Below are 55,147 nucleotides of genomic sequence, written 5' to 3' on the forward strand. Positions count from 1 at the left end.
CGGTGGTCGGCCAGCAGCAGTTCGGGCGCGGTGCGCTGATCGGTATGGTGTTGCTGCTGCCGGCGCTGTTCAGCTTTGGGGTGGATGCCTGGCTGCGCCGCCGTCACGGCGACTCGATGAGCGGCCGTGCGCAAGTGTTTCAACCGGTGCCGTCGGCCTTGCGGGACGCCTGCTACCTGGCCATCGTGCTGCTGATCTGCGCGGTATTGCTGTTGGTGTTCGGCATGGCGGTGTATTCCTCGCTGGTGAAATTCTGGCCGTACAACCTGTCGCTGTCCCTCAACCATTACCAGTTCGAGGACACAGCCGGCGGCGGTTGGCTGGCTTACCGCAACAGCCTGACCCTGGCCCTGTGCACCGCGTTGATCGGCAGCGTGCTGATCTTCACCGGCGCCTACCTGATGGAAAAAACCAGGGGCCAGAAGGGCCTCAACCTGGCCCTGCGCATGCTCAGCTTCGTGCCGATGGCCGTGCCGGGCCTGGTGCTGGGCCTGGGCTACGTGTTCTTTTTCAACCTCAACGGCAATCCGCTGCATGTGTTCTACGGAACCATGACCCTGCTTGTGGTGTGCACCATTGCGCATTATTTGACCACTGCACAGATGACCGCGACCACCGCACTGCGCCAGCTCGACGCCGAGTTCGAAGCCGCCGCGCTGTCCCTCAAGGCGCCGCTGTACCGGCATTACTTGAAGGTGACGGTGCCGATCTGCCTGCCGGCGCTGCTGGACATCGTGCGCTATCTGTTTGTGTCGGCGATGACCACCGTGTCCGCCGCGATCTTCCTCTACAGCCCCGACACCATCCTCGCCGCTATTGCCGTGCTGAACATGGACGACGCCGGCAACGTGGGCGGTGCGGCGGCCATGTCGACCCTGATCCTGTTCACTTCGGCCGGCGTTTCGCTGCTGCTGGCGTGGGCTTCACGTGGCGCGTTGCGCCGCTCCCAAGCCTGGCGCCAGACCGCGCCCGGGCAATAATCCTGAAGGAGGTGTTCCATGTTCAAGCCCCTGGCGCTGGTCGCGGCGGTACTCACGGCATTCAGCGTGAATGCCTTTGCCGCAAAAACCGAGTTGACCGTGTACACGGCCCTCGAAGCCGAGCAATTGAAGACCTACAAAAAGGCCTTCGAACAGGCTAACCCCGACGTCGAAATCAAATGGGTGCGTGACTCCACCGGCATCATCACCGCCAAGCTGCTGGCCGAGAAAGACCGCCCGCAAGCCGACGCAGTGTGGGGCCTGGCCGCCTCCAGCCTGGCGATCCTCGACCAGCAAGGCATGCTGGACAACTACGCGCCCAAAGACCTGGACAAGATCGGCAAGAACTATCGCGATGCCGCCAACCCACCGGCGTGGGTCGGCATGGACGTGTGGGCGGCGACCATCTGCTTCAACACCGTTGAAGCCGAGAAACAGGGCCTGACCAAGCCGGTGAGCTGGCAGGACCTGACCAGGCCTGAGTACAAGGGCAAGATCGTCATGCCCAACCCGGCCTCGTCCGGCACCGGTTTCCTTGACGTCAGCGCCTGGCTGCAGACCTTCGGCGAAAAGCAAGGCTGGCAGTACATGGACGACCTGCACCAGAACATCGGTCAGTACGTTCACTCCGGGTCCAAGCCGTGCAAGCTGGCGGCTTCCGGTGAATTCCCGATCGGCATTTCGTTTGAATACCCGGCCGTACAGCTGAAACGCCAGGGCGCGCCGTTGGACATCATCCTGCCGAAGGAAGGCCTGGGCTGGGACATCGAAGCCACCGCCGTGATCAAAGGCACCGCGCACAAGGACGCCGCGCAGAAGCTCGCCGACTTCTCCGCCAGCCCGGCGGCCATGGAGCTGTACAAGGACAACTTTGCCGTGCTCGCCCAGCCAGGTATCGCCAAGCCGCAGACCGAATTGCCGGCCGACTACGAGCAGCGTTTGATCAAGAACGACTTTGCCTGGGCGTCGAAGAACCGCGACAGCATCTTGACCGAGTGGCGCAAGCGCTATGACGGCAAGTCGGAGAAAGTGGCAGGGCAGTAAGGTTTTTCGTTGGGGCTACTGGCCTCATCGGGGGCAAGCCCCCTCCCACACTAATCGAACTGTGGGAGGGGGCTTGCCCCCGATGGCGGTCTGCAAAACAGGACATCACGATATGACACACCACAGCGACCTGCTGATCATCGGCGCCGGCATCCTCGGCCTGTCCCACGCCTACGCCGCCGCCAAACGCGGCCTCAAGGTCAAGGTGTTCGAACGCAGCGCCACGCCCTTGGGCGCTTCGGTGCGCAACTTCGGCCAGGCGCTGGTGACCGGCCAACCGCCGGGGCCGATGCTCGATCTGGCGCGTGAAAGCCGCGAAATCTGGGGGCACTGGGCGCAGGTCGCCGGGCTGCAACTCAAGCGCAACGGTTCCTACCTGTTCGCCCGTACCGAAGCCGAAGAGCATTTGCTGGAAGCGTTCTGCGCTGGCCGTGCGCAGGAACACGGCTACAACGTCGACCTGTTGCAAGGCGCGGCGATGAAGGATCTGTACGGCGGCCAGTTCCGCCATCACCGCGCCGCGCTGCACGGCAAGGACGACCAGCAGTTGTATTCGCGTGAAGCGATCCCGGCGCTGATCAACTACCTGGCGCAGGCAATGAACGTGGAGTTCTACTTCTCCACCCTGGTGCGCGACGTCGAACCGGGCCAGTTGCACAGCACGGCGGGCAGTTTTCGCGGTGAGCAGATCATTGTGTGCTCCGGCCACGACTACCAGACCCTGCTGGCCGAAGCGATGGCCGAGCTCAACCCGAGCATCTGCCGCCTGCAAATGCTGCGCGCCAGGCCCTCGGCCAACTTGAACCTGCAACACGCCTTGCTCACCGGCTTGAGCTGCGTGCATTACGGCGCCTTTGCCGACCTGCCGGAAGCCGCGCCGGTGCAGGCGCAAATCCTGCGGGAGGCACCGCACCTGCATGAGCACGGTATCCATTTGCTGATCAGCCCGACGCCCCATGGCGAACTGATCATCGGTGACTCCCATGACTACGGCAGCGATGCATCGCCGTTCAATGCCGAGCAGGTCGATGACTGGATGATCGCGCTGGCCGAGCAGACCCTGGGCTGCAAGATCCAGGTCGTGGAGCGCTGGCAGGGCGTGTACGGCTCACGCGGGCCGGCGCCGTTTTCGTTCCTGCGGGCGGCGCCGGGTGTGAGCGCGGCGTTGATGCACACCGGTGTGGGCATGAGCGTGGGGCCGGCAATGGCTGAGCGAAATATCACAACCTTGTGGGGGGCGGCGTGATCAACCCGGAACAGACCATCGCCGAAGTCTTCGGCTTGTACGAACAGCACGGCACGGCGGATTACATCGGCGAGCCGGTGTCGCAGATCGAGCACATGTCCCAGGCCGCACAGTTGGCCATGGCCGAAGGCTTCGATGATGAAGTGGTGCTGGCGGCGTTTTTCCACGATATCGGGCACTTGTGCGGCGAGGGCGGCGAAAACATGGGCGGCTATGGCGTGGTCAGTCATGAGCAGCTCGGCGCCGATTACTTGCGTCGTGCAGGCTTCAGCGAGCGCATGGCCAAACTGGTGGAGTATCACGTGCAAGCCAAGCGCTACCTGACCTTCAGCCAGCCGGGTTATTACGCCCGCCTGAGCGAAGCCAGCCGCCGTACGCTCGGGTACCAGGGCGGTGTAATGACTCAGGAAGAGGCGCAGGCGTTTGAACAAGATCCGCTCTGCGAGATCAGCCTGCGCATGCGTCATTGGGACGAGCAGGCCAAGGCAATGCACGTGCCGGTGCTCGACCTCGAGGTGCTCAAGGCCAAGGCGCGGCAGGTGCTGGCGGCTTAGGTTTCGTCGAGGCGCCGGGCCAGAGCTTCGACCTGTTCCTGGCGCTCAGCCTGGCTGAGCCTAGGGTGAGGGTTGAGCGACGACCACTGCGGGTGGGCGCGGGCTTTGTGCAATGCATCCGGCAACTTGCCCTCGCGCCAGGTCTTGTCCTGGGGCGTGTCGACCTTGATGCTGTGCATCGCCGCATGGCCGCGCAGGTCCAGGGCCTTGAGCAACTGGCGTTGGCGCAGAGCGAGCAGGCGCAATACGCTGTCGTCCACGGTCAGCTCGCGCTGGCCTTTGATCTTGCCCAGCAGCCGGCTGCCATAGCTGCGTGCGGTTTGCAGCGCGCCACCGGCAATGGCGCCGGCCAGGGCGGCGGCGCCCAAGGTCAGGCCGCCGACCAACAGATCCACACCGGCACCCGCCGCTGCGCCTGCGGCGATCCCGCCACCGACGCGCACGCCGAGTTGCTTTAGAGTTTCCGGGTTGAACAGGTCGTCGCCCCAGCGCCCGTCCAGCAGCGGCAAGTCACTGGCGGCGGCATCCTGCGGGCGGAAGCCGAACAGCTTGAGCAGCGCTTCCACACACTTTTGTTCGCGTTGGCGCACGGCTTTGCGCAGGTCGCCGATGGCGTGTTGTTCATCTTCGCTGACCACGCTACGGCGGCAGGCGGCGCAGTCGATCAGCAGTTCGGCGATCAGCCGGGCGGCGCTTTGCTGGCGGGCCTGGCGCTGCGCCTCTTGATCCAGGATCAGTCGCTCCAATTGCGGCCGTGCGTTTTCCAGCAGCAGGGCGAGGCTTTCATACAGGCGCCGCTCGCCGTCTTCCGGCGGTGCTACGCTGTCGAAGCGCACCAGCGCGTGCAGGCCAAGCCGGGCCAGGGCTTCGCGCCAGTCCGGCTCGCGGTGGTCGCTGCTGCTGACAAAGTTGAGCACCGGCAGCAACGGCTTGCCGCAACTGGCCAGCACTTGCAGCTCGTCGCGGTATTTGGCCAGTACCGGCTCGCGGGCGTCGATCACATACAGGCCGGCGTCGGAGGCCAGCAGTTGGCGCAGCACCTTGGCTTCCTGTTCGAAACGCTGGCGCGCTTCGCTGCCTTCCAGGAACCGCGCCAGGCGGGCCGGGCCGTCGAGGCGTTCGCCGGGGCGATCCAGGCGCTCCAGGTAATCGAGCAGGGCGATGGCGTCTTCCAGGCCGGGGGTGTCGTACAGCTCCAGCAGGGCTTCGCCGTCCACCGACAAGCGTGCGCCTTCAACATGCCGTGTGGTACTGGGACGATGGGACACTTCGCCGAAGCCCACATCTCGCGTAAGGGTGCGCAGCAGCGACGTCTTGCCGACATTGGTGTGGCCGACCACGGCGAGTTTCAGGGGCTTAGTCATGACCGGTCTCCAGCCAGTTCAGCGGTGCGCAGTCGGCAAAGGGCAATTCAAGCTGTTGCAGCGCGGTGTGCCAGTCGCCCAGGCGCTCGGCGTCGAGGGCCTGGCCGGGCGGCGCTTGTAGCAGCCACACGCGGGTGGCGGTGGCGCTGCGGGCGAGTTCGGCGATCAGCGCCAGGCTGCCGCGATCCGGCGAGCGGCGCGGGTCGCAGGCGATGGCCAGACGTGCGGGCGGGAAGCGCGTGAGTTGTTCCAGCAGTTTGTTGCGCGATTCGCGGCTGTCGAGGATCCCGGCGTTCTTCACGTTGTGCGGCAGTTTGGGCGGCCAGGGGCGCTGGTCGTCCAGTTCGATGGCCACCAGCAGCGCGCCGTCGCTTTGCAGTTCGCTGACGCCGCCGCTGACGTGATGCAGTTGTTCGGGGGCGGCATCGTTGACCCCGAGGCGCTCGCTGCTCGGCATCAGACGTTCGCGCAATTGGCTGTAGCCGGGCAGGTTGAGGTCCAGGCGCAGCGCGGCGCGCCCACGTTTCCAGCGCCACAGGCAGAGCAGGGCAAGGATCAAGCGGGGCAACAGGCCATAGACCAGCAGCACGCCCACCAGCCATGCGGCCCAGGCCTGGCGGGCGCTTTCGATATTCAGCGCGGAATCGCCGCTGGCGCGGATCATCTCGACGGTCGGCACATTGAAGCCCAGCAGGGCGGGCAGGGCGCCGAGGGCCTGGGTGACGGCGACGAAGGTGTCGGCGCCGAGAATGGTGGTTTCCCACACGAAGCCGTAGCGGCGGGTGGCGAGTAGTGTCAGCAGAATCACCAGGGCGCTGAGCAACGCCAGCAACCACAGGCTATTGACCAGCACACCTACGGCCCAGCGATTGAGTTTCTGGCGTTGCAGCAATAGCAGCAGTGCGGGCGCCAGCTGCGCAGCCTTCGCGTCACGGGCGAGTTTTTCGCTGAGCCATAACCACAGTCGCCCCAGGCTGGCGCTGTGTTCACCGGCAAACAGCAGGCCCAAGGCCCAACTGATCAGCAGGATCAGGTTCAAACCGAGCAAGCTGCCCAAGGCCCAGAACACATTCACCGGGACCAGACCGTTGCCCAGCGCGGCAAAGGCCAGGCCCGCACCGCTGATCACCGCGACGACCGCCAGCAGCACCAGCGCCAGACGTGCGCCTTGCAACCAGCGGGTGAGGGCGGTCGTGAGCCCATCGCGCTCGGCCAGGTGCAGGGCGCGGTGCTGGATGCGCGTCGGCAGGTCGCCACCGGCGGTGCGGGCCAGGCGGCTGGCTTCCAGGTCTTCCAGAGGGCCGGCGTGTTCTTCGCGCAGGCGCACGGTTTCTGTCAGCCAGAGTGTGTGCAAAGGAGTCACGCGTTGTCCTGTCGTGTTTGTGAGCCTGGAGCATAACCCCTGGCTCGGGGCTCTGGTATTCTCGTCGCCATGAAAAAAACTCTCCCTTTAAGCCTGATCGCAGCCCTCGGTGAAAACCGTGTGATCGGCGTCGACAACAGCATGCCCTGGCATTTGCCGGGGGATTTCAAATATTTCAAGGCCACCACGCTCGGCAAGCCGATCATCATGGGGCGCAAGACCTGGGACTCCCTGGGCCGACCGTTGCCGGGGCGCTTGAACATCGTGGTCAGCCGTCAGACCGATCTGGCGCTGGAAGGTGCGGAAGTTTTTCCGTCTCTGGAGGCCGCGGTGGAGCGCGCTGAGGAATGGGCAACGGCGCAAGGCGTTGACGAGCTGATGCTGATCGGCGGCGCGCAGTTGTATGCGCAGGGGCTGGAGCAGGCGGATCGCCTGTATTTGACGCGGGTGGCGTTGAGCCCGGAGGGGGATGCCTGGTTTCCGGAGTTTGATCGGGGCCAGTGGAAGTTGGTTTCCAATCTGGAGAATCCAGCTGAAGGTGATAAGCCTGCTTACAACTTTGAAGTCTGGGAAAAAGCCTAAAAGCATCGGGGGCAAGCCCCCTCCCACATCTTGACCTTCAAGTGTGGGAGGGGGCTTGCCCCCGATTGCTATCTATCAGGCTTGCGCTAATTCCGCATGCTCATCGGCATTCAACAGCGCCTTATCCGTCTGCCCCATGACCTGGCTGGTGATCGCACCGGCCGTCATCGAGCCATTTACGTTCAGCGCCGTACGGCCCATGTCGATCAGTGGCTCTACGGAAATCAGCAGCGCCACCAGTGACACCGGCAAGCCCATGGCCGGCAGCACGATCAGGGCGGCGAAGGTCGCGCCGCCGCCCACGCCGGCCACACCGGCCGAGCTCAAGGTCACAATCGCCACCAGGGTCGCGATCCACAGCGGGTCCAGCGGGTTGATGCCCACGGTCGGCGCGACCATCACCGCCAACATCGCCGGGTAGAGGCCGGCGCAACCGTTCTGGCCGATGGTCGCGCCGAACGAGGCGGCAAACCCAGCGATGGATTGCGGGATGCCCAGGCGACGGGTCTGCGCTTCAATGCTCAGCGGGATCGCCGCCGCGCTGGAGCGGCTGGTGAAGGCAAAGGTCAGCACCGGCCACACCTTGCGGAAGAAGCGCAGCGGGTTGATCCCGGCCAGGGACAGCAGCAGGCCGTGCACCACGAACATCAGTCCCAGGGCCAGGTACGACACCACCACGAAACTGCCGAGCTTGATGATGTCTTGCAGGTTGGAGCCGGCGACCACTTTGGTCATCAGCGCCAATACGCCATACGGCGTCAGCTTCATCACCAGGCGCACCAGGCGCATCACCCAGGCTTGCAGGGTGTCGATGGCGTTGAGGACTTTCTGGCCCTTTTCCACGTCATCCTTGAGCAGTTGCAGTGCGGCAACCCCCAGGAATGCGGCGAAAATCACCACGCTGATGATCGAGGTCGGCTTGGCCCGGGCCAGGTCGGCGAACGGGTTGGCCGGCACGAACGACAGCAGCAGTTGCGGGATATTCAGGTCGGCGACCTTGCCCGCGTAATCGCTCTGGATCACTTGCAGGCGCGCCATTTCCTGGGTGCCGGCCACCAGGCCTTCGGCGGTGAGGCCGAACAGGTTGGTCAGGGCGATGCCGATCAGCGCCGCAATCGCGGTGGTGAACAGCAGTGTGCCGATGGTCAGGAAGCTGATCTTGCCCAGGGACGAGGCGTTGTGCAGGCGTGCCACGGCGCTGAGGATCGACGCGAATACCAGCGGGATCACGATCATTTGCAGCAGTTGCACATAACCGTTGCCGACCAGGTCGAACCAGCCGATGGAGGCCTTGAGTACCGGGTTGCCGTCACCGTAGACCGTGTGCAGCACGGTGCCGAACACCACGCCGAGTACAAGGGCAAACAGCACCTTCTTGGCGAGGCTCCAGTTTGTGCGACGGGTTTGTGCCAGGCCCAGCAGCAGGGCCACGAACACCAGTAAGTTGAGAATCAGGGGCAGATTCATTGAAGCTCCGTTGAGAAGGCAGCCAATCGCGCGAGCCTGCGATTGCGAACCGGAAAGCCTAACAGCTTGAAATATATTGATTTAATACCGATATGGAATGGTGACTGTCGTTTTTGGAATAAGCCCTTGACGCTCAGGCACATGTCCTTGGCGCGTTCACGACGCAAGCGGTCGTGCTCGGGCGATAACTGTCACAGGGATTTGTTAGCGTCGATGTTTTTCACTCAGGGAGAAACGCATATGAAGCTCGCTTCGAGATTGTTTGCCGCCGCACTGTGCTTGGGCCTTGCCGGGCCAACCATGGCCGCTACCGAGTTGAAACACTGGCCGGCCCCGGCCGCCGAGCAACTGAACAAAATGATCGCCGCCAACGCCAACAAGGGCAATTTCGCGGTGTTCGACATGGACAACACCAGCTACCGCTACGACCTCGAAGAGTCCCTGCTGCCCTACATGGAAAACAAGGGCCTGATTACCCGCGACAGCCTTGATCCGTCGCTCAAGCTTATGCCGTTCAAAGACACTGCCGACCATAAGGAAAGTCTGTTCAGCTACTACTATCGCCTCTGCGAAGTGGACGACATGGTCTGCTACCCGTGGGTTGCCCAGGTGTTCTCGGGGTTCACCCTCAAGGAACTCAAAGTGCAGGTCGATGAGCTGATGGCCTCCGGCAAGCCCGTGCCCGTCACTTATTTCGAAGGCGACGCCGTTAAGAAGTCCGAGGTGCAACCGCCGAAAGTCTTCACCGGCCAGGCCGAGCTATACAACAAGCTGATGGAAAACGGCATTGAGGTATATGTGATGACCGCCGCTTCCGAAGAGCTGGTGCGCATGGTCGCCGCCGATCCGAAGTACGGCTACAACGTCAAGCCCGAGAACGTCATCGGCGTGACCACCTTGCTCAAGGACCGCAAGACCGGCGAGCTGACCACCGCGCGCAAACAGATCACCGCCGGCAAGTATGACGAAAAGGCCAACCTGGGCCTGGAACTCACGCCCTACCTGTGGACCCCGGCGACCTGGATGGCCGGCAAGCACGCGGCGATCCTCACCTACATCGACGAATGGAAAAAGCCGGTACTGGTGGGTGGCGACACCCCGACCAGCGATGGCTACATGCTGTTTCACGACGTGGACGTGGCCAAGGGTGGTATCCACCTGTGGATCAACCGCAAGGACAAATACATGACCCAGTTGAACGGCATGATCGCCAAGCACGCGGCGGCGCAGGCCAAGGAAGGGTTGCCGGTGACGGCGGACAAGAACTGGGTGATCGTCAAGCCTGACGAAATCCAGTAACACCGCGCCGCTTGTTATCGGGGGCAAGCCCCCTCCCACAGTTGACCGAGTTCCAACATGAGAATGCAGTCAGTGTGGGAGGGGGCTTGCCCCCGATAGCTATCTGATTGACAGGCCAAAAGCCACAGCAAAAATAGATATCAATTGCGAACCAATCTCATCATCTGCTAGCGTGCGCACTTCCTGAACCCTCCGTTCTTCTCAAGGTAGTGCTGTGTCCTCCTGGAATTCGCAGATAGCGCGCCTGTTCGCGGAGCAGAAGAAAGCCCTCGAAGCCTTCGTCACCCGCCGCACCGGCAGCGCCCAGGTGGCCGCCGACCTGACCCAGGAATCGTTCCTGCGCCTGGCACGTCTGGACTCCGGCGAGAAGATCGACAACCTGCCAGCCTTCCTCTTCACCATCGCCAGCAACCTGGTGCGCGATCACCAGCGCCAGGCCATCCGCCGTGAGCGCCTGGATGCCGGCGAGCCCAGCGAAGAACTGCCGTGCGGCAACCCCGGTGCCGACGAACAACTGGCCGCCTACCAGCAGAAGCAACTGATGCAGGACGCAATCCTGGCGTTGCCCGCAGCGACTCGGCAGATCTTCCTGCTCTATCATGTCGACGAACTTTCCTATCGCGAGATTGGCGAACGCCTGTCGATCAGCCCGCGCAGCGTGGAATACCAACTGCGCCGCGCCTTGATTGAATGCCGTGCCTACATCAAGACGCGGCTCGCCTGCGACACACAAGGACGTCGGTCATGACTGCGTTACCCACTGCCGACGCGTTGTTCGAAGAAGCGTCCGCCTGGTACTTCCGCTTGCAGGCCGAGGACGTGACCCCGGCCGAGATGGACGCTTTTGCCGCCTGGCTCGGGCAGGGCCAGCCCCAGGACGACGCGTGGCAGGAAGTGCAGGCGATGCTCGGCGGTTTGCGTGAACCGGCACGGCTGATCCGCCGCGCCGAGCAGGTCGCGTGGCGCAAACCCGCGCGGCGTTGGGCTTATGCCGCTGCCGTGCTGCTGGCGGTTGGGTTGACCGTGCAGAACACGCCCTGGCTCGACCGCCTGCGCGCGGACTACGCCACCGGCACCGGCGAAACGCGCACAGTCGAGTTGGCGGACGGCTCCCAGTTGCAGCTCAATACCGACAGCGCCGTTCAGGTACGCATGAGCAGCGGTGAGCGTCAGATTCGTCTGTTGCGCGGGGAAGGTTTTTTCAGCGTGACCAAAGACCCGGCGCGGCCCTTCGTGGTGCAGTCCGGCGAGGGCTGGGTGACGGTGGTCGGCACCCAGTTCAGCGTGGCAAGGCGGGATGCGCAGACGCGGGTGCAAGTGGCGCAGGGCAAGGTGCAGGTCAGCGCGGGCGCCGGTGAGCCGGTCTACCTGGAGCCGGGACGGGCCGTGGAATATCAGGGCCAGCACCTTGCCGAGGCCCACGGTTTCGATGCGGCCAGCGGTTTCGCCTGGCGCCAGCGACAACTGGTGTTCCGCCAACAACCGCTGTCGGAAGTGGTCAGCGAGTTGAACCGCTACTGGCCTGGCAAGACCCTGGTGCTGGGCGATGCGCTGCGCAATCGCGTGGTGTCCGGCGTGTTCGAGATCGACAAACCGGAAGCCGTGATCAAGGCGCTGGAATACACCCTCAACCTGCGCGCTGAGCACTACACCCCGTATTTACTGGTGTTGCGCGAAGGCAAAGCCTCTTAGCGGCAACTTTTGCAAAATATTTTCAGGGTTTCCCCGCAAGCCATCGTCCTTGATCACTGAGGCGTAAATAGTAAGCACTCTCAAGTAGTGCGGCGCCGATCACAGACTTTTTTGCACCGGGGAGCACCATCCATGGCACACCGATTCGCCGCGCGGCCCTTGCTGGCACTGGCTATTTCCATGGCCTGCGGCACTGCGCCGCTGTATCTGCAGGCCGCCGAAACCACCCAGGCCCAGACTTATCGATTCGATATTCCGGGGCAAAGCCTGGACGGTGCGCTGGCGGCATTTTCGGCAGTGACACGGGTGCAGGTACTGGTGAATGGTGAGTTGACCCAGGGTGTGGTGTCACCGGGGGTGAAGGGCAACCTGGGGCAGCGTGAAGCCTTGGGGCAACTGCTCGGCGGCACGGGGTTGAGTGCGGCGTTTATCAATGCCGATACCGTTACCCTGGAAAAGCGTGTGGACGCCGGTGGCGCCCTCGAAGTCGGCGCCACCACCATCAGCGCCGAGCGCCTGGGCGTCACCACCGAAGGCACCGGCTCCTACACCACGGGTGCCGTGACCATCGGCAAGGGCGAGCAGAAACTCAAGGACATCCCGCAGTCGGTCAGCGTCATGACCCGCAAGCAGATGGACGACCAGAACACCACGAAGCTCTCCGACGTGGTCAAGCGCACGCCCGGCCTGACGGCGACCAAATCTCCTGGCCCTGGCATGTTCATCTTCTCCCGTGGTTTCGAAGTCGGCACGCTGCAATACGACGGCGTGGGAATCCCGCGTAACACCTATACGCTGGGCAGCTACCTCACGGAAAACATGGCGATCTATGACCGCGTCGAAACCCTGCGCGGCCCGGCGGCCTTGCTGCAAGGCGCGAATAGCCCCGGCGGCACCATGAATCTGGTGCGCAAGCGTGGCCAGCAGGCACCGACAGTGACCATCACCGCCAAGGCCGGCTCGTGGGACCACTACGGCACCCAAGTCGATGCCGGTGGCCCGCTCAACCCGGAAGGCACCTTGCGCGGCCGGTTTGTGGCGGATTACGACACCACCAACTCCTTCGTCGACTACGCGGGCGGCTGGAATCAGACCGTCTATGGCGCCGTCGACTACGACTTCACGCCAGACACCACCGTGGGCGTCGGCATCAGCAACCAGAAAGGCCACTCACGCCCCAACTTCATGTCGCTGCCCCGCTACGCCAATGGCAGTGATATCGGCCTGCCGCGCTCGACCTTTGTCGGCGCCAGCTGGAACCGTGCCGTCAACAACCAGACCCAGGTGTTCGCCGACCTGGAGCATCGTTTCAACGATGACTGGAAGGTGAAGGCCGCGCTGGTGGCGATGGACGAACACAACGACGCGACCTACCAGGCGACGTGGGATACTGTCCCCAACCCCGGCGACACGGGCAATGTGCGCTACATCGACTGGGTGACCGACTTCAATACCAAAAGTCGCGGCGCGGATGTGTATGTCAACGGCAAGTTCGACGGCCTGGGTTTCCAACAGGAAATGGTTCTGGGCGCCAACTATTCCAAACTCACCACCGACGACCAGTGGGCGCGGGCGGCAACGAATGGCGCGGATATTTTCAACATCGACCATAACCGTGTGCAGCGCGACAAATACCAGTTGTTCCAGGCGGGGAACGCCTCGAAGAGCTGGTATGACATCCGTCAGAAAGGCATCTATGGCACCTGGCGCGTCAAGGTGCTGGACCCGCTCACGCTGATCCTCGGCGCGCGCACCAGTTGGTATGAGTACTCCTATATTGGCCAGAACGGCCGCCAGGGCGTGTACGGCGCTGCCGAGGAAAGCACCACGCAAACCTCCGGCAAGGTCACGCCGTATGCAGGCCTGGTCTATGCCCTGAACGATCAATGGTCGGCCTACGCCAGCTACGCCGATGCGTTCGAGCCGCAAACCAACCTGACCACCTCGGGATCTCTGCTCAAGCCTATCGAGGGCAAGAACTACGAGCTGGGCATCAAGGGTGAACTGGCCGATGGCCGCCTCAACACTTCATTCGCGATCTTCCGCTACGACCAGGAAAATCGTGGCGTCCAGGACCTGCAAGGGCCGATGAACTGTAATGGCTGGTACTGCTCGGTGGCCTCGGGCAAGGTCCGCAGCCAGGGTTTTGAAGCCACATTGGGCGGTGAAGTGCTGCCGGGTCTGCAACTGGTCTCCAGCTACACGTACAACACCACCAAGTTCCTCAAGGACGACACCTACGAAGGCAAGGTCTTCAGCACCTGGACGCCCAAGCACCTGCTCAAGGTGTGGGGCGATTACCAGTTGCCGGGGGACTGGCAGAAGGTCAGCGTCGGCGCTGGCGTAACGGCGCAAAGCAGCACCGTCGCCTACGATCGCACCTTCAGCGTGCCGGGCAATGCACTGTGGGATTCGCGGGTGGCCTACAAGATCAACCAGGAATTCACCGTCGCGGCGAACCTGAACAATATGTTCGACAAGAAGTACTACATCCCGGCGTACAACGCGAACTGGGGCAGTAACTACTATGGCGACCCGCGCAATGTGATGTTCACCATGACCTACACCCCACAGTTCTGAGTGCAACCGGAATAAAAATGCCCCGCACGTGGCGGGGCATTTTCATGGGATCAAACAACCCACGCTATCGCGCGTCACTTCACCGATTTCAAATGCCAGTTCCATTGCGCAACCAACGCGTTCTCACCCAATTTGATGAACAGCCCATAGTCGCTCAGGTAGGCTGCCTGGTAAGTCCAACCTTTCATCTGAACGCAGTCGAGTACCTTTGCTTGCCCCTTCAGGTCCGGGGTCAGGGTGGCGGCCGGGATTTCCCGAGCGACCTTGCAGGTCACGGTTCTTGGCTCGCTGTTCTCCGGCGAAGGACTGCCATCGGGGTTGATGGATTTTGACCACGTTTGGGTGTAGCTCACCTCACTGGCGAGGGGCAAGTTACGCCAATCGCCTTGAAAGCTCAGGCCAACCAAGAGGCGTGTCTTCACCTTGTCAGTGCCTGTTTTGCGGTCGAGACCTTGGCTGTCCAGATCAAACAGGCCTTGGAAGGTCAGCTCCTGGTTAAAGCCAAGTGCCGAGTCGCGTGTTTGTACCAGCGTCTGACCCGATGCTTTGTCGACACTGATGAATGTCTGCTTGGTCTGGTCGCCCACGCGGGTGTTGTTGAAGAGCACGGCGTCATAGTCGTAGGCCAGCTCGCTCAGGGTGCGGGTTGGCGCAGGCAGGCCGAGCGCTCGGATGGCCGCCAGTACGGCTGGGTTGGCATTGGTTGCGCTGGCAGCGGGTGGCAATGCCTGGCGCGCCTTGAAAGCGGGTAACCGGGCCAGCTCCACCGGCGCCTGGCACAGAGCCTCGAAGAGCTGGGCATGTTCGCCGGAAGCTTGATCCAAGGCTTGCGGCTTGAATTGTCGACGGATTTCGCCGTTGATCATCTGGCGCGTTTCATCGAGGTTGAACTGGCTCATCAACGTAATGGTGCGTTGTGTGCAATCCAGGGTCAGCCGCTCCTGCCGTTGAGTAAACAACGATGCGGTCTTGGCGACCTGATAGTGCAGGTAATCCTCTGCGGCCCAGACGGATATCTGACTGCCTTGCTGCTGCACGCTGTTACGGTCGATCAGCAGCCAGCCCTGATCGGCAGAGGTTTGCAGCACCCGCCAGTCGGGCACGGGGCGTGCCTTGCATACGCTCTGCAATTGAGCGCTTTGCTGCAGTTGTTGGGCCTGTGCCGCTGGCAGGTCGACGCCTGTTGCCGGTGAGGGAGTAAAAGCCCGCAGGCCCGTGCGCGTGGGGTAGAACATCCTTCCAGGACCTTGTGTGCAGTAGGCGTCGAACTGCACAGAGATCGGGTTTTGCTGCAAGTCGACGGAGTACGCGACTCTGTCGCCGTTGCGCAGGATGGTGTAGTCGAGCGCCGGCAGTGTCATGGCTTCGTTGAAGAGTGCAAGGCCTGGGTCCACCTGAGGCTTTTGCAGCGAGCTGCAACCGGCCAACGCCAATAGGGAAAGCGCCCATGCAGCTGGGCGTAGAGCGGTAAAGCGGGCATCCATGCGGGTAAGTTCCTTGAGAATACAGTTGCGCCTGTTATCGGCCGGCGTATGAAAAACTACAGCGTCAGAACGCCAGGCAAAAAAATGCCCCGCACGTGACGGGGCATTTTTATGGGCGCAGCTTACAGACCGTCAAGCATCGCCTTGTTACGCACAGCACCCTTGTCGGCACTGGTGGCCAGCAGGGCGTAAGCCTTCAATGCGGTAGTCACTTTGCGTGGACGCTTCTCCACTGGCTTCCACCCCTTCTTGTCCTGCTCAACCCGGCGCGCGGCCAGTTCTTCATCGCTGATCAACAGGTTGATCGAACGGTTCGGAATGTCGATCAGCACCTTGTCACCATCCTGCACCAGGCCAATTGCGCCACCGGCAGCGGCTTCCGGCGAAGCGTGGCCGATGGACAGGCCCGAAGTACCGCCGGAGAAGCGGCCGTCGGTCAGCAAGGCGCAGGCTTTGCCCAGGCCCTTGGATTTCAGGTAGGACGTCGGGTACAGCATCTCCTGCATGCCCGGGCCGCCTTTCGGGCCTTCGTAGCGGATGATCACGATGTCGCCTTCCTTCACTTCGTCGGCGAGGATGCCGCGCACGGCGCTGTCCTGGCTTTCGAAGATCTTCGCGTTGCCTTCGAACACATGGATCGACTCATCCACACCGGCGGTTTTCACCACGCAGCCATCCAGGGCGATGTTGCCGTACAACACGGCCAAACCGCCTTCTTTCGAGTAGGCGTGCTCGACACTGCGGATGCAGCCGTTTTCACGGTCGTCGTCGAGGGTGTCCCAACGGGTCGACTGGCTGAACGCGGTTTGCGTCGGGATACCGGCCGGGCCAGCCTTGAAGAAGGTGTGCACGGCTTCGTCGTCAGTCTGGGTGATGTCCCACTTGGCGATGCCTTCGGCGATGGATGGACTGTGCACGGTCGGCAGATCGGTGTGCAGCAGGCCGCCACGAGCCAGCGAACCGAGGATCGAGAAGATTCCGCCGGCGCGGTGCACGTCTTCCATATGGTACTTCTGGATGTTCGGCGCGACCTTGCACAGTTGCGGCACGTGACGGGACAGGCGGTCGATGTCGCGCAGGTCGAAATCGATCTCGGCTTCCTGGGCCGCGGCCAGCAAGTGCAGGATGGTATTGGTGGAACCGCCCATGGCGATGTCCAGGGTCATGGCGTTCTCGAACGCCTTGAAGTTGGCGATGTTACGCGGCAATACCGACTCATCGTTCTCGCCGTAGTAACGCTTGCACAGCTCGACGATGGTGCGGCCGGCCTGCAGGAACAGCTGCTCGCGGTCGCTGTGGGTGGCCAGCGTCGAGCCGTTGCCCGGCAAGGCCAGGCCCAGGGCTTCCACCAGGCAGTTCATCGAGTTGGCGGTGAACATGCCGGAGCACGAGCCGCAGGTTGGGCAAGCACTGCGCTCGTATTCCGCGACCTTCTCGTCAGAAGCGCTGGAATCGGCGGCGATGACCATGGCGTCGACCAGGTCGAGGCCGTGGGAGGCGAGTTTGGTCTTGCCGGCTTCCATCGGGCCGCCGGAGACGAAGATCACCGGGATGTTCAGGCGCAGGGCGGCCATCAGCATGCCAGGGGTGATCTTGTCGCAGTTCGAGATGCAGACGATGGCGTCGGCGCAGTGAGCGTTGACCATGTATTCCACGGAGTCGGCGATGATCTCGCGGCTCGGCAGGGAATACAGCATGCCGTCATGGCCCATGGCGATGCCGTCATCCACGGCGATGGTGTTGAATTCCTTGGCGACGCCACCGGCGCGTTCGATCTCGCGGGCGACCAGTTGGCCCAGGTCCTTGAGATGGACGTGGCCGGGTACGAACTGGGTGAACGAGTTGGCAATCGCGATGATCGGCTTCTTGAAGTCGTCATCTTTCATCCCCGTGGCACGCCATAGTGCGCGCGCGCCGGCCATGTTGCGGCCGTGGGTGGATGTTTTCGAGCGGTAATCTGGCATGGAGCACTCCGGGCGGCTAATCGGTATCAAAAGGGAGTGAGCTTCTATTGACGTCTGGAACACCCGAAAAATGGCCGTGTGTCCGGAAGTTGCCACTCGCGTCGCGGGATCGCCGCTTGCTTGGGCCTCGAGCTCATAAACCCGCCGGGGGATGACTGGCGATGAATAGGCCGATTCTACACCGCTGGCGGCGGGAGGGAATGACCGAAACCGTGAAGATAGCGGCTACGGGACGTGCGGGTGACGCCGCGCCCATGCGTTCAGGGCCAGGGCGACGGCGCTCAGCATCAGAAAGCACAGACCCAGCGCGGTACTCAGATGGTGGGTAAAGGTGCTGATGAATGCACTGATAAGACCACCGGCAATGAATAGCACTGCCGCCACCGCTGAGGCCGCCGTCCCTGCATTGTCCGGAAACAAGCTCATGGCCTTGGAATTGGAAATGGGGCGGGTGATGGTCGTGCCTGCTGTGCAGAGCAGCATGGGCACCAGCACGGTCGGGGTTGATAAGCCGAACTGATAGGCGAGGACCAGCATGACGATGCCCGAGATCGCGATCAGCACCAGCCCGGTGGCCATCTGGGTCGCGGCCGGTAGTCGCTTGTGCAACAAGCCCGCACTGACACCGCCCAGTACATAAGCGGCGCCGTAGAGGAGCAGGGTCAACGAGTATTCGTGGGGCGTCAGCTGCAACTGGTCCATGAAAATCAGCGGTGACACAACGATGAACGAGAAATGACAGGCGAAGGTAATCGCGGAGATCGTGGCATAGCTGGCGAAGTGCCGGCTGGCGAAGACCTTGGTGTAGGCCTTGAACATGCTTTGGCGGCTTGGTGCCGCTTGAGGCAAGCCGCCATGGAGTAGCCGGTGAGCCATGATCAGGGTGGCTGCACAGAGCGCTATAAACAGATAGAAGCTGGCTTGCCACCCCCCGTGCAGTTGCAGCCACGCGCCCAGCAGCGGGGAAACCGAAATGAAAATTCCCCCGGCCGTAGCCATGGCGATCCGCAACCGCTCTTGTTCTCTGCCGAAGAAAAGGTCCTGCACCAACGCTTGGGACAGTATGAAACCGCCGCAACCCATGGCCTGGATGACGCGAAAGAACAGGAATTGGGCGGTCGTGCTGGCGGTTAAACACCCGGCCGCACCCATGATTGCGACGAGCATGCTGGCCAGTAGCAGCTTCTTGCGGCCGATCCTGTCGGACAGCGGGCCGATCAACAGCATGGCGCAGGAAAAGCCAATGGCGAACAGGCTGACCGAGCGGGCGACCTGGGTGGTGGAGGTGGAGAAGTGTTCCGCCAGGGCGGGAAAGGAAGGCAGCACGACGTCAAGCGGGAAGACGCCCAGCAGGGTCATGGTCATCAGCCAGAAAACAATGAAAGGTTTTTCAGCCTGTGTGATTGCCGTCGACATGGGCGAGCCTCGATTCCGTGAGGGAGTCGAGGATCGAGTCTGAGTAGAGGAAAGTCAAAGCCTGGTTTTGAGCGAAACTTCCTGAAAGCCTGTAGGAACCCGGAGGCCCCTACAGGCCAGCGGCATCAGCTATTCGGCAACAACCGGCACGTAATGCTCTTGATATACCGCGTCTCGGCAATCGCCGGATGCACCGGATGATCCGGACCCTGGCCACCACGTTCGAGCATCTGGATATTACGGTCCAGGTGACGGGCGCTGGTCAGCAGGATGTTTTGCAGGTCATCTTCCGGCAAGTGCATGGAGCACGACGCGCTGACCAGGATGCCGTCCTTGCTGAGCAGGCGCATGGCTTGCTCGTTGAGGCGGCGGTAGGCGCCTTCGCCGTTTTTCATGTCTTTCTTGCGTTTGATGAAGGCCGGTGGATCGGCGACGATCACATCGAAGCGTTCTTCGCTGGCTTTCAGTTCTTTCAAGGCTTCAAACACGTCGCCTTCGATGCAGGTCATCTTCTCGGCAAAGCCGTTCAGCGCGGCGTTGCGCTCCACGCCGTCGAGGGCGAAGGCGGAGGCGTCGACGCAGAACACTTCACTGGCGCCGAAGGCCGCAGCCTGCACGCCCCAGCCACCGATGTAGCTGTACAGGTCCAGCACGCGCTTGCCCTTGGCATACGGGGCCAGGCGGGCGCGGTTCATGCGGTGGTCGTAGAACCAGCCGGTTTTCTGGCCCTGGATTACCGGGGCTTCGAACTTCACGCCGTTTTCTTCCAGCGCTACCCACTCCGGCACCAGGCCGAACACGGTTTCGACGTAGCGGTTGAGGCCTTCGGCATCGCGCGCGGCGGAGTCGTTCTTGAACAGGATGCCGCTTGGCTTGAGCACTTGGGTCAAGGCAGCGATCACGTCTTCTTTATGGGCTTCCATGGTCGCCGAGGCGATCTGCACCACCAGGATGTCGCCGAAACGGTCGACCACCAGGCCCGGCAACAGGTCGGAGTCGCCGTAGACCAGGCGGTAGAACGGCTTGTCGAACAGGCGGTCACGCAGGGACAGGGCGACGTTCAGGCGGTGCACCAGCAGCGACTTGTCCAGCGGCAACTTGATGTCGCGCGACAGCAGGCGGGCGCAGATCAGGTTGTTCGGGCTCATGGCCACGATGCCCAGGGTCTTGCCGCCGGCCGCTTCGAGGATGGCCTGGTCACCCGCCTGGAAACCGTGGAGTGGGGTGGCGGCCACGTCGATTTCGTTGCTGTAGACCCACAGGTGGCCGTTGCGCAAACGACGATCGGCGTTGGCTTTGAGACGCAGGCTTGGCAGGGACATGACGTCGCTCCGGAAAAAAGAGCGGGAGTATACCTGTTGCGGCGCGGTTCATGTGGGCATGGGCTTGCCCGCGATGCAGGCGGCGCGGTGTATCTGACGTACGGCGGTGATGCCATCGGGAGCAAGCCCCCTCCCACATTTAGTCCGGTTTCAATCGGGCATTTGGGTGTCGGTCAGGTTTGCTTAGAGGTTAGAATCCCCGTCTAGCCCAGAGTATGTACTTATGTCCCAAGAGCTTTCCGCCGAACAGATCCAACAGGCCCTGCAGGGCATCAGCGTGCCGCCCCAGCCGCAAATCATGGTGGATTTGCAGATGGAGCAATACATGCCCGATCCGGACCTGGAAGTGATCGCGCGGCTGATCTCCCAGGACCCGGGCCTGTCGGGCGCACTGCTGAAGATCGTCAACTCGTCGTATTACGGCCTGAGCAACAAGATCGCGTCGATCCAGCGCGCAGTGAACCTGTTGGGCAGTCGTTCGATCATCAACCTGATCAACGCGTTGTCGATCAAGGGCGAGATGAGCGACGACACCATCGTCACCCTCAACCGCTTCTGGGACACCGCCCAGGATGTGGCCATGACCTGCCTCACCCTGGCCAAGCGCACCGGCGCCCAGGCGGTGGACGAGGCCTATGCCCTGGGTCTGTTCCATGACTGTGGCGTGCCGCTGATGCTCAAGCGCTTCCCCAACTACATGGCGGTGCTGGAGCAGGCGTATGCCAATGCCGGCCCCGATTGCCGCGTGGTCGACACCGAGAACAACGCGTTCAACACCAACCATGCCGTGGTCGGCTACTACACCGCCAAATCCTGGCGCCTGCCGCAGCATGTGACCGACGCCATCGCCAACCACCACAACGCCTTGGCGATCTTCAGCGATGAGTCGTCGCGCACTCCGCAGCTCAAGAACCTGCTGGCGATCCTGAAAATGGCCGAGCATATCTGCTCGTCCTACCGTGTACTGGGCAGCCAGACGGTGGACCATGAATGGAATACCATCGGCCACCTGGTGCTGGACTACGTGGGGCTGTCGGACTACGACTTCGAGAGTATGAAATTGTCGATCCGCGAACTGGGCGCCCACTGATCCTTCCTTAAAGAGGCACCTATGCCCGAGTTACCAGAAGTCGAAACCACCCGGCGCGGGATTGCGCCGCACCTGGAAGGCCAGCGGGTCAGCCGCGTGGTGGTGCGCGAACGGCGCCTGCGCTGGCCGATCCCGGAAGACCTCGATGTGCGCCTGTCCGGGCAGCGCATCGTGCTGGTGGAGCGGCGGGCCAAGTACCTGTTGATCAATGCCGAAGTGGGCACCTTGATCAGCCACCTCGGCATGTCGGGCAACCTGCGTCTGGTAGAGGCCGGCATGCCGGCGGCCAAGCATGAACATGTGGATATCGAGCTCGAATCCGGCCTGGCCCTGCGCTACACCGATCCTCGGCGTTTTGGCGCGATGCTCTGGAGCCAGGACCCGCACAACCATGAACTGCTGATCCGACTGGGGCCGGAGCCGCTGACCGACCTGTTTGACGGCGAGCGTCTGTTCCAGCTGTCCCGTGGGCGGTCGATGGCGGTGAAGCCGTTCATCATGGACAACGCGGTGGTGGTGGGTGTGGGCAATATCTACGCGACGGAAGCGCTGTTTGCGGCGGGGATCGATCCGCGTCGTGAGGCGGGTGGTATTTCGCGAGCGCGTTATTTGAAGCTGGCGATCGAGATCAAGCGCGTGCTGGCGGCGGCCATCGAGCGTGGCGGCACCACGCTGCGCGACTTTATCGGCGGCGACGGGCAGCCGGGGTATTTCCAGCAGGAACTGTTCGTCTATGGCCGGGGCGGCGAGGCGTGCAAGGCCTGCGGCAGCGAATTGCGCAATGTGGTGCTGGGACAGCGGGCGAGTGTGTTTTGCCCTAAGTGCCAGAGCTGATTGATGGGTGATTGCTGATATTGCCATCGGGGGCAAGCCCCCTCCCACAGTGAAAGTGTTCGCAATCCAAATGTGGGAGGGGGCTTGCCCCCGATGAGGTCATGACAGGCGCTAAAGGTGGGTCAGGCCTTACCGGTAATCTTGCGGTACTTCTCCATCAGTTGCTCTTGCGTCTCTGGATGGGCTTCATCCAGCGGGATGCAATCCACCGGGCACACTTGCTGGCACTGAGGCTCGTCGTAGTGGCCGACGCACTGGGTGCACAGGTTGGGGTCGATCACGTAGATCTCTTCGCCTTGGGAAATCGCGGCGTTCGGGCACTCAGGTTCGCAGACGTCGCAGTTGATGCAATCGTCGGTGATGATCAGGGACATGGAAACTCCTGCCAGGGCCGTCCGCCAAGGCATCTGAAAACTAATGCGCGCAATTGTGCCGCATTGGCGCCCGCAGTGCGAGCAGGCGCCGATTGGGGGCTTATTTCTTGAAGCGCAGGGTCAGTGCATCCGCCACGGCCGGGTGCACGAACTTGGTGATATCTCCGCCCAAAGCGGCAATTTCACGGACCAACGTCGAGGAAATGAACGAATAGCGTTCCGACGGTGTGAGGAACAGGCTTTCCACGTCCGGCGCCAGTTGGCGGTTCATGTTGGCCAACTGGAACTCGTACTCGAAGTCCGACACTGCACGCAGGCCGCGCAGGAACACATTGGCGTTCTGCTCTTTGGCGAAATGCGCCAACAGTGTGGAAAAGCCCACGACTTCCACATTGGGCAGGTGTTTGGTGACCTCACGCGCCAACTCCACACGCTGTTCCAGGGGAAACAGCGGGTTTTTCTTGGGGCTGGCCGCGACCGCGATGATCACATGGTCGAACAAGCGTGAGGCACGTTCGACCAGATCGCCATGGCCTTTGGTAATCGGGTCGAAGGTACCTGGGTACAACACTCGGTTCATCGCGTCGTCCTGGCGGAGTCCGTTGGGGAACCGGATGGTATCGCAGCCGTCCCGGTCGGGAAAGTCAACTTATGCAGAAGAAAGCACTATAGACACGGCGAATACCGTGTTTTTTCACGCTGTTTTCAGACGTTCGGCCAAGGCTGTCGCCAGTTGGGCGGTCAAACCGTACACCGATAATTGTGGGTTGGCCCCAATGCTGGTGGGGAATAGAGAGCCATCGTGGATCGACAGGTTGCGCAACTGATGATGGCGCCCCAGGCTGTCGGCCACTGCATTTTTCGGGTCTTCGCCCATGGCGCAACCGCCCATCACATGGGCGCTGCCCAGGCAGGTGCGATGCAGTTCCAGATTGAGGCCTTCAATCAGCGTGCGCGCTTCGCCCAGGGTTTTTACGTAGCGGGCATCGTGATGCAGCGGCTTGACCGACTTGGCGCCCGCCGCGAACTGGATCTCGGCCATGCTGTGGAAGGCACGACGCAAGCCATTCCAGGCGTAGTCCGACACCTGGTAGTCGAGCACCGGCGTGCCATCGCCACGTAGCTCCACGCTGCCGCCCGGGCTGTCGGGGTGGAAGCCGTCGCGCAGCAGCGCCAGCATCGCGTGGGTGTTGGGCAATTGGCTCATGTCCAGGGCGTTCTGGGTGCCGTAACCGCCGAGCAGGGTGCTGGCCAGCGCCGGGTGCAAGGGCGGCGCCTCCAGCTTGTACGACATTTTCCCCGTGGTGCCGTCCTGCCACTGGAAATGGTCGGAATAGATCGACTGCGGCGCGCCGTAGAACGGGTTGATCACCTCGTCGAACAGCCCGGCGGAGAAGTTCACCAAGTGCAGGAATGTGCGTTTGCCCAGCCGCGAGTGCGGGTCGGGCGCGTCCGAGCGCATCAGCAGCGCGGGGCTGTTGATGCCGCCGCCCGAGAGCACGTAATGTTTGGCCTTCACCGTGATCTTGCGTCCGGTAGGCGCCACGCAACGCTCGTCCATCGCCATACATTCCAGGCTACTGATGGTGTCGCCGCTGTATTTGAGGCGCTCGGCGCGGGCCAGGTACAACAGCTCGCCGCCTTTTTCCAGGGTGGACGGGATGGTGGTCACCAGCATCGATTGCTTGGCGTTGACCGGGCAGCCCATCCCGCAATAGCCCAGGTTGAAGCAGCCGCGCACATTGCGCGGGATCACATGCCAGCTGTAACCGAGCTTTTCGCAGCCTTTGCGGATCACATCGTTGTTGGGGTTGGGTGGCAGGGCCCAGGGCGCGATGCCCAGGCGTTGTTCCATCTTTTCGAACCAGGGCGCCATTTCGGCGCTGCTGTGGCCCTTTACGGCGTACTCGCTGGCCCAGTGAGCGAGGGTGGCGTCCGGGGTGCGGAAGCTGGATGTCCAGTTGATCAGCGTAGTGCCGCCCACGGCCCGGCCCTGCAGGATGGTGATAGCGCCGTCCTTGCTCATGCGACCGATGCCCTCCTGGTACAGGCTGGTGTAGGCCTCGTCCTCCAGTAGCTTGAAGTCGCTGCTGGTCTTGAGCGGGCCTTCTTCGATCAGCAGCACCTTGTAGCCGGCGGCACTGAGGACTTCGGCAGTGGTGCCGCCGCCGGCACCGCTGCCGATGATCACCACATCGGCTTCCAGGGTCAGGTCGTTATCGAGGGTGGCGCCATTGTGGGTTTTCCAGCCACGGGCCATGCCGTCGCGGAACAGGTCGGGTACGGGCATCAGGGTCGTCTCTTGTTTTTATGGGAGGGCGGCGAATCAAATCTTCGGCGGACCGGGGTAACCGCAATGCGCCCAGGACGCCGGCTGGAAATACCAGGCCATGATCACCAGCTTGAGCAGCGAGCCCTGGCCCATGCGCAGCAGGTTCAGGTAGCTGTTTTCCCAACGGTGCAGGAAGTTGCGGATCTGCTCGCCGCTGGCGTTTTCCCAACTGCCCCAGATTCCGGTCAACGGTCCACGGGTGACGCCCATGCCCAATACGTCGAACAGTTGCTGGGTAAGCTTGAACATCTCCGGCGACAGGTGTTGCAGGCTGAAGTCGAGCTTCTTGAGGGTGTCTTCAATCCCGCTGGCAACTTCCTGGGCGCTGGCCACGCCTTCGAGCAGCACCGGGATGACCGCGCGCAGGAACGGCAAGTCACTGCTGCGCAGCATGGCAAAACCGCTGGCCGGCGTGCTGCTGGAGCAACCGCTGAGGCTGGCGCCCAACCCGGCGGTAGCCAGGAAGGCGCTGGCGCACAGGCCAATCTTCAAGACGCCGCGCCGCGACAGCACGGGTGAATCAGTCAGGCTAGGGTTCATTGTTATTGTTATCCCGTGGGTGGCGGTTTCAGCGAACGAACAGCTTCTGGATCAACGTCTGGATGGCTTTGCCGTAGGGCGGGTAGATCAGCTTCGCCGCGTTAAGGCGCTGTTTCACCAGCACCCCCTTGGCTTTGCTGAACGTCAGGAAGCCTTCATGCCCGTGATAGTGGCCCATACCCGACGGGCCGATGCCGCCAAAGGGCATATCGTCCTGGGCCACATGCAGCAGCGTGTCGTTCAGGCACACGCCGCCGGAATGGGTTTCGTGGAGCACGCGGTCCTGCTCGCGCTTGTTGTAACCGAAGTAGTACAGGGCCAGTGGGCGAGGACGTTGGTTGATGTAGGCAAAGGCCTGGTCGATACCGCGATACGGCACGATCGGCAGCACCGGGCCGAAGATCTCGTCCTGCATCACGGTCATGTCATCGCTGACATTCAGCAACAGGCTGTGGGCCATGCGCCGCGCCTGGCCCTGGTCATACAGCGGGATCAGGGTGGCGCCCTTGTCGGTGGCGTCCTTGACGTAGGCATTCAGCCGGGCCAGTTGTCGTTCGTTGATGATGGCGGTGTAGTCCGGGTTGTCGGCCAGGGTCGGATAAAATCCGCGAACGGCCTGGGTGTAGGCCTCGACGAAGCCGTCGACGCGGTCTTCCGGCACCAATACATAGTCGGGCGCGACACAGGTTTGGCCGGCGTTCAACGCCTTGCCGAAGGCGATGCGTTCGGCGGCGTCCTTGAGTGGTACATCCGCAGACACGATGGCCGGCGACTTGCCGCCCAACTCGAGGGTGACCGGTGTGAGGTGTTCGGCCGCCGCACGCATCACATGCTTGCCGATGCTGGTGGCGCCGGTGAACAGCAGATGGTCGAAGGGCAGCTTGGAAAACGCCATGCCCACCTCGGCTTCGCCCAGCACTACGCACACCAGGTCTTCGGGGAAGATTTTCGCCAGCAGCACCTTGAGCAACTCGCCAGTGGCGGGGGTGGACTCACTGAGCTTGAGCATCACCCGGTTGCCCGCCGCCAACGCGCCGACCAGCGGACCAATGGCCAGGTACAGCGGGTAATTCCAGGGCACGATCACGCCAACTACGCCCAACGGTTGATAGATGACTTTGGCCGAGGCCGGTTGGAAGGCAATGCCTACAGCTCGCCGGGATGGTTTCATCCAACCCTTGAGGTGTTTGCTGGCATAGTGAATGCCATGCAGGCTGGGCATCAGTTCGGCAAACAGGGTTTCGTCGGCACTGCGGTGGCTGAAGTCCTGGCTGATCGCGTTGATCAGTGCCTGGCGCTCGTCGCTGAGCAGGTCGCGCAGGGCCTTGAGCCATTGCTGGCGCTGCGCGGCCGATGGCATCGGGTTGGCGGCGTAGGCACGACGCTGGGTGTCGAACAGGCGCTGGAGTGAGTCCAGTGCCTGGGAATCTTGCAGGTAGGCAACGTTGGCAGACATGGCGGCGTTCCCGATTGTTATAGGTCTGCCTGGATTTTTAGAGTCATTACTCTAAATTGTCAAATAACATTGCAGCAACATCCGGTTTTATCCGTGCAAGGATAGGCCGTAAGATGCCTTATCACGTGTACAGAAGCTGATCCCCTATGGCACCACGAGTAAAGACCAGCGAGCGCATTGTGCAAACCAGCCTGGAGCTTTTTAACCAGCAGGGCGAGCGCAGTGTGAGCACCAACCACATTGCCGCCCACATGGAAATTTCGCCGGGCAACCTGTACTACCACTTCCCCAACAAGCAGGCGATCATCGCCGTGCTGTTTCGTGAATACGAAGCCCTGGTGGACAGTTTCCTGCGCCCACCCCAAGGCCGCGCCGTCACCGTCGAAGACAAGCGCTTCTACCTGCAGGCCGTGCTGGCCGGTATGTGGCGCTACCGTTTCCTGCACCGCGACCTCGAACACCTTCTGGAAAGCGACCCGGAACTGGCCACCGGCTACCGGCGCTTTTCCCAGCGCTGCCTGACCCAGGGCGGCGCCATTTACCAAGGGTTTGTCGACGCTGGCATCCTCAATATGGACCCGGTGCAAACCGAAGCCTTGACCCTCAATGCCTGGATCATCCTCACCTCCTGGGTGCGCTTTCTGTGCACCACCAATGAAAACTCCGCCCACCTGAGCGCCGAGGCGATCAAGCGCGGGGTGTATCAGGTGCTGGTGCTGGAGGCGGGGTTTGTCACGCCCCAGGCGAAGGAGGCCGTGGATGGGTTGTTCAAAGAATTTTACGTGCCGTTGAATCAGGCATTGGAAGAAGTGAAGTAGGACCTTTCCCGAATCTGTTCATAGGAGTCCGTCATGCCGCTTGCCCAACTGATCAGCCCCCAGCAATTGGCCGAGCGCCAGAAGGCCGGCGGGTTGGTGATCCTCGATTGCCGTTTTGCCCTGGAAGACCCTGACTACGGGCTCTGCAGCTATGCCGAAGGGCATATCGAGGGCGCGCAGTACGCTGACCTGGAACGCCACCTCAGTGGGCCGGTGATCAAGGGCGTGACCGGTCGCCATCCGTTGCCGGCCGCAGATACCTTCGCCGAGCAATTGCGTGCCTGGGGGATCAACGCCGACACCGATATCGTGCTGTATGACGACGGCCCCGGTGCCTATGCCGCACGGGCCTGGTGGTTGTTGGCGTGGCTGGGCAAGCGCGATGGCGTGTTTATTCTGGATGGTGGCCTCAAGGCCTGGCATGCGGCGGGTTTCCCGCTGAGCCTGGACGCGCCGGTGGTTGAGCCGGGCGCCTTCGTTGGTGCGCCAGATAATCGCCTGGTGCTGGATGCCGAACACCTGCAAAAACGCCTGGGCCAACCCGGCCTGACCTTGCTCGACGCCCGTGCACAGCCGCGCTTTCGCGGTGAAGTCGAGCCGATCGACCCGGTGGCCGGGCACATCCCTGGGGCGCAGTGCGCGGCGTTCAACGAAAACCTGGGGGCTGACGGCCGCTTCCTGCCGGCAGACCAACTCAAGCAACGCTTCGCCGCCCAACTGCAAGGTCGCTCGCCGGATGAACTGGTGGCGTACTGCGGTTCAGGGGTGACGGCGTGCCACAATCTGTTTGCCCTGAGCCTGGCCGGTTACCCGTTGGGCAAGTTGTATGCAGGGTCGTGGAGCGAGTGGATCACCGATCCGGCACGGGCCATCGCTACCGGCGACTGAGCAACCAGGCCGGAATACGGCGCTCCAGGTAATAACCGGGGCGCTTCAGTGTTCCATCGACAAAACCGACATGCCCGCCCTTGGCCAGCAATTCGAATTCGGTGCAGTCCGACAGCTCACTGGCCTCGGGCAGGCTGTGGGCAAACACAAACGGGTCATCGGCGGCCTGGATGATCAGGGTCGGCGTGCGGATATCGCCCAGATAATAGCGACTGGAGGCGCGGCGGTAATAGTCCTCGGCGTTCAGGAAACCGTGCAGCGGCGCGGTGACCCGGCCGTCGAAGTCCCAGAACGTGCGCATCTTGTCCAATGAACCCAGGGCCTCAAGCGTCTTCAACCCCTCCGCACGACCATCCTCTAGAAAGCGCCGTTGCTTGACGCGGATATAGGCCAGCATTTCCCGCATGAAATGCTTCTGATAAACCCGCGAGAATCCCAGGCCGATGCGATCCGCGCACTGGTCCAGGCGAAACGGCACCGATACCGCCGCCGCGCCTTGCAGCCCTGATGCTTCGCCGGTTTCGCCCAAATGCTTGAGCAGCACATTGCCGCCCAGTGAATAACCCACCGCATACAGCGGCGCCAGCGGTCGCTTGGCGCGCAGATGGGCAATCGCCGCGGCCAGGTCTTCGCTGGCGCCGGAGTGATAGCTGCGCGCCAACAGGTTTGGTTCGCCCGAGCAGCCACGCCAATTCAGCGCCGCGCTGGCCCAGCCTTGCGCAGCCAGGGCTTTTTGCAGACCGGCCACGTAGGGCGAATTGGAGGAACCGGTCAACCCATGCAGCACCAGCACCAACGGTGCTTGCGCGTCATGGGGGCCATGCCAATCGAGGTCGAGGAAGTCGCCGTCTTCCAGCCACAGGCGTTCGCGTTGGCGTTCGATGTGGGTGGTAGGGCGCCACAGCGGCCCCCACAGTGTTTGCAGGTGGGGGTTGCCGAGGCCGAAGGCGGGGGTGAACAGGTCGGAAGAAGGGGTCATGACACGCTCTGCTGCGGATGCATTTAACTGTGGCGAGCGGGCTTGCCCCGCGTTGGGCTGCGAAGCGGCCCCAAAACCAGTAATGATGTTCTAACTGAGCAATCGCGGTGTTCTTGGTGGGGCTGCTGCGCAGCCCAACGCGGGGCAAGCCCGCTCGCCACAAACAGAGGTCAGGCGGCGCTGCGTTGCCACAACGCGTAATACACCCGTCCGGACTTCTGTTCCCGGTGCAGGCGCCAGGTGGCCGGCAAGCCCAGGGTAGAAGGGGCGGTCTCGCTTTCAGTGTAGATCCACGAATCCGCTGCCAGCCATTGGCGATCTTCCAGCAATGCGCACACGGTTGGCAGCAAGTTCTGGTTGAACGGCGGGTCGAGGAACACCACGTCGAACTCGCTGGCCGGCTGGGTTTCCAGGTAGCGCAGGGCGTCGGCGGTTTGCACCTGGCCGGTGGTGCAGCGCAGGGTGCCCAGGTGTTCCTTGAGGCTGGACACCGCCACATTGCTGGCGTCCAGCGCCTGACCCAGGGCGGCGCCACGGGACAGCGCCTCCAGGAACAGCGCACCACTGCCAGCGAACGGGTCCAATACCTTGGCGCCTGCAATGTATGGAGCCAGCCAGTTGAACAGGGTTTCACGCACGCGGTCAGGCGTCGGGCGCAGGCCTACGACGTCGGGGAAGCTCAGCTTGCGGCTGCGCCATTCGCCGCCAATGATGCGCAGCTGGCCCACACCGTTATGCACGTTGTGGACAGGTTTTTTCGGGCGAGATGAACTGGCCATTAATGCTCCGGAACCCCGAGCGGCTGCTCGGCGGGTTTATCAGTGGGGGGCGGTAGTGGCTTTTGCGCAATCGTCGGGCCGGCGGTCACGATGACCATCTTGTCGGCGCTCAAGTGTTTATTCATTGCAGCCTTGACCTGCTCTACGGTCAGGGCCTGGGATTGTTTCATGAAATCTGCCAGATAGGTCAGCGGCAGGTCGTAGAAACCCATCGCGCCCAACTGCCCGACGATATCGGCGTTGCTGGCGGTCGACAGCGGGAAACTGCCGGCCAGCTCGCGCTTGGCGTCATCCAGTTCTTTTTGCGTCGGGCCGGTCTTGAGGTAGTCGGCCACCACGTCCTCGACCAGGCGCAGGGTGCCGCCGCTCATTTCGGCGCGGGTCTGCAGATTGATCATGAACGGGCCACGCACCTGCATCGGCGAGAAACCGGAGTACACGCCGTAGGTCAAACCACGTTTTTCACGCACTTCGCTCATCAAGCGAGTGCCGAAACCGCCACCGCCGAGGATCTGGTTACCCAGGGACAAGGCTGCGTAGTCCGGGTCGGCACGGTCGATGCCCAGTTGCGCGAACAGCAAGTGCGTCTGTTTGGACGGGAACTCGATACGAGTCAGGCCCGGTTTGGGTTCGGTCGGCTGAGCAATTTTTGGCAGCGCCGGGCCCTTGGGCAGCGATGCAGAAACCTTGGCCGTCATGGCTTCGGCTTCGGCGCGGGTCAGATCGCCCACTACCGCAATCACCGCGTTGCCTGCTGCGTAAGCCTTGGCGTGGAACGCCTGCAACTGCGCGATGGTGATCTTTGGCACGCTCTCGGGCGTGCCTTCGCTCGGGTGCGCGTAAGGGTGATCGCCGTACAGGCGCTTGAACAGTTCAAGGCTGGCCAGCTTGCCGGGGTTCTGCTTCTGGTACTCGAAGCCGGCGAGGATCTGGTTCTTGATCCGGGCCAGGGAGTCGGCCGGGAAGGTCGGTTTGCCGATCACCTGGTCAAACAGGCTCAGGGCGGCGTCGCGTTTGCTACTGTCGCTGAGGCTGCGCAGGGACACCAGCGCCATGTCGCGGTATGCACCATTGCCAAAGTCCGCGCCCAGACCTTCGAAATCACGGGCGATCTGGCTCACATCCTTGCCCGGTACGCCTTCGTTGAGCATGGCGTTGGTCATCAGCGCCAGGCCGGGTACGTTGCCGTCCTGGCTGCTGCCGGCGGCGAACAGGATGCGCATGTCAAACATCGGCAGTTCATGGGCTTCGACGAACAGCACCTTGGTGCCTTCGGCGGTGGTCCAGGTCTGTACGTCGAGCTTGCGGTTGGTCGGCGCCTTGTCGTCCAGTTCCGCCAGGGATTGCAGCTTGCTGCTCGATTGGGCTTTTTCCAGTGCCTGGCTGGCGACGGACTCGCTCGGACGCAGGAAATACACGGCGCTCGCCGCAATCAGGGTGACGACGATCAGGCCGGGGAAGATCAGGCGGCTGCTTTTGCGATCACTCATGAGCGGTCTCCTCAGGCAAAACATGGGCGACGCTCAGACGTTCGCGGGTGAAGTAGGTGCGCGCGGCTTTCTGGATATCTTCCGGGGTCACGCTTTGCAGGTCGGCGAGCTCCGTGTCCATCAGTTTCCAGGACAGGCCGACAGTCTCCAGGGAGCCAATGGCCGTGGCCTGGCTGGTGATGGAATCACGCTGGTAGACCAGGCCGGCAATGACCTGGGCGCGGATGCGTTCCAGTTCTTCGGCGGTCGGCGGCTTGGCCTTCAACTCTTCCAGCAGGCGCCACAGGCCGGCTTCTGCCTGGGCGACGGTTTTCTTCTTCTGTTGATTCGGCGTGGCGCTCAGCATGAACAGGGTATCGCCACGGGTGTAGGCGTCGTAGTTGGTGGACGCAGCGGAAACCAGCTCTTCACCACGCTCCAACTGTTCGGAGATGCGGGCGCTGTAGCCGCCGTCCAGCAAGGCCGAGATCAGGCGCAGGGCCTGTACCGAACGTTTGTCTTCGGCGGTGGCCAGGCCTGGCACGTTGAAGCCCAGCATTACGCTCGGTAGTTGGGTTTTCACATGCAGCGTCAGCAGGCGCTCGCCGGGCTCGGCCAGTTCCATCGGGATCTTGGCCGGTGGTACGTCACGCTTGGGGATCGGGCCGAAGTAGCGCTGGGCCAGGTTTTTGACCTCGTCCGGGGTGACGTCGCCGACCACCACCAGGGTGGCATTGTTCGGGACATACCAGGATTGGTACCAGTGGCGCAGCTCTTCGACTTTCATGCGGTCCAGGTCGGCCATCCAGCCGATGGTCGGCGTGTGGTAGCCGCTTGCCGGGAATGCCATGGCCTTGAAGCGCTCGTAGGCCTTGGACATCGGGTTGTCGTCGGTGCGCAGGCGGCGCTCTTCCTTGATCACCTCGATCTCGCGGCTGAACTCGTCGGCCGGCAGGCGCAGGCTGGCCATGCGGTCGGCTTCCAGCTCGAAGGCGACGCCCAGGCGGTCGCGGGCCAGCACCTGGTAGTAAGCGGTGTAGTCATCGCTGGTGAAGGCGTTCTCTTCGGCGCCCAGGTCGCGCAGGATCAGCGAGGCTTCGCCGGGGCCGACCTTGGCGCTGCCCTTGAACATCATGTGTTCCAGGGCGTGGGACAAACCGGTCTGGCCCGGGGTTTCGTAGCTCGAACCGACCTTGTACCAGACCTGGGAAACCACCACCGGGGCGCGATGATCTTCGCGCACGACCACCTTGAGGCCGTTGTCCAGGGTGAATTCATGGGTGGGTTGTGGGTCGGCAGCCAAGGCTGAAAGAGGCAGACAAACTGTGCTGAACAGCAGGCCTGCGGCGCGGCGGGCTAGAGCATTCATTCGTTTTTAAACCTGTTGGGCTGCCCGCTTGGTCTTAGCGTCGGCGGGCGAGGAGGTGCTAGGATACTGATCCGACTGAGGGACGGCCACTGCGGCCGTCTTGTTGAGGCCCTATTTTGGCCTTCAAAATGTTGCGCATGAACGAGCTGGCTAAAAAACAGTCTGTTACGCATCGAATTTTATTTACCGGCGCGCCCCTTGGCGCGTCGCTACCTTGAGATAGCCGTCTCCATGTTTGGTTCCAACGACGACAAGAAGACCCCAGCCGCGGCTGGCGAGAAGAAAGGCCTGTTCGGATGGCTGCGCAAAAAACCGCAGGAAACCGTCGACGAACACCCGCCGGTTCAACCTGAACCTATCCCTGAGCCAACAGTAGAAGCCGAACCGGTTGCCGAAACCCCGGCGCCGGTGGTATTGCCGATGGCCGAGCCGGTGTTGCAGCCGGTCGTCGAGGCTGTCCCGGAACCCGAGCCGGAACCCGAGCACAAACCGTGGCTGGAACTGCCGGTGGCTGAAGAGCCCGTGGCGCTGGTCGAAGATGTGCAGGCTGAGCACATCGCCCCGCCGATTCCGGCTGTGGCCGAGGTGGCAGTGCCTGCTGTTGTCGAGCCGGAGCCCGTCGTCGCACCTGTCGAAACCAGCAAGACCGGCTTCTTCGCCCGTCTCAAGCAAGGCCTGAGCAAGACCAGCGCCAGCATTGGCGAAGGCATGGCCAGCCTGTTCCTGGGCAAGAAGGTCATCGATGACGAACTGCTGGAAGACATCGAAACCCGCCTGCTCACCGCCGACGTGGGCGTCGAAGCCACTGCCGTGATCATCCAGAGCCTCACCCAGAAGGTCGCGCGCAAACAGCTGACCGACGCCGACGCGTTGTACAAATCCCTGCAGGCCGAGCTGGCCGCGATGCTCAAGCCGGTGGAAGCGCCGCTGGTGATCACCCCGAAAAAACCTTTCGTGATCCTGGTGGTGGGCGTCAACGGCGCCGGCAAGACCACCACTATCGGCAAGCTGGCCAAGAAGCTGCAGTCCGAAGGCAAGAAAGTCATGCTGGCAGCCGGCGATACCTTCCGTGCCGCCGCGGTTGAACAACTGCAGGTGTGGGGCGAGCGCAACAAGATCCCGGTCATCGCCCAGCACACCGGTGCCGATTCCGCCTCGGTGATCTTCGATGCCGTGCAAGCCGCCAAGGCCCGTAACATCGACGTGCTGATCGCCGATACCGCCGGTCGCCTGCACACCAAAGACAATTTGATGGAAGAGCTGAAAAAGGTTCGCCGTGTGATCGGCAAGCTCGACGCAGACGCGCCGCACGAGGTTCTGCTGGTACTGGACGCTGGCACCGGCCAGAACGCCATCAGCCAGGCCAAGCAATTCAACCAGACGGTACAACTGACCGGCCTGGCATTGACTAAGCTCGACGGCACGGCCAAGGGCGGCGTGATCTTCGCCCTGGCCAAGCAGTTCGGGTTGCCGATTCGTTATATCGGCGTCGGTGAAGGCATCGACGACCTGCGCACCTTTGAAGCCGAACCCTTTGTACAGGCACTGTTTGCCGAGCGGGAGCGTTCATGATTCGATTCGAACAGGTCGGTAAACGCTATGCGAACGGGCATGTCGGCTTGCATGAGCTGAGCTTTCGAGTGCGTCGCGGCGAGTTTCTATTTGTAACCGGTCACTCCGGCGCAGGCAAAAGTACGTTGTTGCGCCTGCTGCTGGCCATGGAGCGTCCGACCACCGGTAAGTTGCTGTTGGCGGGCCAGGACCTGGCCACCATCAGTAACGCGCAGATTCCGTTCCTGCGCCGCCAGATCGGCGTGGTGTTCCAGAATCACCAGTTGCTGTTCGATCGCACCGTGTTCAACAACGTGGCGCTGCCGTTGCAGATCCTCGGGCTGTCCAAGGCCGAGATCGTCAAGCGCGTGGACTCGGCCCTGGAGCGCGTGGCGCTGTCGGACAAGACCGATCTCTACCCTGGCGACCTGTCCACCGGCCAGCAACAGCGCGTCGGTATCGCTCGCGCTATCGTCCACCGCCCGGCCCTGCTGCTGGCGGACGAACCCACCGGTAACCTCGACCCGCGCCTGGCGGCCGAGATCATGGGCGTATTCGAAGACATCAACCGCCTGGGCACCAGCGTGCTGATCGCCAGTCACGACCTGGCACTGATCGCGCGCATGCGCCATCGCATGCTCACTCTGCAACGTGGCCGCCTGATCGGTGACGGGGAGGCCGGCGTATGAGTGCAACACGCAGCCCTAAAGTCTCCGAACGCGTGGCGCCGAAACCGGCCGACCCGCAACCGCCGAAGAAAAAACACGACCACGATGACGACGGCCCGGACTTCAGCACCTTGCTGCGCGCCTGGATCGAAAGCCATCGCGCCAGCCTGGTCGACAGCCTGCGCCGCCTGGGCAAGCAGCCGATCGGCAGCTTTTTCACCTGCCTGGTGATGGCAGTAGCCCTGAGCCTGCCGATGGGCCTGTCGCTCCTGCTTAATAATGTGGAGCGCCTGGGCGGTTCCTGGCAGCGCGCAGCGCAGATTTCGCTGTACCTGAATATCGACGCCAGTGCCAAAGATGGCGAAGCGTTACGCGACGACATCAAGAACATCTCCGGCGTGGCGGATGCCGAGTACATCAGTCGCGATCAGGCACTGGAAGAGTTCCAGCAACAATCCGGCCTGGGCGAGGCGCTCAAGGAGCTGCCACAGAACCCGCTGCCGGGCGTGGTCCTGGTGACGCCGAACGAGGTGGACAAGCCGGCGCTGGAAGCCCTGCGACAAAAACTCGCAGAGATGCCCAAGGTGCAACAGGCGCAACTTGATCTAGTCTGGGTAGAGCGCCTGGCCGCGATCCTCAAGCTGGGCGACCGCTTTGTGTTCGGTCTGACAGTGCTGTTGGTGTCTGCATTACTTTTGGTGATAGGTAATACCATTCGTCTTCATATTGAAAACCGTCGCACCGAGATAGAAGTGATTAAACTGGTCGGCGGCACGGACAGCTATGTGCGTCGGCCTTTTCTGTACATGGGCGCGCTTTATGGCTTTGGTGCCGGGATTTTGTCCTGGGGCGTGCTGGCTTTTGGCCTGGACTGGCTGAACGACGCGGTTGTCGGGCTTGCCGGACTCTACGGCAGTGATTTCGCCCTGGCTGGCGTGCCGGTAGCCGATGGTCTGAGTCTCTTGCTTGGCGCGGTATTGTTGGGGTATATCGGTGCTTGGATTGCGGTCGCTCGTCATTTACGTGAGCTGGCACCGAAGTAGTTAATGTCAGATTAATGTGGTTTCGTTTGTATTGACCGTATTGGTGGTTTAGGGAACTTGTCCTACGGTTCCCGGTCAATTTTCGCAGTGCTTCACTGCACGAGTTATGTGAGTCGGAGGTTTTTTCGTATGACCACTTCTTTGCAACCTGCTTATGCCTTGGTCCCGGGTGCGAACCTGGAAGCCTATGTGCACACGGTCAACAGCATTCCGTTGCTGACGCCCGAGCAGGAGCGTGAACTGGCCGAGAGTCTCTACTATGAGCAGGATTTGGGGGCGGCTCGGCAGATGGTGCTCGCCCACCTGCGTTTTGTCGTACATATCGCCCGTAGCTATAGCGGCTACGGCCTGGCTCAGGCTGACCTGATCCAGGAAGGCAACGTCGGCCTGATGAAGGCTGTAAAGCGCTTCAACCCCGAGATGGGTGTGCGCCTGGTATCGTTTGCCGTGCACTGGATCAAGGCGGAAATCCACGAGTTCATCCTGCGCAACTGGCGCATCGTGAAAGTCGCGACCACCAAGGCCCAGCGCAAACTGTTCTTCAACCTGCGCAGCCAGAAAAAACGCCTGGCGTGGCTGAACAACGAGGAAGTCCACCGCGTGGCCGAAAGCCTTGGTGTGGAACCGCGTGAAGTGCGCGAGATGGAAAGCCGCCTGACCGGCCACGACATGGCCTTCGACCCCGCTGCTGAAGCGGACGACGACAGTGCCTTCCAATCGCCGGCCAACTACCTGGAAGACCACCGTTACGACCCGGCGCGTCAGCTGGAGGATGCGGATTGGAGCGACAACTCCAACCACAACCTGCACGAAGCGCTGGAAGTGCTGGACGACCGCAGCCGTGACATCCTCTACCAGCGCTGGCTGGCAGAAGAAAAAGCCACGCTGCACGACCTGGCGCAGAAGTACAACGTGTCGGCCGAGCGGATTCGTCAGCTTGAGAAAAGCGCGATGAACAAGCTGAAACTGTCCATCGCAGCCTAAAAATATGGGAGGGGCGGTGCGACGATTCGACTTGCCCCCCGATAGCAGAGTGTCAGTCAACATCAAGGTGACTGGTCCATCGCTATCGGGGGCAAGCCCCCTCCCACATTTGTTTTTGTTGTGTCAGTCGGACCAGGGCGCCTTGCGGGAGTTGTTCAGTTCGACCAGGTAACCGTCTCCACCCAACTGACTCATCTGCTGACGAATCCAAGCCGCGCGCCTTGCCACATACGCCGTCGGATGGCTGGCACTCCACACCCGTGGATTGGGCAAAACAGCCGCCAGATAGCTGGCCTGCTGCCGCGATAACCCCTTGGCACTCACCCCAAAGTGATGCCGCGCCGCCGCTTCCGCGCCAAACACGCCTTCGTCCCACTCCACGCTATTGAGGTACACCTCAAGAATCCGCTGCTTGGGCCACAACACCTCGATCAACCCGGTAAACCAGGCTTCCAGGCCTTTGCGCAAATAGCTGCGGCCGGCCCACAGGAACAGGTTCTTCGACACCTGCTGGCTCAACGTACTGGCACCGCGAATCGAGCCGCCGCGCTCGTTGTGCAGGATTGCCGCCTGGATCGCACCGAAATCAAAGCCCCAATGCTGCGGGAAGCGCTGGTCTTCACCGGCCATCACCGCCACTTTGAGGTCATCGGAGATCTCGTCCCACGGTACCCAGGTGCGCTGCAGGTCAATGGGTTCGCCGTCGAACCAGGATTCGACCTTGCGCTCCACCATCAGCGCGGTGAAGGGCGGCGGGACGACACGAAACAGCAGCACCAGCAGCACACTGCCGATGGCAAACCATTTGACGACGTTGAGAAAGCGTTTGAAGAGGAGACGCAGCATAGAGATGGCTTGGCCGAACCCGTTGAGCGGGCCATTATACAGACCCGGCCCTTTGAGTCTGACTGGAGTTCCTCATGCTGCGTGGCTTTCTGATGTTGGCTGCCTTTTTCGGCTTCACCGGTGTCGCCCTTGGGGCCTTCGCCGCCCACGGCCTGAAAAACCGCCTGAGCGCCGAGTACCTCGCAATTTTCCACACCGGCGTGACCTACCAACTGGTGCACACCCTGGCGCTGTTCGGCGTGGCGCTGCTGGCGGCGCATATCCCTGGCCGGTTGGTCAGCTGGGCGGGCATCTCGTTTACCGTTGGCATCCTGCTGTTCTCCGGCAGCCTGTATGTGCTGACCCTGACCGGCATCAGCAAGCTTGGGATCATCACGCCGTTTGGCGGCCTGGCCTTCCTGCTTGGCTGGTTCTTCCTGGGCCTGGCGGCGTGGCGCTTGCAGGCAGCCTGACCAAGGGACTTGGGCCGGCAACCTCAATCGGGCTAGAATGCCGACCCCTAAAAACGATGGCGGCCCGTGGCATGCGCATTCAGTTGAACGGCGAATCCTTTGAACTGCCCGACGGTGAAACCGTTGCGGCCCTGCTGACCCGACTGGACCTGACCGGGCGGCGCGTCGCAGTGGAACTCAACCTGGATATCGTCCCGCGTAGCCTGCACGCCGAGACCGCACTCGCCGAAGGCGACCAGGTCGAAGTGGTCCACGCCATCGGCGGCGGCTGATCGCGCAGTTTCCTGAATTCTGCAGAACCTCACCCCATTCCGAGGATTTCCCATGAGCATCGTTCGTAGCGACAAGCCTTTCGTCCTGGCCGGGCGTACCTACCAGTCCCGCCTGCTGGTCGGCACCGGCAAGTACCGCGACATGGAAGAAACCCGCCTGGCCATCGAAGCCTCGGGCGCCGAGATCGTCACCTTCGCCGTGCGCCGCACCAACCTCGGCCAGATCGAAGGCGAGCCGAACCTGCTTGAAGTGCTGTCGCCGGACCGCTACACCTTCCTGCCGAACACCGCCGGTTGCTACGATGCCATCGAGGCCGTGCGCACCTGCCGCCTGGCCCGTGAGCTGCTCGACGGCCACAACCTGGTGAAGCTGGAAGTGCTGGCCGACCAGAAAACCCTGTTCCCCAACGTGATCGAAACCCTCAAGGCCGCCGAAACCCTGGTCAAGGAAGGTTTCGACGTGATGGTCTACACCAGCGATGACCCGATCATCGCGCGCCAACTGGCGGAAATCGGCTGCATCGCGGTGATGCCACTGGCCGGCCTGATCGGTTCCGGCCTGGGTATCTGCAATCCGTACAACCTGCAGATCATCCTCGAAGAAGCCAAGATCCCGGTGTTGGTGGATGCAGGCGTGGGCACGGCCTCCGACGCAACCATCGCCATGGAACTGGGCTGTGACGCGGTGCTGATGAACTCGGCCATCGCCCACGCCCAGCAACCGATCCTGATGGCCGAAGCCATGAACCACGCCATCGTCGCGGGCCGCCTGGCCTACCTCGCCGGCCGCATGCCGAAAAAACTCTACGCCAGCGCCTCCTCGCCGCTGGATGGTCTGATCAAGTAAGAGCCATTGATGACTGAATCAAACGAAACGCCGAACACCCTGGAAGCAGGCGACGAGTCCAAGCACCGCCGCATCAAGAGTTTTGTGATGCGCGCCGGTCGCATGACCGAAGGCCAGCAAAAGGGCCTGGAGCAAGGCACGCCGCTGTTCGTGTTGCCATTGGCCGACGCGCCGGTGGACTACGACCAGGTGTTCGGCCGTTCGGCCCCGCGTTCCCTGGAAATCGGCTTCGGCATGGGCCACTCCCTGCTGGAAATGGCCGCCGCTGCGCCGGACCAGGACTTCATTGGCGTGGAAGTCCACCGCCCAGGTGTCGGCGCGCTGCTCAACGGCGTGTTGACCCAAGGCCTGACGAACCTGCGGGTCTATGACTGCGACGCGATCGAAGTGCTCAACCGCTGCATCGCCGACAACAGCCTAGACCGCCTGATGCTGTTCTTCCCGGACCCATGGCACAAAGCCCGTCACCACAAGCGCCGCATCGTCCAGGCCTCCTTCGCGGAACTGGTACGCACCAAGCTGAAAGTGGGCGGCATCCTGCACATGGCCACCGACTGGGAGCCCTACGCGGAGTACATGCTGGAGGTGATGAACGTCGCCCCCGGCTACCGCAACCTGGCTGAAGACGGCAAATGCGTGCCACGCCCGGCCGAGCGGCCGATCACCAAGTTCGAGCGTCGTGGTGAGCGGCTGGGGCACGGGGTGTGGGATCTGAAGTTCGAGAAGCTGGCGTAACTCCCCATTAGCTTGAAATGCAATTCAATGTGGGAGGGGGCTTGCCCCCGATAGCGGTGGATCAGTCAGCTTATCTGTAGCTGACCCACTGCAATCGGGGGCAAGCCCCCTCCCACATTTGTTTTCGCAGTGTGCCTTGGATCAGCGGCGGTCTGCGACTACACCAATCAGTACCAGCACCACAATCAACACCGGCGCCAGGCTGTAGTTATTGAACTGGCTCAACCCCCGCACAATCCACGGCGTGGCATAGATCAGCGCCGCGCCGCTGCCGATCATGCACACCAGCGCCATCAACGGCACGCGCAACGCACCCGCGATGCTGCCCAGGCGTGCTTCGATCCAGCCCTTGATATCGGCGCCGAACAGCACCAGCAGGCAGCCCACGAGGGCCAGGGAGATTTCCGACAGGTTGCTGCGGCTCCAGCGGGATACGGTGGCGAGCAGGTCGAGTACCAAATCCATTCGATTTCCTTAAGAGCGTCAGCTCAAAAACTTCTGCAACAGATCATTGAGAAAGAGTTGCCCGCGGTCGGTCGCCGCCAGGCGTGACGGTTCGACCTGCATTAAGCCACTTTGTTCTGCCTCGCGGCGGCCTTCATCGAGGCTCGCCAGATCCAGACCGGTACGCTCGGCGTAGAGCCTGGCATCGACCCCTTCGGTGAGGCGCAGGGCGTTCATCAGGAACTCGAATGGCAACTCTTCGTTGGTCAGCTCCTTCGCGCCGGCCTGGAAGCTTTTGGCCGGGTTGAGGTAGTCCTTCGGTGCACGGGTCTTCCAGGTGCGTACGATGCGCCCGTCCGGATGGCTGAGCTTGCCGTGGGCGCCGGCACCGATGCCGATGAAGTCACCGAAGCTCCAGTAATTGAGGTTATGCCGCGCCGGGCGACCTGGTTGGGCATAGGCCGATACTTCATATTGCGCGTAGCCGTGTTCGGCAAGCAACGCCTGGCCGGCTTCCTGGATGTCCCACAGGGTGTCGTCTTCCGGCAGTGCAGGCGGCTGGTTCCAGAACACGGTGTTGGGTTCCAGGGTCAGCTGGTACCAGGACAAGTGCGTCGGCTTCAGCGCGATGGCCTGGCGCAAGTCGCTCAAGGCATCGTCCAGGGACTGATCGGGCAGCCCGTGCATCAAGTCCAGATTGAAGTTATCGAACCCGGCCTGGCGCGCCATGCCAGCGGCACGTACGGCTTCGTCGCCATTGTGGATGCGGCCCAGGGCCTCAAGCTTTTCCTGCTGGAAGCTCTGGATACCGATGGACAGGCGATTGATCCCCAGCTTGCGATAGGCCACGAACTTTTCTTGCTCGAACGTCCCGGGGTTGGCTTCCAGGGTGATCTCGATATCGCCGGCAAACGGGATGCGGGCTTCCACGCCCTTGAGCAACCGCCCCAACGCTGCGGCGCTGAACAGGCTGGGCGTGCCGCCGCCGAAGAAGATCGAACTGAGTTCGCGGCCATGCACTGCGTGCAGGTCCTGATCGAGGTCGGCCAACAGGGCGTCCACATACTCCTCTTCCGGCAGCACTTTACTGGCGGTGTGGGAGTTGAAGTCGCAATAAGGGCATTTGCGCACGCACCACGGGATATGGATGTACAGCGCCAGGGGCGGCAGCACAGGCAAGGCCGCCCGAGGTGTTTGCGCGCCGCCGTGGATCAGCGGCTGCGCAGAGGTGTTCAGGGTCATTTCAGGCTCAGGCGTTGGCGCAGCAAATCCATTGCGCGGGCACGGTGGCTGATCTGGTTCTTGTCGGCCGGGCTCAGTTCGGCACTGGAAACGTTACGTTCCGGCACCCAGAACAACGGGTCATAGCCAAACCCATGCTCGCCGCTGGCCGCATGCAGGATGCGCCCGTGCCACAGGCCTTCGCACAGGATCGGCAGCGGGTCATCGGCATGCCGTACCAGGGCCAGCACGCAGACGAACTGTGCGCCGCGCTCGGCGTCCGGTACGTCCTTGAGCGCGTCCAGCAGCTTGGCGTTGTTGGCGGCATCGCCCTTGCCGTCGGCGTAGCGTGCCGAATAAATGCCCGGTGCGCCGCCGAGGAAATCGACGGCCAGCCCCGAGTCATCCGCCAGCGCCGGCAGGCCGGAGATGCGTGCGGCGTTGCGTGCCTTGAGGATAGCGTTCTCGACGAACGACAGGCCGGTCTCTTCCGGTTCCACCTGGCTGAACTCGCCAATCGAGCGCAACTGCACGGAGTCGCCGAGCATGGCTTGCAGTTCTTTGAGTTTGCCGGCGTTATGGCTGGCCAGTACGAGTTGGGTGAGGTTCATTATTCCGCCGGAAACAGTTCCTGGTTGAACTGGAAGCTATGGGCTTTGCCGCCGGTTTCAACGTTGATGGTAAACGTCTTGTATTCGCGCTGCGTCACGGAGTAGGGCGCCAGGTAATTGATGCCGCCTTTCTCGTTGATCTGCTTGAACGTCAGGACTTCACTCTTGCCGCCCAAGTCCTTGATGGTGCCGGTCACTTGCGCGGCCACCGGGGTCACGCCCTTGATCACCGTCACGTTGATCAAGCCCTTTTCCTTGCTGCGCACCACGCCGACGGCCTGGGCGGTTTCCGGTTGCAGGAAGCTGGAGGTGAACGTGTTGTAGTGGACGGTGATATCGCCGAAGTCTTTCTTGCGATTGGCATCGATAGCGTCGGCGGCCAGGGCGCTGGCGCCCAGGCACGCGGTCAATAGAAATACAGCCAGGCGTTTCATGAGCGTCCCTCTTGAAGATGATTAGACGGCAATCTTGTGGTCCGTCAGGCCAGGACTGCTGACCCTGTAAATACCGATTTCGCCCAACAGATTGGGCCATAGTTTACTTGCCCAGCCGTGACGATGCTGTTGATCGACGGCAAGGCGGTTGATCACCTTGGCTTCACGCTCACTGCACAGGGCTTCGAAGTCTTCGAAGGTGCAGAAATGGATGTTCGGCGTGTTGTACCAGGTGTACGGCAGAAAGTCCGACACCGGCATGCGGCCCTTGGTGGCCAGGTACCAGCGGCAGCGCCAGTGCCCGAAGTTGGGGAAGGTGATGATGCACTGGCGGCCTACGCGCAGCATTTCGTCGAGGATGCGGTCCGGGTAGTGCACCGCCTGGAGGGCCTGGGTCATCACCACGATGTCGAAGCTGTTGCTGGCAAAGTTGCCCAGGCCCTTGTCCAGGTCCTGCTCGATCACGTTGATGCCCTTGGCCACGCACTGGGCGATGTTGTCCGGGTCGTTTTCCAGGCCGTAGCCGGTGACTTGCTTGTTGTCGCGCAGCCAGCTCAGCAGTTCGCCATCGCCGCAGCCCAGGTCGAGCACGCGGCTGCCGGCGGGGATCCAGTCTTGGATGATTTCCAGGTCGGCTCTCATGGCGTTCTCACACAGTAATCCGGTTCATGTAATTGCCGAACGCCTGCAAGTAACGCGGGATCGGGATCAGGAAGGCGTCGTGGCCTTGCGGTGCATCGATCTCCAGGTAGCAGACGTCCTTGCGTGCAGCCATCAGCGCGTCCACCAGCTCGCGGGAGCGGGCCGGCGAGAAGCGCCAGTCGGTGGTGAAGGACATCACGCAGAACTTGGCCGTGGCGCCTTCGAAGGTTTTCGCCAGGTCGTCGTCGTGGTTGGCGGCCGGGTCGAAGTAGTCCAGCGCCTTGGTCATCAGCAGGTAGGTGTTGGCGTCGAAACGCCCCGAGAACTCCTCGCCCTGGTAGCGCAGGTAGCTTTCCACCTGGAACTCGACGCTGTGGAAGTCGTAGTTGAGCTTCTCGCTCTTGAGGCCACGGCCGAATTTCTCGCCCATGGAGTCATCGGACAGGTAGGTGATATGCCCGACCATCCGCGCCAGCATCAGGCCGCGCTTGGGAATCACGCCGGCTTCCTGGAACGAACCACCGTGGAACTCCGGGTCGGTGAGGATGGCCTGGCGCGCCACTTCGTTGAAGGCGATGTTCTGCGCCGACAGCTTGGGGGCCGAGGCGATTGCCAGGCAATGGCGCACGCGGTCCGGGTAGGTGATGGTCCATTGCAGCGCCTGCATGCCGCCCAGGCTGCCGCCGATCACTGCCGCCCACTGGTTGATACCCAGCAGGTCGGCGAGGCGCGCCTGGCTGTGCACCCAGTCTTCCACGGTGAGCACCGGGAAGTCGGCGCCGAACGGCTTGCCGGTTTCCGGATTGAGGCTGCTGGGGCCGGTGGAACCGTTGCAGCCGCCCAGGTTGTTCAGGCTGACCACAAAGAACTTGTTGGTGTCGATGGGCTTGCCGGGGCCGATGCAACTGTCCCACCAGCCGGGCTTGCGATCCTCGGCAGAGTGGAAACCGGCCGCGTGGTGATGGCCGGACAAGGCGTGGCAGATCAGCACGGCGTTGCTCGCCGTGGCGTTCAGTTGGCCATAGGTTTCATAGATCAGGTCGTAGGCAGGCAGCGAACGGCCACAGGCCAGGGCCAGCGGTTCGCTGAAGTGCGCCACTTGGGGCACGACCAGTCCAACAGAATCGGGGGGAAAGGCAGCTGGCATCGACCCTGCTCTCGTTTAAATGAGGCGTAAGTCTAAAGACCGCTGCACCTAGCGGCAAGCAATGGCCTGAGCGGTTTGAAATGTGGGAGGGGGCTTGCCCCTCTCACATTTGCTTTGCGTCAGATCAGCAGGCGCAAAATCTCCGGCATCCCGGTCATGGCCGCCAGGTTGTTGATCACCAGCATGTCCAGCAACTTGAGCACCATGAACGCCAGGATCGGCGAGATATCCAGGCCGCCGAGGTTCGGCAGCAGGCGGCGGAATGGCGCCAGGGCCGGCTCGCAGATCTGGTTCACCAGCTCGGCGCCAGGGTTGTGGCTACCGGGGGCGACCCAGGACAGGATCACGCTGATGATCAGGGCGAAGAAGAAGATCTTCAGGAACAGCGCGGTCACGCCGATGATGGCCCAGATCAGCAACTGTACGAAATTGCCGGTGGTGCCGTAGGTCAGCAACAGGGTCAGCGCCATCAAGGCCAGCTGCACCAGGATTGCCAGCACCAGCGACGACATGTCCAGGCCGAACAGGCTCGGGATGATCCGGCGCAATGGCTTGAGCAGCGGCTGGGTGGCCTTGACGATGAACTGGCAGAGCGGGTTGTAGAAGTTCGCACGCACCAGTTGCAGCACGAAGCGCATCAGGACGATCAGCAGGTACAGGCTGCCGAGGGTTTGCAGCACGTAGACGGCTGCGGTGTTCAAACCAATCATGTTGGCTCCTTATTTGCCCAGTTGTTCGGCGAGTTCCGCCGAGCGGCGCGCAGCGGCACCCAGTGCTTTTTCCACCAGGGCTTCAAAGCCCCCGGCCTGGAACGACTCGATGGCCGCCTGTGTGGTGCCGCCCGGCGAGGTCACGCGGCGGCGCAGCTCGGCGGCGTCCACATCGCTGGACACCGCCATGCGCGCAGCACCCAGGGCGGTCTGCTCGGCCAGTTGTTCGGCAATGTCCTTGGACAGGCCCAGCTTCACGCCGGCGGCGGTCATGGCTTCGATCAGCAGGAAGAAATACGCCGGGCCGCTGCCGGATACGGCGGTGACCGCGTCCAGTTGCTGCTCCTGTTCCAGCCACAGCGCGACGCCCACGGCGGACAGCAGTTCTTGCGCCTGGTCGCGTTGTTCGGCGCTCACTTGGGCGGTGGCGTACAAGCCGCTCACGCCCTGGCTGACCAGGGCTGGCGTGTTGGGCATGCAGCGCACGATCGGCTGTGCGCCGAGCCAGGTGTTCATGCTGGCGCAGGTGATGCCGGCCGCAATCGACACCACCAGCTGATGCGGCTGCAGGCTTGGGCGCAGGCTTTCGCACACCGCCTTCATGGCCTGCGGCTTCACTGCCAGCACGATCACTTCGACGCCCTGGATGGCCTCGGCGTTGTCGGCGAAGGTTTCAATACCGTGCTCGGCGCTGACGCGGGCACGGGTGTCTGCGCCCGGGTCGCTGGCGCGGATCTGCGCGGCATCCAGGCCCTTGGCCCGCAGGCCACCGATCAGGCTGGCCGCCATGTTACCGGCGCCGATAAAGGCTATACGCGTGTCTTTCATGACAGGTCCTTAGCTAAATGGAAGTCAGCCATTTCATGGCTGGCCGTAGTCGCGGGCGCCAAACAGGGCGGTACCGATCCGCACCCAGGTGGCGCCTTGGGCAATGGCCGACTCAAGGTCGTGGCTCATGCCCATGGAAAGTGTGTCCAGCGGCAGGTTCAAACTGGCTTGCAGCTCGCGCACGGTGGCGAAGGCTGCATCTTGCGCGGCGCGCTCTTCGGTCGGCTCGGGGATTGCCATCAGGCCACGCAGCTTCAGGCGCGGCAGGGCGCTGATAGCGTTGGCCAGGGCTGGCAGGTCGGCGGGTGTACAGCCGGACTTGCTGGCTTCGCCGCTGACGTTGACCTGGATGCAGATGTTCAGCGGTGGCAGGTCGGCCGGGCGTTGTTCGGACAAGCGTTGAGCGATTTTCAAGCGGTCCACGGAATGCACCCAAGCGAAGTTCTCGGCGATAGCGCGCGTCTTGTTCGATTGAATGGGGCCGATGAAGTGCCAACTCAAGGGCAGGTCGGTTAATTCGGCCTGTTTGCCCAGGGCTTCCTGCAGATAGTTCTCGCCAAAATCGTGCATCCCGGCGGCATAGGCTTCGCGCACGGCTTGCGCGGGTTTGGTCTTGCTCACGGCCAGCAGGTGGATGCTGCTTGCGTCACGTTGCACGGCGTCGGCTGCGGCGCGGATGCGCTGGCTAACCTGGCCGATGTTGTCTGCTATCGTCGACATTCAAGATGCGCCCGTGGATATGGAGTCCGCGGCATTCTACTGGAAATGGAAAGCCCTATGGATATCACTGAATTACTCACGGCCAGCGTGCGCCGTGGCGCCTCCGACCTGCATTTGTCCGCCGGACTGGCGCCGATGCTGCGGGTGGATGGGGAGGTCTGGCCGCTGGACGGGCCGGTGCTTTCACCCCCGCAAGTGGCCGACTTGTTGAGCCCATTGCTCAATCAGCACCAACAAAAGGATTTCGAAACATCTCTTGAAACGGATTTTGCCTTCGAACTGCCCGGTGTGGCGCGCTTCCGCGCCAACGTGTTCCGGCAGGAGCGGGGCATGGGCGCGGTGTTTCGCGCCGTACCGTCCGAGGTCCAGAGCCTGGAGCGCCTCGGCCTGGGGGAAGTGTTCCAGCGTATCGCCCAGCTGCCGCGCGGCCTGGTGCTGGTGACCGGCCCTACCGGCTCGGGCAAGTCCACTACCCTGGCGGCGATGATCGACTTTCTCAATCAGCATCGACGCCAGCACATCCTCACCCTTGAAGACCCTATCGAGTTTATCCACAAGCCGAACATGGCATTGATCAACCAACGCCAGGTGCACCGCGACACCCATAGCTTTTCGGTTGCCCTGCGCTCGGCGCTCAGGGAAGACCCGGACGTGATCCTGGTGGGTGAACTGCGCGACCTGGAAACCATCCGCCTGGCCCTGACGGCGGCTGAGACCGGGCACCTGGTATTCGGCACCTTGCATACCTCGTCGGCGGCAAAGACCGTGGATCGGCTGGTGGATGTGTTTCCGGCGGGGGAAAAGGCCATGGTCCGCTCGATGCTGTCGGAGTCGTTGCAGGCAGTAGTGTCCCAGGTGCTGGTGAAGAAGATCGGCGGGGGGCGGGTGGCGGCCCATGAAATCATGTTGGGTACGCCGGCTATTCGCAATCTGATCCGTGAGGACAAGGTGGCGCAGATGGTCTCGGCGATCCAGACGGGTGGGGCGCTGGGGATGAAGACGTTGGATATGAGCTTGAAGACGTTGGTCGGGGAGGGGGTGATCAGTCGGGAAGAGGCGCAGCAGAAGGCGAGGGTGCCTGGGGAAATATGAAGGTCCAAATGTGGCAGGGGCTTGCCCCCGATAGCAGTGGATCAGTTAGCTTATTTGTAGCTGATCCACGGTAATCGGGGGCAAGCCCCCTCCCACATTGTTCACCCACCGCACTCCAGCCTGGAATCAGCGCTGGACCACCCGCAGGTTGTTCTGCTCTTTGGGCAATACCCGCTTGGCAATCACGTAGTTCTTGTCCCAGAACGGTTTCTTCAGCGTGTCGATGCTGACCGCTTTGCCACGGCGTGGTGCGTGGATGAAACGGTCGTTGCCCAGGTAGATGGCAACGTGGTTCACCTGGCGGCTCTTCAATTTGAAGAACAGCAGGTCACCCGGTTTCAAGTCCTTGCGATCAACCTTCTGCCCGTGGCCGGCGGCCATGGCGTTGGAGGTGCGCGGCAAATCCACGGCGGCTACGTCGTTAAACGCATATTTCACCAAGCCGCTGCAGTCGAACCCTTTACTTGGGCTGCTGCCGCCCCAACGATAAGGAGTACCGAGCACGTTGACGGCACGGCTGAGCACGGTGCTGCTCTGCCTGGTGTTGACGCCTACCAGGCCGGCCGTTGCCTTGCCGTGGGCCTTGCTCAGTTGAGTCGGGCGGTTGACGGTCAGCTTGACCGACTTGGCGGTGCTTGGCGTGCTGTGGACTTTAGGGGTGAAACCGTTAACGTTGGGAAGTCGTTGCTCACGATTGGTGGCGTGGGCGGCCAGTGGCATTAATAGGCAAATGGTTAGCCATGTCTTGAAAAATGGTCGCATTAGGCGTGGCTCTTATGGGTTTGCGCGCAACTTTATAACAGCTTTTTGTGTCGTTCTCAGGCCGTTTGTCGACTGAACCTTGACGTCAAAATCAGGAAAAACGCGACGATTCGCCGCAATTGTCCTACACAAGTCAGGTGGCATAAGGCTTTCAGGGCAGGGAAGATACCATTTGCCGTACGTCGGGCGCCCGTAAAAAAGTCACAAAGAAAATGAAAAAATTTATCTATCGAGGCAAAAGAGGTACGCGATGAACACCTATCAGCAGATTGGCGAGCAGCAAGACACCCACAGCAAGGTCATCGGTTACCTGCTGTGGATTTTCGGTTTTACCGGGGCGCATCGCTTCTATTACGGCAAGCCGGTGACCGGAACGATCTGGTTTTTCACCTTTGGCTTGCTGGGTATCGGCTGGCTGATCGACCTGTTCCTGATCCCGGCCATGGACCGTGAAGCGGACCTGAGGTTTACCGCCGGACCCATCGAATACAACGTGGCCTGGATCCTGTTGGCGTTTCTCGGGGTATTTGGCGTGCACCGCATGTACCAGGGCAAATGGATCACCGGCCTGATCTACCTGCTGACCGGCGGTTTGTTCCTGGTTGGGGTGCTGTATGACTTCTGGACGTTGAATACGCAGATATCGATCCGCAATGCCGAGCGCAACAGCGGCCGCTGATCTTTAACTTCTGGTGGAGATCAACATGTGGGAGGGGGCTTGCCCCCGATAGCGGTGGATCAGTCAGCTTATCGGTAGCTGACCCACTGCAATCGGGGGCAAGCCCCGTCCCACATTGATCATGCCCACATTAGAGGTGGGATTTTTCAGGCCGGGTAGCTGATGCGGCCATCCACCAGGGTGTAACGCACCGTCGCCGGCAGGCTATGGCCGATGAACGGGCAGTTTTCACCTTTGGATAGCCATTGCTCCCCCGCAATCGTGGAACTGGCCGGATCAAAAAGCACCAGGTCCGCCGCCGAACCCACCGCCAACTTGCCCGCTGGCAGGCGCAAGGCCTCGGCCGGGCCGCTGCTCAGGCGTGCCAACAATGTCGGCAAGTCCAGCAACCCATCTTCTACCAACGTCATCGCCAGAGGCAGCAACAGTTCGACACTGCTGATGCCCGGCTCTGTCGCGCCAAACGGTGCCAGCTTGGCATCCCTCTCATGGGGCTGGTGATGGCTGGAAATCGCCGAGACCACACCGGATTTCACCGCCGCGCGCAAACCGTCGCGGTCAGCCAGGGTACGCAGTGGCGGTTGCACGTGGTACAGGCTGGAGAAGTCGATCAGCGCTTCGTCCGTCAGGATCAGCTGATAAAGCGCCACATCCGCTGTCACCGGCAATCCACGGGCCTGGGCCTGGGCGATCAGGGCCACGCCCCGCGCACTGGTCAACTGGCTGAAGTGCGCACGCACGCCGCTTTGTTCCACCAGCAGCAGGTCACGGGCCAGGGCCACGGTCTCGGCGGTTTCCGGGATGCCCGGCAGGCCGAGGAAGCTGGCCACGGCGCCTTCATGGGCCAGGCCGCCTTCGGCCAGGTCACGGTCCTGGGAATGGAAGATCACTGTAAGGTCGAAAGTCGCCGCGTATTCCAGGGCACGTAACAGCGTGCGGGTACTGCGAAAGCTATCCAGGCCGTTGCCGAAGGCCACGCAACCGGCGTCGCGCAGGGCGATCAGTTCGGCGAGTTGTTCGCCTTCCAGGCCTTTGCTCAAGGCGCCGATAGGGAACACTTTGCAGTTGCCGGCTTCACGGGCGCGGTCGAGGATCAGCTCGGTCACGGCCGAGGTGTCCAGCACCGGCCTGGTGTGCGGTGGGCAGCACAGGCTGGTTACCCCACCGGCTGCGGCAGCGCGGGTTTCGCTGGTGATATTGCCCTTGCGGCTGTAGCCCGGCTCGCGCAGGGCGACGTTCAGGTCAACCAGGCCAGGCGCGGCCACCAGGCCTTTGGCGTCGATCGTCTCGCTGGCGCTGAAGCCTGCGGGCGCGGCGCCAATGGCGATGAGCTTGCCGGCGTCCAGATGCAGATCGGTAACTTGATCCAGGCCACTGGCCGGATCGATGACGCGGGCGCCGAGGATGCTGAGCTTCACTGGGCGTTCTCCTGCTCGAATTGACGTTGCGCGGTTTGCCCGCTCATGGCCATGGACAGCACGGCCATGCGTACGGCGATGCCGTAGGTCACCTGGTTGAGGATCACCGACTGCGGACCGTCGGCCACCGCCGACTCAATCTCCACGCCACGGTTGATCGGGCCCGGGTGCATCACGATGGCATCCGGCTTGGCGCCGGCCAGGCGTGCGGTGGTCAGGCCAAACAAACGGTAGAACTCGCCTTCGCTCGGTAGCAGGCCACCGGCCATGCGCTCGCGTTGCAGGCGCAGCATGATCACCACGTCCACGTCCTTGAGGCCTGCGGCCATGTCGGTGTAGACCTTCACGCCGTACTGTTCGATACCGATGGGCAACAGGGTTTTCGGCGCAATCACGCGGATATCCGGGCAACCCAGGGCTTTGAGGGCCAGCATGTTCGAGCGCGCGACCCGCGAATGCAGGATGTCGCCGACGATGGCCACCGAGAGATTCTCAAAGCTGCCTTTGTGCCGACGAATGGTGAGCATGTCGAGCATGCCCTGGGTCGGGTGGGCGTGGCGGCCGTCACCGCCGTTGATGATCGCCACCTGCGGGCACACGTGTTCGGCGATGAAGTGCGCGGCGCCGGAGTCGCCGTGGCGTACCACGAACATGTCGGCGGCCATCGCTTCCAGGTTGCGCAGGGTGTCGAGCAGGGTTTCACCCTTGCTTGCCGACGAGGTGGACACGTTCAGGGTGATTACATCGGCCGACAGCCGCTGGGCGGCCAGTTCAAAGGTGGTGCGGGTGCGGGTGGAGTTCTCGAAGAACACGTTGCAGATGGTTTTGCCGCGCAACAGCGGGACCTTCTTCACCGCCCGGCCACCGACTTCGAGGAACGAGTCGGCGGTGTCGAGGATTTCGGTGAGCAGTTCGCGGGGCAAACCGTCGAGCGACAAGAAGTGTCGCAACTGGCCCTGAGCATTGAGCTGCAGCGGGCGCTTGGCATCTAGAGGCGTCATCGCGGGGACTCTTTACAAGGCGGTTTAAAGGGCGAGGTCTTGCAGTTCGAGTACGAGCGGCGTGGGACCGAGCAATTTTACCCGTTGATGGGCTTCTAGCGACAGGGTGGCGCCGACCACATCCGGGCTGATCGGCAATTCGCCGGCGTCCAGGTCCAGCAGGCACACCAGGGTCACGCTGGCCGGGCGGCCATAGTCGAACAGTTCGTTCATGGCGGCACGGATGGTGCGACCGCTCATCAGCACGTCGTCGATCAGCACCAGGTGCTGGCCTTCGATCTCGAAAGGCAGGGCCGACGGACGCACTTGTGGGTGCAGGCCGTTCTGGCTGAAATCGTCGCGGTAAAAGGAGACGTCCAGGGTGCCCAGGGGCGAATCGCTGCCCAGTGCTTCCAACAACGCCTGGGCCACCCACACACCGCCGGTGCGAATACCGATGAAGCGCGGCTCGCTGATGTTGCGGTGTTGCAGATGGGCCGTGAGGCTGGTGGCCATCTGGCTGATCAGTTCGGCGGGGTTCGGCAGGCTCATGCAGGCTCCTTCAGGACCTTGGCGCAGGCAAGGTCCGGGCTCAAACGTAAAAAGACGCGGCAAGCCGCGTCTGTCAGGATTCAAATAAAGCGGTGTTTTCATCCAGCCAACCCTGCAACAGCAGGGCGGCGGCGATGGCGTCTACCGGGTTGTCGCGGTAGCTGCCTTTCTGCCCGCCACGGTCGCGTCGCTCGCCTTTGGCTTCAAAGGTGGTGAGGCGTTCGTCGTGGGTATAGAAGGGCAGGTTGTAGCGGCCATTGAGGCGGCGGGCGAATTTTTCGGCACGCAGGCACATGTCGCTGGGGGTGCCGTCCATGTTCAGGGGCAGGCCGACCACGACCGCGTCGGGCTTCCACTCTTTGATGAGGGCTTCAACCTGGTTCCAGTCCGGCACGCCGTTCTGGGCTTTCAAGGTGCACAGCTCACGGGCCTGGCCGGTGATCACCTGGCCTACGGCTACGCCGATCTGTTTGGTGCCGTAGTCAAACCCGAGGATCAGACGCAAAGCCATCAGGCGTGTCCCGCCTGGCTGGTCAGCAGGTTGAGGTTGATCCCCAGCGTCGCCGCAGCTGCGTCCAGGCGCAGTTCACTGGCGGTGTTGAACAGGATGTCGGCGTCGAACGGGCAGGTCAGCCAGGCATTGCTGGCCAGTTCGGCTTCCAATTGGCCGGCTTCCCACCCCGCGTAACCGAGGGTGATCACGCTTTGCTCAGGCCCCACGCCGTCGGCGATGGCGAACAACACGTCCTGGGAAGTGGACAGCGATACGCCGTCCAGATCGACCGTGGCCTGGAACTTCGGCCCGCTCGGGTGCAGTACAAACCCACGATCAGTCTGCACCGGCCCGCCGATGTAAATCGGCACGCCCTGGCACCGGGCCGGCGGGTCAAGCTCGGGGCGCAGTTGCTCAAGGATATCCGCCAGGTTCAGCTCTTGCGGGCGGTTGACCACCAACCCCATGGCACCATTGGCCGTGTGCTCGACGATGTAGGTCAAGGTCTGCGCAAAGTTCGGGTCGGCCATATGGGGCATGGCGATCAGGAATTGATGCTTGAGGTAGGTCGGGCTGACGTTTTTCATGTTCGATAGTGTGGCGGTGGAGGGGCGAACTGACAAGCTGGTGATGTGCCACAGCTGGTAATTGTCATCAATTGCTCGACAGCCGATCACCCTTGGCAAACTTCCAGGTGCGGATGATTTCCAGGCGGTCGACGTCGTTCAAATCGCCGCTGAACGGCGCAAAGGGCGCGGCCAGGCGCACGATGCGCTGGGCGGCCTGGTCCAGCAACGGCTGGCCGGACGACTCGAGCACCTGCACTTCATAGAGCGTGCCGTCGCGGTTGATTGACACCAATAGTCGCAAATTTCCGTAAATCTGCTGGCGTCGGGCTTCCTCAGGGTAATTGAGGTTACCGATACGCTCGACCTTCTTGCGCCACTCGTCTTTGTACCAGGCGCCTTTGTCGCGCATGGTCGATGCGGCGTTCAGCCGATAGATGCGCGGGCGCTTGGCGTACAGCTGCTGTTCGTTGGCCAGTTCGGCTTCGAGGCTGGAAATTTCGTCGGACAGGGTCGAACTGTCGAAAGTCGGTGCCGGTTTTACAGGCTCGGGCGTGGGTTCGGTCTTGGTTTTTTCGCGCTGGGCCGGGGCTTTCTGCGGTTTGGGTGCGATGGTGGTCACGGCGGGCTTGGGCGCTGCCTGCTTGACCTCCGGCTTGGGCGCCGGTGGTGGGGTGACTTTGTTGACCTTGTTGTCCTGGAACGGCGCCACTTCGGTGGTCTTCGGCACGGCTTTCTTGTCGAGGGTGCCGCTGCCTTGCTGGTTGTCCTGGGCGAGAAAGTCAGCCTTCTCGGGCTTCTTTTCGCTCTTGAACGTGGCGAGGGTGATTTCCAGGGTCTGGGTGATTTGCTTGGGTTCGACCATGGTGAAACCCACGCCGAGGATCAGGGCCAAGTGAATCAACGCTGCCAGGAACAGGGTAAATCCGAGCCGATCAGCCGGGCGCACGCCGCTGTGGGAGAGTTCGGGGGGTAGCTCGGACGGGAGTGTCATGACAAAAAACCAACATCGCGCGTTTCACAGGTGGGGCATGATAGCGCAATGTTGGTGCGTGTCCGGCTGTTCTATATCACTTGGCTTGCAGCTTGCGCTCAATGGCGGCCATCAACATTTCGCCGATGTTCGTGCCAAATGCGTTGTCGATCTCGCGAATGCAGGTGGGGC

57 protein-coding genes (2 of these 57 cut by a window edge) are annotated in these 55,147 nt (G+C 62.2%); 23 read left to right on the plus strand and 34 right to left on the minus strand.

The window, feature by feature from the left end:
• From BM026_RS02275 to BM026_RS02290, 4 genes are all read left to right on the plus strand, one after another.
• Positions 1-980, plus strand: partial view of a putative 2-aminoethylphosphonate ABC transporter permease subunit gene (locus BM026_RS02275; RefSeq protein ID WP_093527224.1) — the 3' portion only. The gene continues 727 nt to the left of window position 1, outside the view; only the last 980 of its 1,707 coding nucleotides appear in the window; the start codon falls outside the window, past its left edge; the stop codon is at positions 978-980.
• Positions 981-998: 18 nt separating this feature from the next.
• The gene (locus tag BM026_RS02280; RefSeq protein ID WP_093120574.1) at positions 999-2,024 is read left to right on the plus strand and encodes a putative 2-aminoethylphosphonate ABC transporter substrate-binding protein; all 1,026 of its coding nucleotides are present in this window, start codon (positions 999-1,001) and stop codon (positions 2,022-2,024) included.
• Between the two features lie 112 nt (positions 2,025-2,136).
• Positions 2,137-3,270, plus strand: coding sequence for a TIGR03364 family FAD-dependent oxidoreductase (locus tag BM026_RS02285; protein WP_093527226.1), 1,134 nt, complete (start codon positions 2,137-2,139; stop codon positions 3,268-3,270).
• Complete coding sequence (locus BM026_RS02290) at positions 3,270-3,824, plus strand: phosphonate degradation HD-domain oxygenase (RefSeq protein ID WP_092242397.1); 555 nt, start codon at positions 3,270-3,272, stop codon at positions 3,822-3,824. The genes BM026_RS02285 and BM026_RS02290 overlap by 1 nt, the downstream gene beginning before the upstream one ends.
• Here the strand turns inward: BM026_RS02290 and BM026_RS02295 are convergent.
• Complete coding sequence (locus BM026_RS02295) at positions 3,821-5,188, minus strand: DUF3482 domain-containing protein (RefSeq protein WP_093527228.1); 1,368 nt, start codon at positions 5,186-5,188, stop codon at positions 3,821-3,823. The genes BM026_RS02290 and BM026_RS02295 overlap by 4 nt on opposite strands.
• A complete protein-coding gene (locus BM026_RS02300; protein ID WP_093527230.1) occupies positions 5,181-6,551 on the minus strand; it encodes a DUF2868 domain-containing protein in 1,371 nt (456 codons plus the stop codon). Before BM026_RS02300 ends, BM026_RS02295 begins: the two co-directional genes overlap by 8 nt.
• A gap of 69 nt (positions 6,552-6,620) precedes the next feature.
• Between BM026_RS02300 and BM026_RS02305 the strand changes: the two genes are divergently transcribed.
• The gene (locus BM026_RS02305) at positions 6,621-7,133 is read left to right on the plus strand and encodes a dihydrofolate reductase (protein WP_093514107.1); all 513 of its coding nucleotides are present in this window, start codon (positions 6,621-6,623) and stop codon (positions 7,131-7,133) included.
• 75 nt (positions 7,134-7,208) lie between these two features.
• Here the strand turns inward: BM026_RS02305 and BM026_RS02310 are convergent, their stop codons facing one another.
• Positions 7,209-8,600, minus strand: coding sequence for an L-cystine transporter (locus tag BM026_RS02310; RefSeq protein ID WP_071490396.1), 1,392 nt, complete (start codon positions 8,598-8,600; stop codon positions 7,209-7,211).
• Positions 8,601-8,840: 240 nt separating this feature from the next.
• On the opposite strand from BM026_RS02310, the gene BM026_RS02315 reads away from it, so the two are divergent.
• From BM026_RS02315 to BM026_RS02330, 4 genes are all read left to right on the plus strand, one after another.
• Positions 8,841-9,899 (plus strand): phosphorylcholine phosphatase, encoded by a 1,059-nt coding sequence (locus tag BM026_RS02315; protein WP_092241908.1) that lies wholly within the window; start codon positions 8,841-8,843, stop codon positions 9,897-9,899.
• 214 nt (positions 9,900-10,113) lie between these two features.
• Entirely contained in the window at positions 10,114-10,647 is a 534-nt protein-coding gene (locus BM026_RS02320; RefSeq protein ID WP_093527232.1) for an RNA polymerase sigma factor, read from the plus strand.
• A complete protein-coding gene (locus tag BM026_RS02325) occupies positions 10,644-11,591 on the plus strand; it encodes a FecR family protein (protein WP_092241912.1) in 948 nt (315 codons plus the stop codon). The genes BM026_RS02320 and BM026_RS02325 overlap by 4 nt, the downstream gene beginning before the upstream one ends.
• A 132-nt stretch (positions 11,592-11,723) precedes the next feature.
• A complete protein-coding gene (locus BM026_RS02330; RefSeq protein WP_093527234.1) occupies positions 11,724-14,171 on the plus strand; it encodes a TonB-dependent siderophore receptor in 2,448 nt (815 codons plus the stop codon).
• A 74-nt stretch (positions 14,172-14,245) separates the two neighbouring features.
• Here BM026_RS02330 and BM026_RS02335 read toward each other — a convergent pair whose 3' ends face one another.
• The 4 genes from BM026_RS02335 to BM026_RS02350 all read right to left on the minus strand — a co-directional run bounded on the left by BM026_RS02335 (position 14,246) and on the right by BM026_RS02350 (position 20,357).
• Entirely contained in the window at positions 14,246-15,532 is a 1,287-nt protein-coding gene (locus tag BM026_RS02335) for a surface-adhesin E family protein (protein WP_139217533.1), read from the minus strand.
• Between the two features lie 245 nt (positions 15,533-15,777).
• Entirely contained in the window at positions 15,778-17,619 is a 1,842-nt protein-coding gene (ilvD, locus tag BM026_RS02340) for a dihydroxy-acid dehydratase (protein WP_092241922.1), read from the minus strand.
• Positions 17,620-17,844: 225 nt separating this feature from the next.
• The gene (locus tag BM026_RS02345; RefSeq protein WP_092241930.1) at positions 17,845-19,035 is read right to left on the minus strand and encodes an MFS transporter; all 1,191 of its coding nucleotides are present in this window, start codon (positions 19,033-19,035) and stop codon (positions 17,845-17,847) included.
• 125 nt (positions 19,036-19,160) lie between these two features.
• On the minus strand, positions 19,161-20,357 hold the full coding sequence (locus BM026_RS02350) for a class I SAM-dependent rRNA methyltransferase (RefSeq protein WP_003195152.1): 1,197 nt from the start codon (positions 20,355-20,357) through the stop codon (positions 19,161-19,163).
• Between the two features lie 277 nt (positions 20,358-20,634).
• Between BM026_RS02350 and BM026_RS02355 the strand changes: the two genes are divergently transcribed.
• Both BM026_RS02355 and mutM read left to right on the plus strand, forming a co-directional pair.
• The gene (locus BM026_RS02355) at positions 20,635-21,447 is read left to right on the plus strand and encodes an HDOD domain-containing protein (RefSeq protein WP_170856052.1); all 813 of its coding nucleotides are present in this window, start codon (positions 20,635-20,637) and stop codon (positions 21,445-21,447) included.
• A 21-nt stretch (positions 21,448-21,468) separates the two neighbouring features.
• On the plus strand, positions 21,469-22,281 hold the full coding sequence (gene mutM, locus BM026_RS02360; protein WP_093120601.1) for a bifunctional DNA-formamidopyrimidine glycosylase/DNA-(apurinic or apyrimidinic site) lyase: 813 nt from the start codon (positions 21,469-21,471) through the stop codon (positions 22,279-22,281).
• Between the two features lie 122 nt (positions 22,282-22,403).
• Here the strand turns inward: mutM and BM026_RS02365 are convergent, their stop codons facing one another.
• The 5 genes from BM026_RS02365 to BM026_RS02385 form a co-directional block, all read right to left on the minus strand.
• Positions 22,404-22,655, minus strand: a complete 252-nt coding sequence (locus tag BM026_RS02365; protein WP_003176712.1) for a YfhL family 4Fe-4S dicluster ferredoxin — start codon at positions 22,653-22,655, stop codon at positions 22,404-22,406.
• Between the two features lie 100 nt (positions 22,656-22,755).
• A complete protein-coding gene (coaD, locus tag BM026_RS02370) occupies positions 22,756-23,235 on the minus strand; it encodes a pantetheine-phosphate adenylyltransferase (protein WP_003176711.1) in 480 nt (159 codons plus the stop codon).
• Between the two features lie 114 nt (positions 23,236-23,349).
• Positions 23,350-24,945, minus strand: coding sequence for a GMC family oxidoreductase (locus BM026_RS02375; RefSeq protein WP_092241939.1), 1,596 nt, complete (start codon positions 24,943-24,945; stop codon positions 23,350-23,352).
• Positions 24,946-24,981: 36 nt separating this feature from the next.
• A complete protein-coding gene (locus tag BM026_RS02380; protein ID WP_092241941.1) occupies positions 24,982-25,527 on the minus strand; it encodes a twin-arginine translocation pathway signal protein in 546 nt (181 codons plus the stop codon).
• Positions 25,528-25,555: 28 nt separating this feature from the next.
• Positions 25,556-26,983 (minus strand): coniferyl aldehyde dehydrogenase, encoded by a 1,428-nt coding sequence (locus tag BM026_RS02385; RefSeq protein ID WP_093514111.1) that lies wholly within the window; start codon positions 26,981-26,983, stop codon positions 25,556-25,558.
• Between the two features lie 146 nt (positions 26,984-27,129).
• Here BM026_RS02385 and BM026_RS02390 point away from each other — a divergent pair, with 146 nt between their 5' ends.
• Positions 27,130-27,801: a TetR/AcrR family transcriptional regulator gene (locus BM026_RS02390; RefSeq protein ID WP_071490386.1), complete on the plus strand. Its 672-nt coding sequence runs from the start codon at positions 27,130-27,132 to the stop codon at positions 27,799-27,801.
• Positions 27,802-27,834: 33 nt separating this feature from the next.
• Complete coding sequence (locus BM026_RS02395; protein WP_093514112.1) at positions 27,835-28,689, plus strand: sulfurtransferase; 855 nt, start codon at positions 27,835-27,837, stop codon at positions 28,687-28,689.
• Here the strand turns inward: BM026_RS02395 and BM026_RS02400 are convergent.
• The 4 genes from BM026_RS02400 to BM026_RS02415 form a co-directional block, all read right to left on the minus strand.
• Positions 28,676-29,668, minus strand: a complete 993-nt coding sequence (locus BM026_RS02400) for a hydrolase (RefSeq protein WP_093527236.1) — start codon at positions 29,666-29,668, stop codon at positions 28,676-28,678. The genes BM026_RS02395 and BM026_RS02400 overlap by 14 nt on opposite strands.
• Before the next feature lie 170 nt (positions 29,669-29,838).
• A complete protein-coding gene (gene rsmD, locus BM026_RS02405; RefSeq protein ID WP_071490383.1) occupies positions 29,839-30,447 on the minus strand; it encodes a 16S rRNA (guanine(966)-N(2))-methyltransferase RsmD in 609 nt (202 codons plus the stop codon).
• Positions 30,447-31,937: a M16 family metallopeptidase gene (locus BM026_RS02410; protein ID WP_093527238.1), complete on the minus strand. Its 1,491-nt coding sequence runs from the start codon at positions 31,935-31,937 to the stop codon at positions 30,447-30,449. Before BM026_RS02410 ends, rsmD begins: the two co-directional genes overlap by 1 nt.
• A complete protein-coding gene (locus tag BM026_RS02415; RefSeq protein WP_071490381.1) occupies positions 31,930-33,285 on the minus strand; it encodes a M16 family metallopeptidase in 1,356 nt (451 codons plus the stop codon). Before BM026_RS02415 ends, BM026_RS02410 begins: the two co-directional genes overlap by 8 nt.
• Positions 33,286-33,516: 231 nt before the next feature.
• Between BM026_RS02415 and ftsY the strand changes: the two genes are divergently transcribed.
• The 4 genes from ftsY to rpoH all read left to right on the plus strand — a co-directional run bounded on the left by ftsY (position 33,517) and on the right by rpoH (position 37,531).
• On the plus strand, positions 33,517-34,857 hold the full coding sequence (ftsY, locus tag BM026_RS02420) for a signal recognition particle-docking protein FtsY (RefSeq protein ID WP_071490380.1): 1,341 nt from the start codon (positions 33,517-33,519) through the stop codon (positions 34,855-34,857).
• Positions 34,854-35,525, plus strand: coding sequence for a cell division ATP-binding protein FtsE (gene ftsE / locus BM026_RS02425; RefSeq protein ID WP_003234627.1), 672 nt, complete (start codon positions 34,854-34,856; stop codon positions 35,523-35,525). Before ftsY ends, ftsE begins: the two co-directional genes overlap by 4 nt.
• A complete protein-coding gene (gene ftsX, locus BM026_RS02430) occupies positions 35,522-36,547 on the plus strand; it encodes a permease-like cell division protein FtsX (protein WP_093527240.1) in 1,026 nt (341 codons plus the stop codon). Before ftsE ends, ftsX begins: the two co-directional genes overlap by 4 nt.
• A gap of 129 nt (positions 36,548-36,676) precedes the next feature.
• The gene (gene rpoH, locus BM026_RS02435) at positions 36,677-37,531 is read left to right on the plus strand and encodes an RNA polymerase sigma factor RpoH (protein WP_003176698.1); all 855 of its coding nucleotides are present in this window, start codon (positions 36,677-36,679) and stop codon (positions 37,529-37,531) included.
• A 123-nt stretch (positions 37,532-37,654) separates the two neighbouring features.
• On the opposite strand, the gene mtgA is transcribed toward rpoH, so the two are convergent.
• On the minus strand, positions 37,655-38,377 hold the full coding sequence (gene mtgA, locus BM026_RS02440) for a monofunctional biosynthetic peptidoglycan transglycosylase (RefSeq protein ID WP_071490379.1): 723 nt from the start codon (positions 38,375-38,377) through the stop codon (positions 37,655-37,657).
• A 74-nt stretch (positions 38,378-38,451) separates the two neighbouring features.
• Between mtgA and BM026_RS02445 the strand changes: the two genes are divergently transcribed.
• From BM026_RS02445 to trmB, 4 genes are all read left to right on the plus strand, one after another.
• A complete protein-coding gene (locus BM026_RS02445; RefSeq protein WP_016976028.1) occupies positions 38,452-38,829 on the plus strand; it encodes a DUF423 domain-containing protein in 378 nt (125 codons plus the stop codon).
• Positions 38,830-38,900: 71 nt separating this feature from the next.
• Positions 38,901-39,101: a sulfur carrier protein ThiS gene (gene thiS / locus BM026_RS02450; RefSeq protein ID WP_058426546.1), complete on the plus strand. Its 201-nt coding sequence runs from the start codon at positions 38,901-38,903 to the stop codon at positions 39,099-39,101.
• Between the two features lie 52 nt (positions 39,102-39,153).
• Positions 39,154-39,948 (plus strand): thiazole synthase, encoded by a 795-nt coding sequence (locus tag BM026_RS02455; RefSeq protein WP_058426547.1) that lies wholly within the window; start codon positions 39,154-39,156, stop codon positions 39,946-39,948.
• A 9-nt stretch (positions 39,949-39,957) separates the two neighbouring features.
• Positions 39,958-40,683, plus strand: a complete 726-nt coding sequence (gene trmB / locus BM026_RS02460; protein WP_092241969.1) for a tRNA (guanosine(46)-N7)-methyltransferase TrmB — start codon at positions 39,958-39,960, stop codon at positions 40,681-40,683.
• 141 nt (positions 40,684-40,824) lie between these two features.
• On the opposite strand, the gene BM026_RS02465 is transcribed toward trmB, so the two are convergent.
• The 9 genes from BM026_RS02465 to BM026_RS02505 all read right to left on the minus strand — a co-directional run bounded on the left by BM026_RS02465 (position 40,825) and on the right by BM026_RS02505 (position 47,440).
• Complete coding sequence (locus BM026_RS02465) at positions 40,825-41,148, minus strand: DUF3392 domain-containing protein (RefSeq protein WP_058426549.1); 324 nt, start codon at positions 41,146-41,148, stop codon at positions 40,825-40,827.
• 18 nt (positions 41,149-41,166) lie between these two features.
• Positions 41,167-42,369 carry a radical SAM family heme chaperone HemW gene (hemW, locus tag BM026_RS02470; RefSeq protein WP_071490377.1) on the minus strand — a complete coding sequence of 401 codons (1,203 nt, stop codon included), beginning with the start codon at positions 42,367-42,369 and terminating at the stop codon, positions 41,167-41,169.
• Entirely contained in the window at positions 42,366-42,962 is a 597-nt protein-coding gene (gene rdgB / locus BM026_RS02475; protein ID WP_025859581.1) for an RdgB/HAM1 family non-canonical purine NTP pyrophosphatase, read from the minus strand. The genes hemW and rdgB overlap by 4 nt, the downstream gene beginning before the upstream one ends.
• On the minus strand, positions 42,959-43,393 hold the full coding sequence (locus tag BM026_RS02480) for a DUF4426 domain-containing protein (protein WP_092241971.1): 435 nt from the start codon (positions 43,391-43,393) through the stop codon (positions 42,959-42,961). The genes rdgB and BM026_RS02480 overlap by 4 nt, the downstream gene beginning before the upstream one ends.
• 21 nt (positions 43,394-43,414) lie before the next feature.
• The gene (gene metW, locus BM026_RS02485) at positions 43,415-44,035 is read right to left on the minus strand and encodes a methionine biosynthesis protein MetW (protein ID WP_034109956.1); all 621 of its coding nucleotides are present in this window, start codon (positions 44,033-44,035) and stop codon (positions 43,415-43,417) included.
• Positions 44,036-44,042: 7 nt separating this feature from the next.
• Positions 44,043-45,182, minus strand: coding sequence for a homoserine O-succinyltransferase MetX (locus BM026_RS02490; protein ID WP_071490374.1), 1,140 nt, complete (start codon positions 45,180-45,182; stop codon positions 44,043-44,045).
• 119 nt (positions 45,183-45,301) lie between these two features.
• Entirely contained in the window at positions 45,302-45,892 is a 591-nt protein-coding gene (locus tag BM026_RS02495) for a YggT family protein (RefSeq protein WP_025859579.1), read from the minus strand.
• Between the two features lie 9 nt (positions 45,893-45,901).
• Complete coding sequence (gene proC / locus BM026_RS02500) at positions 45,902-46,720, minus strand: pyrroline-5-carboxylate reductase (protein ID WP_093527242.1); 819 nt, start codon at positions 46,718-46,720, stop codon at positions 45,902-45,904.
• A 33-nt stretch (positions 46,721-46,753) separates the two neighbouring features.
• A complete protein-coding gene (locus BM026_RS02505; RefSeq protein ID WP_092241976.1) occupies positions 46,754-47,440 on the minus strand; it encodes a YggS family pyridoxal phosphate-dependent enzyme in 687 nt (228 codons plus the stop codon).
• Between the two features lie 57 nt (positions 47,441-47,497).
• Here BM026_RS02505 and BM026_RS02510 point away from each other — a divergent pair, with 57 nt between their 5' ends.
• The gene (locus BM026_RS02510) at positions 47,498-48,532 is read left to right on the plus strand and encodes a type IV pilus twitching motility protein PilT (protein ID WP_093514118.1); all 1,035 of its coding nucleotides are present in this window, start codon (positions 47,498-47,500) and stop codon (positions 48,530-48,532) included.
• A 126-nt stretch (positions 48,533-48,658) separates the two neighbouring features.
• Here the strand turns inward: BM026_RS02510 and BM026_RS02515 are convergent, their stop codons facing one another.
• Positions 48,659-49,294 carry a C40 family peptidase gene (locus BM026_RS02515; protein ID WP_071490370.1) on the minus strand — a complete coding sequence of 212 codons (636 nt, stop codon included), beginning with the start codon at positions 49,292-49,294 and terminating at the stop codon, positions 48,659-48,661.
• 268 nt (positions 49,295-49,562) lie between these two features.
• On the opposite strand from BM026_RS02515, the gene BM026_RS02520 reads away from it, so the two are divergent.
• A complete protein-coding gene (locus tag BM026_RS02520; protein WP_162276412.1) occupies positions 49,563-49,973 on the plus strand; it encodes an NINE protein in 411 nt (136 codons plus the stop codon).
• Between the two features lie 146 nt (positions 49,974-50,119).
• On the opposite strand, the gene BM026_RS02525 is transcribed toward BM026_RS02520, so the two are convergent.
• The 7 genes from BM026_RS02525 to gshB form a co-directional block, all read right to left on the minus strand.
• On the minus strand, positions 50,120-51,391 hold the full coding sequence (locus BM026_RS02525; RefSeq protein ID WP_092241982.1) for a dihydroorotase: 1,272 nt from the start codon (positions 51,389-51,391) through the stop codon (positions 50,120-50,122).
• Entirely contained in the window at positions 51,388-52,392 is a 1,005-nt protein-coding gene (locus tag BM026_RS02530; RefSeq protein WP_058426561.1) for an aspartate carbamoyltransferase catalytic subunit, read from the minus strand. Before BM026_RS02530 ends, BM026_RS02525 begins: the two co-directional genes overlap by 4 nt.
• 24 nt (positions 52,393-52,416) lie before the next feature.
• Positions 52,417-52,923, minus strand: coding sequence for a bifunctional pyr operon transcriptional regulator/uracil phosphoribosyltransferase PyrR (gene pyrR, locus BM026_RS02535; protein WP_058426562.1), 507 nt, complete (start codon positions 52,921-52,923; stop codon positions 52,417-52,419).
• Positions 52,924-52,996: 73 nt separating this feature from the next.
• Complete coding sequence (gene ruvX, locus BM026_RS02540; RefSeq protein ID WP_003195067.1) at positions 52,997-53,434, minus strand: Holliday junction resolvase RuvX; 438 nt, start codon at positions 53,432-53,434, stop codon at positions 52,997-52,999.
• Complete coding sequence (locus BM026_RS02545; RefSeq protein ID WP_071490368.1) at positions 53,434-54,003, minus strand: YqgE/AlgH family protein; 570 nt, start codon at positions 54,001-54,003, stop codon at positions 53,434-53,436. Before BM026_RS02545 ends, ruvX begins: the two co-directional genes overlap by 1 nt.
• Before the next feature lie 67 nt (positions 54,004-54,070).
• Entirely contained in the window at positions 54,071-54,976 is a 906-nt protein-coding gene (locus BM026_RS02550; RefSeq protein WP_058426564.1) for an energy transducer TonB, read from the minus strand.
• A gap of 76 nt (positions 54,977-55,052) precedes the next feature.
• Positions 55,053-55,147, minus strand: partial view of a glutathione synthase gene (gene gshB / locus BM026_RS02555; RefSeq protein ID WP_028618297.1) — the 3' portion only. 859 nt of this gene lie beyond the right edge of the window; the window shows 95 of its 954 coding nt (coding positions 860-954); its start codon lies off the right edge, out of view; it ends in the stop codon at positions 55,053-55,055.

Source organism: Pseudomonas sp. NFPP24 (genome assembly GCF_900112095.1).
GTDB classification, from domain to species: Bacteria; Pseudomonadota; Gammaproteobacteria; order Pseudomonadales; family Pseudomonadaceae; genus Aquipseudomonas; species Aquipseudomonas extremorientalis.

Coding starts and splice junctions, on each gene's coding strand:
- BM026_RS02445 (WP_016976028.1), top strand. CDS start 38,452: ATGCTGCGTGGCTTTCTGATGTTGGCTGCCTTTTTCGGCTTCACCGGT.
- BM026_RS02400 (WP_093527236.1), bottom strand. CDS start 29,668: ATGACCCCTTCTTCCGACCTGTTCACCCCCGCCTTCGGCCTCGGCAAC.
- BM026_RS02315 (WP_092241908.1), top strand. CDS start 8,841: ATGAAGCTCGCTTCGAGATTGTTTGCCGCCGCACTGTGCTTGGGCCTT.
- proC (WP_093527242.1), bottom strand. CDS start 46,720: ATGAAAGACACGCGTATAGCCTTTATCGGCGCCGGTAACATGGCGGCC.
- ilvD (WP_092241922.1), bottom strand. CDS start 17,619: ATGCCAGATTACCGCTCGAAAACATCCACCCACGGCCGCAACATGGCC.
- mutM (WP_093120601.1), top strand. CDS start 21,469: ATGCCCGAGTTACCAGAAGTCGAAACCACCCGGCGCGGGATTGCGCCG.
- ftsX (WP_093527240.1), top strand. CDS start 35,522: ATGAGTGCAACACGCAGCCCTAAAGTCTCCGAACGCGTGGCGCCGAAA.
- BM026_RS02345 (WP_092241930.1), bottom strand. CDS start 19,035: ATGTCGACGGCAATCACACAGGCTGAAAAACCTTTCATTGTTTTCTGG.
- BM026_RS02530 (WP_058426561.1), bottom strand. CDS start 52,392: ATGACGCCTCTAGATGCCAAGCGCCCGCTGCAGCTCAATGCTCAGGGC.
- BM026_RS02375 (WP_092241939.1), bottom strand. CDS start 24,945: ATGCCCGTACCCGACCTGTTCCGCGACGGCATGGCCCGTGGCTGGAAA.
- BM026_RS02305 (WP_093514107.1), top strand. CDS start 6,621: ATGAAAAAAACTCTCCCTTTAAGCCTGATCGCAGCCCTCGGTGAAAAC.
- BM026_RS02545 (WP_071490368.1), bottom strand. CDS start 54,003: ATGAAAAACGTCAGCCCGACCTACCTCAAGCATCAATTCCTGATCGCC.
- BM026_RS02495 (WP_025859579.1), bottom strand. CDS start 45,892: ATGATTGGTTTGAACACCGCAGCCGTCTACGTGCTGCAAACCCTCGGC.
- ftsY (WP_071490380.1), top strand. CDS start 33,517: ATGTTTGGTTCCAACGACGACAAGAAGACCCCAGCCGCGGCTGGCGAG.
- BM026_RS02310 (WP_071490396.1), bottom strand. CDS start 8,600: ATGAATCTGCCCCTGATTCTCAACTTACTGGTGTTCGTGGCCCTGCTG.
- metW (WP_034109956.1), bottom strand. CDS start 44,035: ATGAGAGCCGACCTGGAAATCATCCAAGACTGGATCCCCGCCGGCAGC.
- BM026_RS02515 (WP_071490370.1), bottom strand. CDS start 49,294: ATGCGACCATTTTTCAAGACATGGCTAACCATTTGCCTATTAATGCCA.
- BM026_RS02410 (WP_093527238.1), bottom strand. CDS start 31,937: ATGAGTGATCGCAAAAGCAGCCGCCTGATCTTCCCCGGCCTGATCGTC.
- pyrR (WP_058426562.1), bottom strand. CDS start 52,923: ATGAGCCTGCCGAACCCCGCCGAACTGATCAGCCAGATGGCCACCAGC.
- BM026_RS02395 (WP_093514112.1), top strand. CDS start 27,835: ATGCCGCTTGCCCAACTGATCAGCCCCCAGCAATTGGCCGAGCGCCAG.
- BM026_RS02480 (WP_092241971.1), bottom strand. CDS start 43,393: ATGAAACGCCTGGCTGTATTTCTATTGACCGCGTGCCTGGGCGCCAGC.
- ruvX (WP_003195067.1), bottom strand. CDS start 53,434: ATGGCTTTGCGTCTGATCCTCGGGTTTGACTACGGCACCAAACAGATC.
- BM026_RS02325 (WP_092241912.1), top strand. CDS start 10,644: ATGACTGCGTTACCCACTGCCGACGCGTTGTTCGAAGAAGCGTCCGCC.
- BM026_RS02550 (WP_058426564.1), bottom strand. CDS start 54,976: ATGACACTCCCGTCCGAGCTACCCCCCGAACTCTCCCACAGCGGCGTG.
- BM026_RS02285 (WP_093527226.1), top strand. CDS start 2,137: ATGACACACCACAGCGACCTGCTGATCATCGGCGCCGGCATCCTCGGC.
- rsmD (WP_071490383.1), bottom strand. CDS start 30,447: ATGGCCAGTTCATCTCGCCCGAAAAAACCTGTCCACAACGTGCATAAC.
- BM026_RS02295 (WP_093527228.1), bottom strand. CDS start 5,188: ATGACTAAGCCCCTGAAACTCGCCGTGGTCGGCCACACCAATGTCGGC.
- trmB (WP_092241969.1), top strand. CDS start 39,958: ATGACTGAATCAAACGAAACGCCGAACACCCTGGAAGCAGGCGACGAG.
- BM026_RS02415 (WP_071490381.1), bottom strand. CDS start 33,285: ATGAATGCTCTAGCCCGCCGCGCCGCAGGCCTGCTGTTCAGCACAGTT.
- BM026_RS02490 (WP_071490374.1), bottom strand. CDS start 45,182: ATGCCAGCTGCCTTTCCCCCCGATTCTGTTGGACTGGTCGTGCCCCAA.
- BM026_RS02385 (WP_093514111.1), bottom strand. CDS start 26,983: ATGTCTGCCAACGTTGCCTACCTGCAAGATTCCCAGGCACTGGACTCA.
- ftsE (WP_003234627.1), top strand. CDS start 34,854: ATGATTCGATTCGAACAGGTCGGTAAACGCTATGCGAACGGGCATGTC.
- BM026_RS02505 (WP_092241976.1), bottom strand. CDS start 47,440: ATGTCGACGATAGCAGACAACATCGGCCAGGTTAGCCAGCGCATCCGC.
- BM026_RS02510 (WP_093514118.1), top strand. CDS start 47,498: ATGGATATCACTGAATTACTCACGGCCAGCGTGCGCCGTGGCGCCTCC.
- BM026_RS02350 (WP_003195152.1), bottom strand. CDS start 20,357: ATGTCCCTGCCAAGCCTGCGTCTCAAAGCCAACGCCGATCGTCGTTTG.
- BM026_RS02465 (WP_058426549.1), bottom strand. CDS start 41,148: ATGGATTTGGTACTCGACCTGCTCGCCACCGTATCCCGCTGGAGCCGC.
- thiS (WP_058426546.1), top strand. CDS start 38,901: ATGCGCATTCAGTTGAACGGCGAATCCTTTGAACTGCCCGACGGTGAA.
- BM026_RS02455 (WP_058426547.1), top strand. CDS start 39,154: ATGAGCATCGTTCGTAGCGACAAGCCTTTCGTCCTGGCCGGGCGTACC.
- hemW (WP_071490377.1), bottom strand. CDS start 42,369: ATGACCCTGAACACCTCTGCGCAGCCGCTGATCCACGGCGGCGCGCAA.
- BM026_RS02280 (WP_093120574.1), top strand. CDS start 999: ATGTTCAAGCCCCTGGCGCTGGTCGCGGCGGTACTCACGGCATTCAGC.
- mtgA (WP_071490379.1), bottom strand. CDS start 38,377: ATGCTGCGTCTCCTCTTCAAACGCTTTCTCAACGTCGTCAAATGGTTT.
- BM026_RS02365 (WP_003176712.1), bottom strand. CDS start 22,655: ATGTCCCTGATCATCACCGACGATTGCATCAACTGCGACGTCTGCGAA.
- rpoH (WP_003176698.1), top strand. CDS start 36,677: ATGACCACTTCTTTGCAACCTGCTTATGCCTTGGTCCCGGGTGCGAAC.
- BM026_RS02330 (WP_093527234.1), top strand. CDS start 11,724: ATGGCACACCGATTCGCCGCGCGGCCCTTGCTGGCACTGGCTATTTCC.
- BM026_RS02380 (WP_092241941.1), bottom strand. CDS start 25,527: ATGAACCCTAGCCTGACTGATTCACCCGTGCTGTCGCGGCGCGGCGTC.
- coaD (WP_003176711.1), bottom strand. CDS start 23,235: ATGAACCGAGTGTTGTACCCAGGTACCTTCGACCCGATTACCAAAGGC.
- BM026_RS02390 (WP_071490386.1), top strand. CDS start 27,130: ATGGCACCACGAGTAAAGACCAGCGAGCGCATTGTGCAAACCAGCCTG.
- BM026_RS02335 (WP_139217533.1), bottom strand. CDS start 15,532: ATGACACTGCCGGCGCTCGACTACACCATCCTGCGCAACGGCGACAGA.